This is a genomic window from Salinarimonas chemoclinalis (assembly GCF_041514305.1).
Classification (GTDB): Bacteria; Pseudomonadota; Alphaproteobacteria; order Rhizobiales; family Beijerinckiaceae; genus Salinarimonas; species Salinarimonas chemoclinalis.
On record NZ_JBGMWH010000001.1, the window covers coordinates 1 to 54,909 of the forward strand.

At 72.9% G+C, this 54,909-nt stretch carries 53 protein-coding genes; 28 read left to right on the plus strand and 25 right to left on the minus strand.

Going from position 1 to position 54,909, the window contains the following annotated elements; translation table 11 throughout:
- Window positions 1-183: 183 nt before the first annotated feature.
- Complete coding sequence (locus tag AB9M23_RS00005) at window positions 184-816, minus strand: sigma-70 family RNA polymerase sigma factor (protein WP_372421416.1); 633 nt, start codon at window positions 814-816, stop codon at window positions 184-186.
- A 182-nt stretch (window positions 817-998) separates the two neighbouring features.
- Between AB9M23_RS00005 and AB9M23_RS00010 the strand changes: the two genes are divergently transcribed.
- A complete protein-coding gene (locus AB9M23_RS00010) occupies window positions 999-1,736 on the plus strand; it encodes a response regulator (RefSeq protein WP_372421418.1) in 738 nt (245 codons plus the stop codon).
- Here the strand turns inward: AB9M23_RS00010 and AB9M23_RS00015 are convergent.
- On the minus strand, window positions 1,725-2,348 hold the full coding sequence (locus AB9M23_RS00015) for a PAS domain-containing protein (RefSeq protein ID WP_372421420.1): 624 nt from the start codon (window positions 2,346-2,348) through the stop codon (window positions 1,725-1,727). The two genes, AB9M23_RS00010 and AB9M23_RS00015, sit on opposite strands and share 12 nt — an antisense overlap.
- Window positions 2,345-3,961 carry a PAS domain S-box protein gene (locus tag AB9M23_RS00020; protein ID WP_372421422.1) on the minus strand — a complete coding sequence of 539 codons (1,617 nt, stop codon included), beginning with the start codon at window positions 3,959-3,961 and terminating at the stop codon, window positions 2,345-2,347. Before AB9M23_RS00020 ends, AB9M23_RS00015 begins: the two co-directional genes overlap by 4 nt.
- Before the next feature lie 287 nt (window positions 3,962-4,248).
- Between AB9M23_RS00020 and AB9M23_RS00025 the strand changes: the two genes are divergently transcribed.
- Window positions 4,249-4,989 (plus strand): Crp/Fnr family transcriptional regulator, encoded by a 741-nt coding sequence (locus AB9M23_RS00025; RefSeq protein ID WP_372421423.1) that lies wholly within the window; start codon window positions 4,249-4,251, stop codon window positions 4,987-4,989.
- Window positions 4,990-5,010: 21 nt separating this feature from the next.
- On the opposite strand, the gene AB9M23_RS00030 is transcribed toward AB9M23_RS00025, so the two are convergent.
- Both AB9M23_RS00030 and AB9M23_RS00035 read right to left on the minus strand, forming a co-directional pair.
- Complete coding sequence (locus AB9M23_RS00030) at window positions 5,011-5,274, minus strand: RNA-binding S4 domain-containing protein (protein WP_372421425.1); 264 nt, start codon at window positions 5,272-5,274, stop codon at window positions 5,011-5,013.
- 33 nt (window positions 5,275-5,307) lie between these two features.
- Window positions 5,308-8,742, minus strand: a complete 3,435-nt coding sequence (locus tag AB9M23_RS00035; RefSeq protein WP_372421427.1) for a helicase-related protein — start codon at window positions 8,740-8,742, stop codon at window positions 5,308-5,310.
- 300 nt (window positions 8,743-9,042) lie between these two features.
- Between AB9M23_RS00035 and rph the strand changes: the two genes are divergently transcribed.
- The 5 genes from rph to AB9M23_RS00060 are packed head-to-tail and all read left to right on the plus strand — an operon-like array spanning window position 9,043 to window position 14,053.
- Window positions 9,043-9,756: a ribonuclease PH gene (gene rph, locus AB9M23_RS00040; protein WP_372421429.1), complete on the plus strand. Its 714-nt coding sequence runs from the start codon at window positions 9,043-9,045 to the stop codon at window positions 9,754-9,756.
- A 15-nt stretch (window positions 9,757-9,771) separates the two neighbouring features.
- Window positions 9,772-10,413, plus strand: coding sequence for an RdgB/HAM1 family non-canonical purine NTP pyrophosphatase (gene rdgB / locus AB9M23_RS00045; protein ID WP_372421432.1), 642 nt, complete (start codon window positions 9,772-9,774; stop codon window positions 10,411-10,413).
- A 1-nt stretch (window position 10,414) separates the two neighbouring features.
- Window positions 10,415-11,197, plus strand: coding sequence for a HesA/MoeB/ThiF family protein (locus AB9M23_RS00050; RefSeq protein WP_372421434.1), 783 nt, complete (start codon window positions 10,415-10,417; stop codon window positions 11,195-11,197).
- 34 nt (window positions 11,198-11,231) lie between these two features.
- On the plus strand, window positions 11,232-12,686 hold the full coding sequence (locus tag AB9M23_RS00055) for a sensor histidine kinase (RefSeq protein WP_372421436.1): 1,455 nt from the start codon (window positions 11,232-11,234) through the stop codon (window positions 12,684-12,686).
- Window positions 12,683-14,053, plus strand: a complete 1,371-nt coding sequence (locus AB9M23_RS00060; RefSeq protein WP_372421437.1) for a sigma-54-dependent transcriptional regulator — start codon at window positions 12,683-12,685, stop codon at window positions 14,051-14,053. The genes AB9M23_RS00055 and AB9M23_RS00060 overlap by 4 nt, the downstream gene beginning before the upstream one ends.
- A gap of 168 nt (window positions 14,054-14,221) precedes the next feature.
- Here AB9M23_RS00060 and cimA read toward each other — a convergent pair whose 3' ends face one another.
- The 3 genes from cimA to cysS form a co-directional block, all read right to left on the minus strand.
- Window positions 14,222-15,814: a citramalate synthase gene (cimA, locus tag AB9M23_RS00065; RefSeq protein ID WP_372421439.1), complete on the minus strand. Its 1,593-nt coding sequence runs from the start codon at window positions 15,812-15,814 to the stop codon at window positions 14,222-14,224.
- Window positions 15,811-16,323 (minus strand): GNAT family N-acetyltransferase, encoded by a 513-nt coding sequence (locus tag AB9M23_RS00070; RefSeq protein ID WP_372421441.1) that lies wholly within the window; start codon window positions 16,321-16,323, stop codon window positions 15,811-15,813. Before AB9M23_RS00070 ends, cimA begins: the two co-directional genes overlap by 4 nt.
- Window positions 16,324-16,549: 226 nt before the next feature.
- On the minus strand, window positions 16,550-18,016 hold the full coding sequence (gene cysS / locus AB9M23_RS00075) for a cysteine--tRNA ligase (RefSeq protein WP_372421442.1): 1,467 nt from the start codon (window positions 18,014-18,016) through the stop codon (window positions 16,550-16,552).
- 274 nt (window positions 18,017-18,290) lie between these two features.
- Between cysS and AB9M23_RS00080 the strand changes: the two genes are divergently transcribed.
- Window positions 18,291-18,572, plus strand: a complete 282-nt coding sequence (locus AB9M23_RS00080) for a hypothetical protein (RefSeq protein WP_372421444.1) — start codon at window positions 18,291-18,293, stop codon at window positions 18,570-18,572.
- A 363-nt stretch (window positions 18,573-18,935) separates the two neighbouring features.
- A complete protein-coding gene (locus tag AB9M23_RS00085; protein WP_372421446.1) occupies window positions 18,936-19,469 on the plus strand; it encodes a hypothetical protein in 534 nt (177 codons plus the stop codon).
- Window positions 19,470-19,592: 123 nt separating this feature from the next.
- On the opposite strand, the gene AB9M23_RS00090 is transcribed toward AB9M23_RS00085, so the two are convergent.
- Window positions 19,593-19,790, minus strand: coding sequence for a con-10 family general stress protein (locus AB9M23_RS00090; protein WP_372421447.1), 198 nt, complete (start codon window positions 19,788-19,790; stop codon window positions 19,593-19,595).
- Window positions 19,791-20,031: 241 nt separating this feature from the next.
- Here AB9M23_RS00090 and AB9M23_RS00095 point away from each other — a divergent pair, with 241 nt between their 5' ends.
- Window positions 20,032-20,268, plus strand: a complete 237-nt coding sequence (locus tag AB9M23_RS00095) for a hypothetical protein (protein ID WP_372421449.1) — start codon at window positions 20,032-20,034, stop codon at window positions 20,266-20,268.
- Window positions 20,269-20,277: 9 nt separating this feature from the next.
- Window positions 20,278-20,484: a hypothetical protein gene (locus AB9M23_RS00100; protein ID WP_372421450.1), complete on the plus strand. Its 207-nt coding sequence runs from the start codon at window positions 20,278-20,280 to the stop codon at window positions 20,482-20,484.
- Here the strand turns inward: AB9M23_RS00100 and AB9M23_RS00105 are convergent.
- Window positions 20,471-21,700, minus strand: coding sequence for a multidrug effflux MFS transporter (locus tag AB9M23_RS00105; RefSeq protein WP_372421451.1), 1,230 nt, complete (start codon window positions 21,698-21,700; stop codon window positions 20,471-20,473). The genes AB9M23_RS00100 and AB9M23_RS00105 overlap by 14 nt on opposite strands.
- The gene (locus AB9M23_RS00110; RefSeq protein WP_372421452.1) at window positions 21,697-22,626 is read right to left on the minus strand and encodes a DMT family transporter; all 930 of its coding nucleotides are present in this window, start codon (window positions 22,624-22,626) and stop codon (window positions 21,697-21,699) included. Before AB9M23_RS00110 ends, AB9M23_RS00105 begins: the two co-directional genes overlap by 4 nt.
- A 380-nt stretch (window positions 22,627-23,006) precedes the next feature.
- On the opposite strand from AB9M23_RS00110, the gene AB9M23_RS00115 reads away from it, so the two are divergent.
- Window positions 23,007-24,632 carry a methyl-accepting chemotaxis protein gene (locus AB9M23_RS00115; RefSeq protein WP_372421453.1) on the plus strand — a complete coding sequence of 542 codons (1,626 nt, stop codon included), beginning with the start codon at window positions 23,007-23,009 and terminating at the stop codon, window positions 24,630-24,632.
- Window positions 24,633-24,653: 21 nt separating this feature from the next.
- On the opposite strand, the gene AB9M23_RS00120 is transcribed toward AB9M23_RS00115, so the two are convergent.
- Window positions 24,654-25,346, minus strand: coding sequence for a hypothetical protein (locus tag AB9M23_RS00120; protein WP_372421455.1), 693 nt, complete (start codon window positions 25,344-25,346; stop codon window positions 24,654-24,656).
- 96 nt (window positions 25,347-25,442) lie between these two features.
- Window positions 25,443-26,069 carry a S24 family peptidase gene (locus AB9M23_RS00125; protein WP_372421457.1) on the minus strand — a complete coding sequence of 209 codons (627 nt, stop codon included), beginning with the start codon at window positions 26,067-26,069 and terminating at the stop codon, window positions 25,443-25,445.
- A 212-nt stretch (window positions 26,070-26,281) separates the two neighbouring features.
- Here AB9M23_RS00125 and AB9M23_RS00130 point away from each other — a divergent pair, with 212 nt between their 5' ends.
- Window positions 26,282-26,662: a DUF952 domain-containing protein gene (locus tag AB9M23_RS00130; RefSeq protein ID WP_372421459.1), complete on the plus strand. Its 381-nt coding sequence runs from the start codon at window positions 26,282-26,284 to the stop codon at window positions 26,660-26,662.
- On the plus strand, window positions 26,659-27,759 hold the full coding sequence (locus tag AB9M23_RS00135) for a quinone-dependent dihydroorotate dehydrogenase (RefSeq protein ID WP_372421461.1): 1,101 nt from the start codon (window positions 26,659-26,661) through the stop codon (window positions 27,757-27,759). Before AB9M23_RS00130 ends, AB9M23_RS00135 begins: the two co-directional genes overlap by 4 nt.
- Window positions 27,760-27,909: 150 nt before the next feature.
- On the opposite strand, the gene AB9M23_RS00140 is transcribed toward AB9M23_RS00135, so the two are convergent.
- Entirely contained in the window at window positions 27,910-28,623 is a 714-nt protein-coding gene (locus tag AB9M23_RS00140) for a hypothetical protein (RefSeq protein WP_372421462.1), read from the minus strand.
- A gap of 5 nt (window positions 28,624-28,628) precedes the next feature.
- On the minus strand, window positions 28,629-29,831 hold the full coding sequence (locus AB9M23_RS00145) for a pyridoxal phosphate-dependent aminotransferase (protein WP_372421464.1): 1,203 nt from the start codon (window positions 29,829-29,831) through the stop codon (window positions 28,629-28,631).
- A gap of 680 nt (window positions 29,832-30,511) precedes the next feature.
- Here AB9M23_RS00145 and AB9M23_RS00150 point away from each other — a divergent pair.
- The 11 genes from AB9M23_RS00150 (at window position 30,512) to AB9M23_RS00200 (ending at window position 42,067) form a co-directional block, all read left to right on the plus strand.
- Window positions 30,512-30,835: a hypothetical protein gene (locus AB9M23_RS00150; RefSeq protein ID WP_372421466.1), complete on the plus strand. Its 324-nt coding sequence runs from the start codon at window positions 30,512-30,514 to the stop codon at window positions 30,833-30,835.
- Between the two features lie 103 nt (window positions 30,836-30,938).
- Entirely contained in the window at window positions 30,939-32,087 is a 1,149-nt protein-coding gene (locus AB9M23_RS00155; protein ID WP_372421468.1) for a PQQ-dependent sugar dehydrogenase, read from the plus strand.
- A gap of 49 nt (window positions 32,088-32,136) precedes the next feature.
- On the plus strand, window positions 32,137-33,207 hold the full coding sequence (locus AB9M23_RS00160; RefSeq protein WP_372421470.1) for a metal-dependent hydrolase: 1,071 nt from the start codon (window positions 32,137-32,139) through the stop codon (window positions 33,205-33,207).
- A gap of 125 nt (window positions 33,208-33,332) precedes the next feature.
- Window positions 33,333-34,565, plus strand: coding sequence for a Fic family protein (locus AB9M23_RS00165; protein WP_372421472.1), 1,233 nt, complete (start codon window positions 33,333-33,335; stop codon window positions 34,563-34,565).
- Between the two features lie 112 nt (window positions 34,566-34,677).
- On the plus strand, window positions 34,678-35,457 hold the full coding sequence (locus AB9M23_RS00170) for an SDR family oxidoreductase (RefSeq protein ID WP_372421474.1): 780 nt from the start codon (window positions 34,678-34,680) through the stop codon (window positions 35,455-35,457).
- Window positions 35,458-35,561: 104 nt separating this feature from the next.
- A complete protein-coding gene (locus AB9M23_RS00175) occupies window positions 35,562-36,716 on the plus strand; it encodes an FtsW/RodA/SpoVE family cell cycle protein (protein ID WP_372421475.1) in 1,155 nt (384 codons plus the stop codon).
- Window positions 36,713-37,849, plus strand: coding sequence for an undecaprenyldiphospho-muramoylpentapeptide beta-N-acetylglucosaminyltransferase (gene murG / locus AB9M23_RS00180; protein ID WP_372421477.1), 1,137 nt, complete (start codon window positions 36,713-36,715; stop codon window positions 37,847-37,849). Before AB9M23_RS00175 ends, murG begins: the two co-directional genes overlap by 4 nt.
- Before the next feature lie 36 nt (window positions 37,850-37,885).
- A complete protein-coding gene (murC, locus tag AB9M23_RS00185; RefSeq protein WP_372421479.1) occupies window positions 37,886-39,301 on the plus strand; it encodes a UDP-N-acetylmuramate--L-alanine ligase in 1,416 nt (471 codons plus the stop codon).
- Window positions 39,298-40,224 carry a UDP-N-acetylmuramate dehydrogenase gene (gene murB / locus AB9M23_RS00190; RefSeq protein ID WP_372421480.1) on the plus strand — a complete coding sequence of 309 codons (927 nt, stop codon included), beginning with the start codon at window positions 39,298-39,300 and terminating at the stop codon, window positions 40,222-40,224. Before murC ends, murB begins: the two co-directional genes overlap by 4 nt.
- 56 nt (window positions 40,225-40,280) lie before the next feature.
- Window positions 40,281-40,739 carry a hypothetical protein gene (locus tag AB9M23_RS00195; protein WP_372421481.1) on the plus strand — a complete coding sequence of 153 codons (459 nt, stop codon included), beginning with the start codon at window positions 40,281-40,283 and terminating at the stop codon, window positions 40,737-40,739.
- Window positions 40,736-42,067 carry a M78 family metallopeptidase domain-containing protein gene (locus AB9M23_RS00200; RefSeq protein WP_372421482.1) on the plus strand — a complete coding sequence of 444 codons (1,332 nt, stop codon included), beginning with the start codon at window positions 40,736-40,738 and terminating at the stop codon, window positions 42,065-42,067. The genes AB9M23_RS00195 and AB9M23_RS00200 overlap by 4 nt, the downstream gene beginning before the upstream one ends.
- An 18-nt stretch (window positions 42,068-42,085) precedes the next feature.
- Here the strand turns inward: AB9M23_RS00200 and AB9M23_RS00205 are convergent, their stop codons facing one another.
- The 6 genes from AB9M23_RS00205 to AB9M23_RS00230 are packed head-to-tail and all read right to left on the minus strand — an operon-like array spanning window position 42,086 to window position 48,078.
- Window positions 42,086-42,508 (minus strand): Na+/H+ antiporter subunit G, encoded by a 423-nt coding sequence (locus AB9M23_RS00205; protein WP_372422580.1) that lies wholly within the window; start codon window positions 42,506-42,508, stop codon window positions 42,086-42,088.
- Between the two features lie 7 nt (window positions 42,509-42,515).
- Window positions 42,516-42,785, minus strand: a complete 270-nt coding sequence (locus AB9M23_RS00210) for a K+/H+ antiporter subunit F (protein WP_372421483.1) — start codon at window positions 42,783-42,785, stop codon at window positions 42,516-42,518.
- Window positions 42,782-43,270 carry a Na+/H+ antiporter subunit E gene (locus tag AB9M23_RS00215; protein WP_372421485.1) on the minus strand — a complete coding sequence of 163 codons (489 nt, stop codon included), beginning with the start codon at window positions 43,268-43,270 and terminating at the stop codon, window positions 42,782-42,784. The genes AB9M23_RS00210 and AB9M23_RS00215 overlap by 4 nt, the downstream gene beginning before the upstream one ends.
- Complete coding sequence (locus tag AB9M23_RS00220; RefSeq protein WP_372421487.1) at window positions 43,270-44,841, minus strand: monovalent cation/H+ antiporter subunit D; 1,572 nt, start codon at window positions 44,839-44,841, stop codon at window positions 43,270-43,272. Before AB9M23_RS00220 ends, AB9M23_RS00215 begins: the two co-directional genes overlap by 1 nt.
- Window positions 44,838-45,206, minus strand: coding sequence for a Na+/H+ antiporter subunit C (locus tag AB9M23_RS00225; RefSeq protein ID WP_372421489.1), 369 nt, complete (start codon window positions 45,204-45,206; stop codon window positions 44,838-44,840). The genes AB9M23_RS00220 and AB9M23_RS00225 overlap by 4 nt, the downstream gene beginning before the upstream one ends.
- Window position 45,207: 1 nt before the next feature.
- Entirely contained in the window at window positions 45,208-48,078 is a 2,871-nt protein-coding gene (locus AB9M23_RS00230) for a monovalent cation/H+ antiporter subunit A (protein ID WP_372421490.1), read from the minus strand.
- Between the two features lie 296 nt (window positions 48,079-48,374).
- Between AB9M23_RS00230 and AB9M23_RS00235 the strand changes: the two genes are divergently transcribed.
- Window positions 48,375-49,376: an alpha/beta fold hydrolase gene (locus tag AB9M23_RS00235; RefSeq protein WP_372421491.1), complete on the plus strand. Its 1,002-nt coding sequence runs from the start codon at window positions 48,375-48,377 to the stop codon at window positions 49,374-49,376.
- Here AB9M23_RS00235 and AB9M23_RS00240 read toward each other — a convergent pair.
- The 4 genes from AB9M23_RS00240 to AB9M23_RS00255 all read right to left on the minus strand — a co-directional run bounded on the left by AB9M23_RS00240 (window position 49,282) and on the right by AB9M23_RS00255 (window position 54,163).
- Window positions 49,282-50,127, minus strand: coding sequence for a hypothetical protein (locus AB9M23_RS00240; RefSeq protein WP_372421493.1), 846 nt, complete (start codon window positions 50,125-50,127; stop codon window positions 49,282-49,284). The two genes, AB9M23_RS00235 and AB9M23_RS00240, sit on opposite strands and share 95 nt — an antisense overlap.
- Window positions 50,128-50,221: 94 nt before the next feature.
- Window positions 50,222-52,267 (minus strand): FHIPEP family type III secretion protein, encoded by a 2,046-nt coding sequence (locus AB9M23_RS00245; RefSeq protein WP_372421495.1) that lies wholly within the window; start codon window positions 52,265-52,267, stop codon window positions 50,222-50,224.
- An 11-nt stretch (window positions 52,268-52,278) separates the two neighbouring features.
- Window positions 52,279-53,310 carry a hypothetical protein gene (locus AB9M23_RS00250; protein ID WP_372421497.1) on the minus strand — a complete coding sequence of 344 codons (1,032 nt, stop codon included), beginning with the start codon at window positions 53,308-53,310 and terminating at the stop codon, window positions 52,279-52,281.
- A 22-nt stretch (window positions 53,311-53,332) separates the two neighbouring features.
- Entirely contained in the window at window positions 53,333-54,163 is an 831-nt protein-coding gene (locus AB9M23_RS00255) for a hypothetical protein (RefSeq protein WP_372421498.1), read from the minus strand.
- A gap of 219 nt (window positions 54,164-54,382) precedes the next feature.
- Here AB9M23_RS00255 and AB9M23_RS00260 point away from each other — a divergent pair, with 219 nt between their 5' ends.
- Both AB9M23_RS00260 and AB9M23_RS00265 read left to right on the plus strand, forming a co-directional pair.
- On the plus strand, window positions 54,383-54,607 hold the full coding sequence (locus AB9M23_RS00260) for a hypothetical protein (protein ID WP_372421500.1): 225 nt from the start codon (window positions 54,383-54,385) through the stop codon (window positions 54,605-54,607).
- Between the two features lie 71 nt (window positions 54,608-54,678).
- The gene (locus AB9M23_RS00265; protein WP_372421502.1) at window positions 54,679-54,888 is read left to right on the plus strand and encodes a hypothetical protein; all 210 of its coding nucleotides are present in this window, start codon (window positions 54,679-54,681) and stop codon (window positions 54,886-54,888) included.
- The last annotated feature ends 21 nt before the right edge of the window (window positions 54,889-54,909 follow it).

The following is a 54,909-nucleotide window of genomic DNA, read 5'->3' on the forward strand; positions in this document are numbered from 1 at the left end:
CCGTCCGGCCGCCGCCGCGCGGACTCGCCTACGCGAGCCGCCCGACCGCATGTAGCGGACGCGGGCTTTCGGCGTGCTTAACACGGACGGGCGCGGCGCGCAGCCGCGACGCGCGCCGGCGCGAGCGGCGGTTCGCCCAGGCGAGCGCCGGGCGCCGTCTCTCGCGCGGCCCCGAGGCCGCTCTCAGGCGGCTCTCGGCAGGACCGCGCGGAAGCTGCGGTCCGGCGCGAAGTCCTCCTCGCCGGCGAGGCCGAGATGCGCCGAGAGGCGCAGGCGCGCGCGATGGACGCGGCTCTTGATCGTGCCGACCGCGACCCCGCAGACGCCGGCGGCCTCCTCGTAGGTCAGGCCCTCCGCACCCACCAGGATCAGCGCCTCGCGCTGCTCGGGGCACAGTCGCGCCAGCGCGCGGCGGAAGTCCACGAGGTCGAGGCGTGCCTGCTGCGCCGGCAGCGCGGTCAGCCGCTCGCTGTGCATGCCGTCCACGTCCTCGACCTCGTGGCGCCGCTTGCGGTGCTCGGAGAAGAAGAGGTTGCGCAGGATGGTGAACAGCCAGGCCCGCAGGTTGGTGCCGGGCTCGAAACGATCGAGCTTGGCGAGCGCGCGCAGCAGCGTGTCCTGCACGAGATCGTCCGCCCGGTCGGGGCTGCCGCACAGGGACACGGCGTAGGCGCGCAGATGCGGGGTCGTCGCGAGCAGGTCCGTGCGCAGGCCCTCCTCGACGGCGCGAGACGTCGCGGCGGCGCCTCTGGGCGTCGCGCGGCCGCGAAGGACCTCGCGCTGATCGACGGGATTCGGCGTGACCACGTTCGACATGGAGCGCGACCCTCCTCGGCCGGGGGATGAGCGCGCCCACTATCGCGCGGCCGGTCGCCGCTCGTTCCTGCCGCACCGTGGCGTTTGGTGACGAAGTGTGACGGGCGCGCGCGCCGGAAAGTCGCGGGTGCCGCGGCGCGCGCGTTGCTGCTACGCTCCGCCCCGAGCGGACCCGAGCAGAGATGAGCGCCTCGCAGCACATACTCGTCGTCGACGACGACCCCGGCATCCGGCAGATGCTGACGCGCTACCTCGCGGACGAGGGCTTCCGGGTGAGCGCCGCGGAGAGCGGGGCGGCCATGTGGGCCGTGCTGGAGACGGATCCGGCGGACCTCGTGCTGCTCGACCTCGTCCTGCCGCAGGACGACGGGCTCATCCTCGCCCGCGAGCTGCGGCAGCGCTCCGACGTCGGCATCATCATGGTGACGGGGCGCGGCGACGTGGTCGACCGGGTGGTGGGGCTCGAAATCGGCGCGGACGACTACATCGCCAAGCCCTTCCACCTGCGCGAGGTGCTCGCGCGCATCAAGACCGTGCTGCGTCGCCTCGCCCCGCGGGCCGCTCCGCCCGAGCCGGCGCACGGGGTGACGATGCGCTTCCACGGCTTCGTCCTCGATCGCGAGCGGCGCCGTCTCCTCGCGCCGTCGGGCGAGGACGTGCGGCTCACGGGTGGGGAATACGCGCTTCTGACGGTCTTCCTCGAGCACGCCGGGCGGGTGCTCGATCGCGACCGGCTGATGGACCTCACCCGCGGGCGGGACTGGGCCGCCTACGACCGGACGATCGACGCGCAGGTGGCGCGCCTGCGCAAGAAGATCGAGGCGCGGCCGAAGGAGCCGGAGCTGATCAAGTCCGTGCGCGGCGTCGGCTACGTCTTCGCCGGCCGCGTGACCCGCGAGCCGCCGGCCTCAGCCCGGTAGGCTCGTGGTACAGTCGGGGCACACGCCGTGGCTGATCCGCACGTCCGACGAGCCGCCTGCGGCGTAGTACGCCTCCGGCGTGAGCCAGGACCCGATCTCGCGGACCCCGTCGTGGACCGCGTGGCAGAAGGAGCAGAGCGTCACGTGCGGTTTCTTCAACGCCGCGCGCCGCGCCGCGAGCTGCGCCTCGACGTCGAACAGGTCGATCGGCGGGCGCCGGGCGCTCGACAGGGCGGTGGAGTGGAACAGGAAGCCCGCGTGCCGCCCGTCGCGCTCCACCCGGGTGATCGCCATGCGCAGCTCGCGGCGCTCGTGCGGCGCGTCGCAGCGATAGGTGAACGCGACGTCGGCTCGCTCGTAGCGCAGCGCTCTCATCCAGTCGCGGTATCGCCGGGCCACGTCCTCGCCCTGGATGACGTCGAACATGTTGCGGCCGACGACCGCGTGCGACCCATACTCCGCCCCGCCGCCGTCGCGCGCGAGCGCCGCGTCCCAGTTGCGACCACCCACGGCGACGATGGTGCCGTCGTCGTCGGTCGCGAAGGCGACGCCTTCCAGCGCGGAGAGGATCCCGTCGGGGGCGAGGAGGGCGGGGCGGGTGGTCGTCGTCACGGGTGCGGGCGTCTGGGCGAGGGCTCGGAGCCGGCGAGCGTCCGGCGCAGGACGCGGCCGAGCTCGCAGGCAGTATAGGGCTTCTTCAGGAAGGCGCCACCGTCGGCGGCCGCGCCGCGATCGGCGTCGGGCTCGGCGTAGCCGGAGGTGAGCACGACCTTGACGCCGGGCCTCAGCGCGCGGGCGCGCGCGGCGAGGGCGTCGCCGGTGATCCCGCCCGGCATGACGACGTCGGTGAGGACGAGATCGACCCGCCCGGGTTCGGCCAGGCGTTCGAGCGCGGCGGGGCCGTCGGGCGCCTCGAGCACCGCGTAGCCGAGCTCGCGCAGGCGGGCGACGGCGAGGCGGCGCACGCGCGGCTGGTCCTCCACGACGAGGATCGTCTCGCCCCGCGCCCGGTAGGCGTCGAGCGCGGTCGTCGCCGGCGCGTCCTCCTCCGGCGCCTCGTCGGCGCAGGGGAGGTACATGCGCACCGTGGTGCCGCGCCCGGGCGCGCTGTCGATCAGCGCATGCCCCTGCGACTGGCGCACGAAGCCGTAGACCATCGAGAGGCCGAGTCCCGTGCCGGCGCCCGGCTCCTTCGTCGTGAAGAAGGGCTCGAAGGCGCGCTCGGCCACGGCGCGCGGCATGCCCGCGCCCGTGTCCCCGACCAAGAGGAGCACCCAGCATCCCGGGCCGACCTCCGGGCTCGCGCCCTCGCCGCCCGCCGAAACCGCGACGGTGCGCGCCTCGATCACGAGCCGGCCGCCCCCGGGCATCGCGTCGCGTGCGTTCAGCGCGAGGTTGATCAGCGCGTTCTGCAGCTGGCCGGGATCGACGAGCGTGCGCCGCAGGTCGGGCGCGGTGCGGATCTCGACCTCGATCGTCTCGCCGAGCGTGCGGCGCAGGAGCGGCGCGAGGTCCTCGAGCAGCGCGCGCGGCGCGATCGGCCGCGGCTCCAGCTGCTGGCGCCGCCCGAAGGCGAGGAGCCGCTCGGTGAGCTGTGCGCCGAGCTCGGCGGCCCCGCGCGCCTCGCGCACGAGGTCGGACTGGCGCGCGTCGGAGATGCGCGCCTCGAGCATCTCCAGATTGCCGAGGATGACGGTCAGGAGGTTGTTGAAGTCGTGCGCGACGCCGCCCGTCAGCTGCCCCATGGCCTCCATCTTCTGGGCCTGGCGCAGCTCCTGCTCCATGCGGCGGCGGGCGGTGAGGTCGCGGACGAAGCCGGTGAACAGCCGCGCGCCGTCGATCTCCACCTCGCCGACGGAGAGCTCGATGGGAAAGATCCCGCCGTCCTTGCGCCGCGCCTCGGCGACGCGTCCCGTGCCGATCACGTGCCGCTCGCCGGTCCGACGGTAGCGCGCGAGATGGCCGTCGTGCGCCTCGCGATAGGGGGTGGGCATCAGCATCGCCACGTTGCGCCCGATCACCTCGTCGGCGCGATAGCCGAACAAGCGCTCCGCCGCGCGGCCGAAGCTCTCGACGCGTCCGCGCTCGTCGATGAGGACGATGGCGTCCGGCGCCGTGTCGAGGATCGAGCGCAGACGCGCCGCGTGAACCGCCGCGGGACCGCCCGCCGCCGGCCCGCCGCCACCGGGGCCGTCGTCCCCGCGCGATGCATCCTCGTCCGCCATCGCCCTCGCCCCGATCTCGGGTCCCGCCCACATGAGCACGGGCGCATGATACGCGCGCCTCCCGGCGCGTGACGATGTGCGCCGAATCGTGAGGAAGTGTGACCGAGGGATGGGCCGAGGCGTTCGCGGTCACGTGATCGAGCTTGTCTTTCAACGAGATGGCCGCGCTCCGGCACCTCCGCCCCGGTACCGCGGCCGGCGGGCGACACCGGTGGACGGCCACGCTAGACTGGCCGCGCCCCGCGGGTCCGCGACACGCGTCCCCCGCGCCAGGAGAGATGCCCCCGATGCCCGAGAGCCCCGACGAGCCGGCGGACGGCCGCGACGACGCGCTCGCGGCCGCGTTCCGCGATCGACCGGTGGAGCGGGTCGCGCCCGGCCGCGCCTTCCTGCGCGAGGGCGCGCCGGCTCGCGACGCGCTGCGCGTCGAGGCGGGCGTGGCGCGCCTCCAGCGTCGCCTGCGCGACGGGCGGCGGGTGGTCGACGCCTTCCTGTTTCCCGGGGACGTCGTCGGTCTCGCGCGGGTGGAGGCGTTCGCGTTCACCGGCGAGGCCGTCGGGCCCCTCGCCCTGCGCCGCATGCCGCGCGCGCGGCTCTACGCCCGGGCGGCGTCGGACCGCGCGCTCCAGGAGCGCATCGTGGCGCGCCTGCGCGAGGAGATCGGGGGCGCGGGCATGCGGGCGTGCGTGTCCCTCGGCCTTCCGCCCGCGGAGCGGCTGGCGCGCTTCGTCGTCGATCTCTGCGCCCGCCGCGGCGTCGCGCTGGAGCCGGGCGCGGTCGTGCGCGTGCCGATGCCCCGGGAGGACGTCGCCGATCATCTCGGCGTGGGCGTCGAGACGCTCGCGCGCGCGCTGGCGGTCCTGGCGGAGGAGGGCGTGGTGCTGTGGGCGGACCAGGAGAGCCTCGTCGTCAGCGATCCCGAGGCCCTGCGGCGGCGCGGCGGCCTCGATCTCTCGGCGCGGATCTCCCGGCAGGCGGGACGCGACGGCGCGCGCGGCCTCCTCCTGCCCGTTGGGTTTCTCCACTGACCCGGCGGGGGCGATCGCCCGTCAGCCGGCCGCCTCGTAGAGCGCCTGCGCCTCGCTCGCGGGACCGCGTCGCTCGCCGAGGTCGAGGACGCGGATCGCCGTGGTGACGTGGGGCGCGGCGACGGTGAGGACGTCGCCGACGGCGACGCCCTTCGCCGGGTTCGTCTGCCGCTGGCCGTTGACGCGCACGTGCCCGCTCTCCACGAGCCGCGCCGCGAGCGTTCGGGAGCGCGCGAAGCGCGCGTACCAGAGCCACTTGTCGAGGCGCTGGCGATCCTCCCTCACGGGCTCAGGTAGGCCTGCGTCCAGCGCGGCCCATCACTTCTTCTCCTCGAGCTGCGCCTTGAGGGCGGCGAGCTTGGCGAAGGGCGAATCGGGGTCCGCCTGCTTCTCGCGGCGGGGTGGACGGGCCTGCTGGGGTCCGCCGCGATCCTTGCCCCCACCGCCGCGCGGCGCGTCGGCCCCGCGGAAGACGTCCTTGCGCCCGCCGCCGGGGCCGTGGCTCTTGCCGCCGCCGCCGCCGCCGCCGCCGCCGCCGCCCTTGCCGCCGCCGGCCCGGCGCTCCTCGCGACCCTCGCCCGGCGCATCACGCCGACCCGGGCCGCCGTCGCGGCGCTCGCCGCCACGCTGATCCCCCGCTTGCCGGCCGGGACCCTGCCCGCCGTCGCGGCGCGGGCCGCGCCCGTCCCGTCCCGGACGGTTGCCTTGCCGGCCGGAGCGCCCGCGCCCCTCGCGCCGGCCCTGGCGCCAGACGACGATCGTCTCGGTGGCCGCCGGCTCGCCCTGCCCGATTTCGCCCTGCCCGGTTTCGCCTTGCCCGGTTTCGCCGGAGACGGTCTCGCCGGAGACGGTCTCGCCGGAGACGGTCTCGCCGGAGACGGCCGCGCTCGGTGCCGCCTCGTCCGCGGACGTTTCGGCCGGGACCTCCGCGGGTGCGTCCGCGGGTGCCTCGGCGGCGACGGGCTCGCTCGCCGTCTCGACGGCGGCGGTGGAGACCTCCGTCTCGGGAACGTCCGTCTCGGAAACCTGCGTCTCCGGGACCTGCGTCTCGGGCGCGGCTGCCTCGGGGGCCGCGGACGCCTCGGCGAAGGGCTCCGGCGCGGCTCCCGGCGCCATGCTCCCCTCGGTCGCCTCCGCCGGAGCGGTCTCGGGCTCGGCGGTCGCGCCCTCGGCAGCCGGCTCCGCCTGGATCGGTTCCTCCGCCGGCGGCTCGCTCGTCTCCGTCGCGCTCGCGGCCTGCGGGGGCGCCACCGGCGTCGTCGGCGCCGGCTTCAGGATCGCCGAGGTGATCGCCGGGCCGGCGCGCTCCTCGGAGACGTATCCCAGCGAGCGCAGGATCTGGGCGAAGTCCTCGCCGGCGCAGCCGACGAGGGAGGTCATCGCCACCGTGCCGACGAAGCCGTCGCCCTCGGCCGCGCCCGCCGGCGGCTCGCCCACGCTCTGCCCGGGCACGTATGCGATCGCCGGGCGGATCAGGTCGGCCAGCCGCTCCAGGATGTCGACGCGCACCGCGCGCCCGCCGCAGACGCGGAAGCCGGCCGAGCGGTAGAGGCCCTTGGCCACCTCGGTGTCGACGGGGATCGAGGTGCGCCCGGAGGAGGCCAGCGCCGCGATCTCGTCGATGCCCTTCTGGTCGAGCCCGCCGTTCTTCAGCGCCCAGAGCTGCGCCGCCAGCGTGCGCGGGGCGGGCTTCATCAGGGCGGGGAGATAGAGGTGGTAGGCGCCGAAGCGGATGCCCTTCTGGCGCATCGCCGCGCGGGCCTGCTGGTCGAGCCCGCGCACCTCCTGGAGCACGCGCGAGCGCTCGAGCACGCCGAGCGACTCGGCGATCTGGTAGGCGATGCCCTTGGCGATGCCGGCGAGGTCGGCGGCGTCCTCCATCTCGAGCAGCGGACCCAGCGTGCGCACGACGTGCGCCTTGAGCCAGGCCTGCAGACGGGCCTCGACCCTCTCCAGCGCGCCGCCCGTGAGGTGCTCGTCGGCGATGAGCCGCACCCGCGGCTCGAAGATCTTCTCGCCGGGCTCGAGCCGCGCCACGGGCTCGCCCTGCCAGCGGATCGTGCCGTCGTTGGAGAGGACGAAGGTCGTGTCGGCGGCGGTCGCGAACCGATCGGCCCGCGCCTCGATCTCGCCCGCGAGGCCCTTGACCGCGGCGTTGCGCAGCGTCTTCGCCTCGTCGCCCGTGGCGCCCGGGTCCGGCACGAAGACGAAGCCGGACAGGCGCCCCACGTGCTGGCCCTCGACGCTCACGTCGCCGCTCGCCGAAATTTCCGCTTCAAGCATCGCGTTCTCTCTCAAGCGCCGCATCAGCACGCTGGTCCGCCGGTCCACGAACCGGCTCGCCAGCCGCTCGTGCAGCGCATCCGACAGCTTGTCCTCTACCCCACGCGCCACGCTCTGCCAATGCTCCGGATCGCGCAGCCAGTCGGGTCGATTGGCCACGAACGTCCAGGTCCGTACCTGAGCGATCCGGGCGGAGAGGGTGTCGATGTCGCCGTCGACCCGGTCGAGCAGCGAGATGTGGCGACGAAACCAATCGTCGGGAACGGCCCCGTCGCGCATCAGGAAGAGGTAGATGGCCGAGATCAGGTCGGCGTGGCTCTGCGGCGACACCTTGCGATAATCGGGGACCTGGCAGACGTCCCACAGCCGCTCGACGGCGGTGCGGCCGCTGGCGTGATGGCGCACCGAATCGTCGCGCGCGAGGATCTCCAGCGCCGCGACGTCCTCGGCCATCGGCGCGCGGGTGAGGCCGTGCTCCTGGGGCACCTCGGCCAGCGCCCGCTGCAGCGCGTCGATCGAGCGGAAGTCGAGGTCCGGGTTGCGCCATTGCAGGATCCGCGCGGGCTCGAACACGTGCCCCTCCACCGCCTCGACGATCTCGACGTCGAACGGGTCGCAGCGCCCGGACGTGCCGAAGGTGCCGTCGTTGAGGTGGCGCCCGGCGCGCCCCGCGATCTGGCCGATCTCGGCGGGGACGAGCCGGCGGAAGCGGAAGCCGTCGAACTTGCGGTCGCCGGCGAAGGCGACGTGGTCGACGTCGAGGTTGAGCCCCATGCCGATCGCGTCGGTGGCGACGAGATAGTCGACGTCGCCCGACTGGTAGAGCGCGACCTGGGCGTTGCGGGTGCGCGGCGAGAGCGCGCCGAGCACCACCGCCGCCCCGCCGCGCTGGCGCCGGATCAGCTCGGCGATGGCGTAGACCTCCTCCGCGGAGAAGGCGACGATGGCGGTGCGCGCGGGCAGGCGCGAGAGCTTCTTCGAGCCCGCGAAGGTCAGCTGCGAGAGCCGCGGGCGCGTCGTCACGTGCACGCCCGGTATGAGCGCCTTCACCAGCGGCTCCACGGTGGAGGAGCCGATCAGCAGCGTCTCCTCGCGGCCGCGCTGGTTGAGCAGGCGATCGGTGAAGACGTGGCCGCGGTCGAGATCGGCCGCGAGCTGTATCTCGTCGATCGCCACGAAGGCGAGGTCGAGGTCGCGCGGCATCGCCTCGGCGGTGCAGATCCAGTAGCGCGGGTGCTTGGGCTTGATCTTCTCCTCGCCGGTGACGAGGGCGACGGCATCGGGTCCCACGCGCTCCACCACGCGGCCGTAGACCTCCCGCGCCAGCAGCCGCAGCGGCAGGCCGATCATGCCGGACGAATGGCCGAGCATCCGCTCGATGGCGAGATGCGTCTTGCCCGTGTTGGTCGGGCCGAGAACCGCGGTCACCCCGCGCGAGCGGGCCTGCGGCGGGAGGGTGAGGCGAGGCATCTGGCGGGCGGCTGGACCTGAGGGGACGGGGCGCGGTCCGGGTCGCGCGGCTGGGCGGGAACCGGGCCGCCCGTCCGGAACGGGCGTCGAACGAAACGGGGGCGAATCGGTGATTCCGGCGGAATCCGGATTCGTTCTCGCGAGCGCGGCTCGCTCGCCTCCCCATATGGGGTCGGCTGCGGCCATTCCTAGAACGGATCGGGCGCGAGCGCGAGAGGGGGGTGCGAGCCACGGTTCGGGCGCCTTGCCCCGCCCCGCCGCGAGGCGTAAGACGCGTGCCATCAGGAACGGAGATCCCCCATGCGTCCCTCGAAGCGCGCGCCCGACGAGATGCGCCCCGTCACCCTCGAGCGCGGCGTCGTGCGCTATGCGGAGGGCTCGTGCATGGTGACCTTCGGCGAGACGAAGGTGTTGTGCGCGGCCTCGCTGGAGGAGCGCGGGCCGGGCTGGCTGCGCGGCACCGGCAAGGGCTGGGTCACGGCGGAATACGCCATGCTGCCGCGCGCCACCCACGAGCGCACGCGCCGCGAGGTCACCTCCGGCAAGCCGTCGGGCCGCACGCAGGAGATCCAGCGCCTCATCGGCCGCTCCCTGCGCGCGGTGGTCGACCTGCACGCCATCGGCGAGCGGCAGATCATCGTGGACTGCGACGTCATCCAGGCCGACGGCGGCACGCGCACCGCCGCGATCACCGGCGCCTGGGTCGCGTTGCACGAGTGCTTCGCCTGGATGATGAAGCGCTCCATCATCTCCGTGAACCCGCTGCGCGACCACGTCGCGGCGGTGTCCTGCGGCATCCACCAGGGCAAACCGGTGATCGACCTCGACTACGCCGAGGATTCGGCCGCCGAGACGGACGCGAACTTCGTCGTCACCGGCAAGGGGGGCATCGTCGAGGTGCAGGGCACGGCGGAGGGCGCGCCCTTCTCCGAGGAGGAACTGCTGGGCCTCCTGCGCCTCGCCAAGACGGGCATCGCGAGCCTCGTCGAGAAGCAGAAGCAGGCCGTCGCCTGAGGGGAGCCGCGAGAGATGCCTCACCGCCGCCTGGACGGCCCGGTCGTGATCGCGACCCACAATGCCGGCAAGCTCCGGGAGATGCGCGAGCTGCTCGCGCCCTTCGGCGTCGAGGCGACGTCGGCGGGCGAGAAGGGCCTGCCCGTGCCCGACGAGACCGGCCACATGTTCTCCGAGAACGCCGCCATCAAGGCCCACGCGGCGGCGAAGGCGACCGGCCTCCCGGCCATCGCGGACGATTCCGGCATCTGCGTGCTGGCGCTCGACGGCGCGCCGGGCCTCTTCTCCGCCGACTGGTCGGTGAACCGAGACTTCGGCCCCGCCATGGAGCGCGTGAAGCGCGAGCTCGACGTGCGCGAGGCGACCGACACGACAGCGTGGTTCGTCTGCGCCCTCGTCGTCGCCTGGCCGGACGGGCATCAGGAGCTGTTCGAGGGACGCTGCCCCGGCGCGATCGTATGGCCGCCCCGCGGCGGGGCGGGCTTCGGCTACGACCCGATCTTCCTCCCCGACGGCGAGAGCCGCACCTTCGGCGAGATGACGGCCGAGGAGAAGCACGGCATCGACTGGAGCGATCCTCGAAGCGGCCTCTCGCACCGCGCCCGCGCGTTCCGAAAGCTCGCCGCCGCGATCCTCGGGCCCCGCCGCGAGGGGTGAGATGGCGCTCGCCCCCGACGAGATCGCCCGCTACGCCCGCCACCTCGTCCTCCAGGACGTCGGCGGGCCCGGCCAGGCGCGGCTGAAGGCGGCGCGGGTGCTCGTCGTGGGAGCCGGCGGGCTCGGCGCGCCCTTGATCCAGTATCTCGCGGCCGCCGGCGTCGGCACGGTCGGCATCGTCGACGACGACGTCGTCGATCTCGGCAACCTGCAGCGCCAGGTGATCCACGGCACGCCGGACGTCGGGCGCGCGAAGGTCGAGAGCGCCGCGGACGCCGTCGCGCGCCTCAACCCGCACGTGGCCGTGGAGGCGCACCGGCTTCGGCTCGACGAGGCGAACGCCCGCGATCTCGTCGCGGCCTACGATCTCGTCGCCGACGGCTGCGACAACTTCGCCACCCGCTACGCGGTCTCCGACGCCTGTTTCCACGAGCGGCGCCCGCTCGTGACCGCGGCGCTCGGGCAGTTCGACGGCACGCTCACCACGATCCGCGCCCACGAGACCGGGCCGGACGGGCGGCCGAACCCGACCTATCGCTGCCTCTTCCCCGAGGCGCCGCCGCCGGGCGCCATCCCCACCTGCGCGCAGGCCGGCGTGCTCGGCGCGCTCGCGGGCGTGATGGGGTCGATGATGGCGCTCGAGGTCGTGCGCGAGATCGTCGGCTTCGGCGAGGGGCTGGTCGGGCGCCTGCTCATGGTCGACGCGCGCGCCCTGCGCTTCGAGACGCTGCGCTACGGGTGGCACCCGAGGAACCCGCTCAGCGGCTCGCCCGACGGCCGCTGATGACAACGCGCGGGCGCGATCCTAGAACGGAGCGATGCGCACCGCCTCCTCCCGACGCTGGCCCCTGACGGTCCTCCTGCCGCTCGGCGTCTCGATCACGATGTTCGCGGTCGCCGTCGGCACGACGCAGGTCGGCCTCGCCTTCCTCGAGAGTCGCGAGGTGCGTGCGCTCGAGGCCAAGGCCACGATCTTTCTCAACGCGCTCGCCGGCGTCGTCGCCCCCCGGCTCGGGGAGGGGGAGGGCGCCGTGGCGGACCTCCTCGACGACCCGCTCGCCTTCCGGGAGACGCTGGCCGAGGAGAGCCTCGTCGCGCGCTGGAGGGGGCCGGACGGCGTGGTCCTCTCCGTCACCCGCGGCGATCCCGAGGGCGCCGACATGGCGCAGGCGCTCGAGGCGATCGCGCAGGCGCCGGCGAGCACCGTCGTCTTCGCCCGCGCCGAGCCCGGCACCCGCGCCATCATCGCCCGCGCCTACGAGGTCGAGGGCCGGCGGCTCGAGCTCGTCGCCGCGCTCGACGCGAGCGACCTCGTGGCCGAGCTCTCCCGCAACGAGGCCTGGGCGCTCGTCATCGACCTCGTGCTCGCGACGATCGCGGCGCTCCTCACCTTCGTCATCACCCGCCGGGCCGTCGCGCCGCTCGACGCGCTCGCCCGCGAGCTGGTGACGCAGGACAAGGCGGGCTCGGGTCGAGCGCGGCCGGCGAGCGCGGAGATCTCCCGCCTGCGCGACGCCATCGCGACGCGCCTCGAAGCGGAAGAGGCGCGCACCCAGGCGCTCGCCGATCTCGGCGAGAAGGAGCGCAACGCCTTGCTCGCGAAGCTCGCCGCCGGCCTCGCCCACGAGGTACGCAACCCGCTCGCGGGGCTGCTCAACGCCGTCTCGACCCTGCGGCGCTTCGGCGAGAAGCCGGAGGTGCGGGCCGACACGCTCGACCTGATCGAGCGGGGCCTGCGCTCGATCGAGCGCGTCGCCGACGCCATGCTGTCGACCTACCGTCCCGCGCCCGGGCGGATGCGCTTCTCCCGCGAGGACCTGATGGACATCCAGCTCCTCGTCGCGCCCGAGGCGCGCCGGCGGCACGTCGCGCTCGAGTGGGCGGTCGAGGCCATGCGGCCGATCGCGGCCGACTCGGACGCGCTGCGCCAGATCCTGCTCAACCTCCTGCTCAACGCCTGCAAGGCCTCCCCCGAGCGCGGGCGCGTCGGCCTGCGCGTGGAGCAGGACGCGGGCGAGACCCGCTTCGTCGTCTCGGATTCGGGCCAGGGCATGCCCGAGGACGTGCTCGCCTTCGTCACCGAGGGCCGGGGCACCACGCCGCTCACCAAGGGCAAGGGGCTCGGCCTGTGGATGGTCTCGCGGCTGATCGACGATCTCGGCGGCCAGGTCCGCGTCGAGAGCCGCTCGGGGGAGGGCACGACGGTCGTCGTGCGGTTGCCGACCGGCCCCGCACCCGAGGACGCGGCCGCCGGCGCGGAGGCGGCGTCGTGAGCGCGCGGGCGCTGATCCTCGTCATCGAGGACGACGAGATCCTCGGCGCCTCGCTCCAGCAGCGCCTCGGGCTCGAGGGCTGGCACGTGCGCTGGGCGCGCTCCTGCGCCGACGCGCTCGCGGCCATCGCGCGCCAGACGCCCGACGCCGTGATGTGCGACATCCGCCTGCCGGACGGCGACGGCGAGAGCCTGATGCGCGACGTCTTCGCCCGCGCCGGCGCGGTGCCCACCATCTTCATGACGGCCTTCGGCGGCATCGATCAGGCGGTGCGGCTCGTGCGCATGGGCGCGCGCGACTACGTGACGAAGCCCTTCGAGCTCGACGATGTGGTGGACAAGCTGCGCGCGGCGACGGGCGGCGACGGCGCGGCGGCGGCGGACCCGGGCGCGGCGGTGGACCCGTTCGCCTCCTTCGGCCTCTCGCCCGCGACCGCCGGCACGCGACGCACGCTGGAGCGGATCGCCGACGTCGACCTGCCCGTCCTCCTCACCGGCGAGACCGGCACCGGCAAGGAGGTCGCCGCGCGCTTCCTGCACGCGCAGAGCCGGCGCGGCACCGGGCCGTTCGTCGCGGTCAACTGCGCGGCGCTGGCGCCGGAGCTCGTCGATTCGGCGCTCTTCGGCCACGAGAAGGGGGCGTTCACCGGCGCCCACGAGCGCCGCCTGGGGCTCGCCGAGACGGCGGGGGAGGGGACGCTCTTCCTCGACGAGATCGGCGAGCTCGACGCCGGGCTCCAGGCGAAGCTGCTGCGCCTCGTGCAGGAGCGTGAGCTGATGCGGGTGGGCGGCGTGCGCCCGCTCCCGTTCACGGCGCGTCTCGTCTGCGCGACCCACCGCGACCTCGAGGAGGAGGTGGCGCGCGGCGCCTTCCGCGAGGACCTGTGGTACCGCATCAACGTCGTCACCGTACGCATCCCGGCCCTGCGCGAGCGCCCGGCCGAGATCGAGCCGCTGCTTCGCCGCTTCGTCGCCGAGGCCGGGCCGCGCCTGCGCGCCGCGCGGGTCGCGGTCGCGCCGGACGCGATCGCGGCAGCGCAGGCCTACGACTGGCCGGGCAACGTGCGCGAGCTGAAGAACCGCCTCGAGCGGGCGGTGGCGCTGTGCGAGGGCGACGCGATCGCCGCCGCCGATCTCTTCCCCGACGCCCATTCGCGCCCCGCCGGCGCGTCCGCCCCCGTGCCGACCGGCGTCGTTCCCGGCGAGGGGCTCACCCTCGCCGAGGTGCGCGAGGCGGCGGAGAAGGCCCACATCGAGGCGGTGCTGCGCGCCACCGGCAACGGCATCCAGGAAACCGCCCAGCGGCTCGGCGTCTCGCGCACGACGCTGTGGGAGAAGATGCGGAGGCTGGGGATCTCGGTGGAGTGAGGGGCTCTCGACCGTCCGCTTCCTCCCCGGAGGGGAGGAGTCCGCGCTCGCGCGGACGGTGGGGCCGTTCGCGTGCCTCGGTGAGCCGGCCCGCCGCCCTCCCCACCCTCCGGCCTTCGGCCGTCGTCCTCCCCTGCGGGGAGGCGGCGGCCGGTACGTCTCATCCGCTCACGCCGTCGCCCCGGCCTTCAACAGCGTGTAGTCGATGGCGTCCGTCAGCGCCTCGAACGAGGCGTCGATGATGTTGGGCGAGACGCCCACCGTGGTGAAGCGGTTGCCCTCGCCGTCGCGGAACTCCACCAGCACGCGGGTGGCGGCGTCGGTGCCGCCCTGGAAGATGCGCACCTTGAAGTCGATGAGCTCGAGGTGCTCGATCAGCTCCTGGTAGCGGCCGAGATCCTTGCGGAGCGCCACGTCGAGGGCGTTGACCGGGCCGTTGCCCTCCGCCGCCGAGATCCGCGTCTCCCCGCCCACCCGCACCTTTACGATGGCCTCCGCCACGGTCGTGAGCTGGCCCCGCGCGTTCCAGCGCCGCTCGACGTTGACCGAGTAGCGCTCGACGTCGAAATAGTCCGGCACCTCGCCCATCACCCGTTTCACGAGGAGGTAGAACGACGCGTCCGCGCCCTCGTAGGCGTAGCCGAGCGATTCCTTCTCCTTGAGGATGGTGAGCATGCGGGTGAGCCGCGGGTCGTCCTTCTCGAGGTCGAGGCCCAGCCGCTCGAGCTCCGCGCGCAGGTTGGACTTGCCGCCCTGGTCGGAGACCAGCACGCGGCGCAGGTTGCCGACCGCGTCGGGCGCGACGTGCTCGTAGGTCTTCGGGTCCTTGAGCACGGCGGAGGCGTGGATGCCCGCCTTCGTGGCGAAGGCGCTCGCGCCCACGTACGGCGCGTGGCGGTTGGGCTGGCGATTGAGCAATTCGTCGATGGCGCGCGAAACCGGGGTGAGGCGCGCCAGCGCGTCGGGCGACACGCCGGTGGCGTAGCGCTCGGCGAAATGCGGCTTCAAGGCGAGCGTGCCGATCAGCGTGACGAGGTTGGCATTGCCGCAGCGCTCGCCGAGCCCGTTGAGCGTGCCCTGGATCTGGCGCGCGCCCGCCTCGATCGCCGCGAGCGAGTTGGCGACGGCGCAGCCGCAATCGTCGTGGGCGTGGATGCCGAGCCGGTCCCCCGGCACGACCTCGCACACGCGGGACACGATCCGTGCGACCTCGGCGGGAAGCGTGCCGCCGTTCGTGTCGCACAGCACCACCCAGCGCGCGCCGGCCTCGTACGCCGTGCGGGCGCAGGCCAGTGCGTAGTCGGGGTTCGCCTTGTAGCCGTCGAAGAAGTGCTCGCAATCGACCATCGCCTCGCGCCCGCGGGCGACCGCCGCCTGCACGCTCTCGCGGATCGAGGCGAGGTTCTCCTCGGGCTCGATCTCGAGGGCCACGCGCACGTGGTAGTCCCAGGCCTTGGCGACGAAGCAGATCGCGTCGGCGTCCGCATCGAGGAGCGCCGCGAGGCCGGGGTCGTTCGCCGCCGAGCGGCCGGCGCGCTTGGTCATGCCGAAGGCGGTGAAGCGGGCGCGCTCGGTGCGCTTCTCGCGGAAGAGCTCGGTGTCGAGCGGATTCGCGCCCGGGTAGCCGCCCTCCACGTAGTCGACACCGAGCGCGTCGAGGTGGCGGGCCACCGCGATCTTGTCGGCCAGCGAGAAGTCGACGCCGGTCGTCTGCGCGCCGTCGCGCAGCGTCGTGTCGAACAGGTGGATGCGCGCGCTCATGACGGTTTTCCTCCGCCGCCGCCGGGCGGCTCGATCGCCTTCGTCATCGTAGTGTTGGCGAGCCACTGGCCCGCGCGGTGGACGGTGTTGCGCTGCTGCGCCTCGAAGCCGCGATCCATGAAGAAGGGCAGGGCCGTATCCGAGGCCTGGACCGTGAGCACCTTCGTGCCCCGCGCGCCGGCGAGCGTCTCGATCGCGTCGGCGAGCGTGGTGGCGACGCCGCGCCCGGCCATGTCGGGGGCGACGTAGAGCATGTCGAGCGTCTCGTTGCCGACGAGCGATGCGAAGCCGACGACCTCGCCCTCGTCGGTCGCGACGATCGTGAGCGCCTTCGTCAGCCGCGCGCCGAAGCCCTCGAAATCGTCCGCGAGCGACGCCCACGCCTCCTGCTGGCCGGGATCGTAGTCCTCCCCCGTCAGCGCCTCGATCGCGTCGCGGAAGATCTGGGCGCAGACGGGGACGTCTGTGGGGAGCAGCGGGCGCAGGGCGACGGGGGGGCGGCGGGTCATGAGGTGCTCCGGCCGCCGAAGGCCGCGACGCGGTTCCCCTCTCCCTCGTGGAGAGGGGCTAGGGGTGTGGGGCGTCGGGCGAGGGGACCCGCTGATTGGAGTTCGCACATGGTCTGTGCAGGGCTGCATCGACCGCTCCCGAATTCTGCACGCCCCACACCCCCGGCCCCTCTCCGGGAGAACGCTCTCTCGGGAGAGGGGAGAGCCGGCATCGGCGTCGCGCCTTTCATCGCGAGACCTCCCACGTCGTCCCCTCCTTCGAATCCTTCACCGTCACGCCCATGCCGGCCAGCACGTCGCGCAGGCGGTCGCTCTCGGCCCAGTTTCTCGCCGCGCGGGCGGCGGTGCGCTCGGCGACGAGGGCTTCGACCGCGGCGACGTCGATCCCCTCGGCCGAGCGGGCGAGGGCGGCGGGCTCGCCCGAGAAGCCCATCAGCGCGAGCGCGGCACGGCGCTGCGTCGGGGCGGCGTGGTGGAGCGCGGCGATCGCGGCCGGCGTGTTGAGGTCGTCGGCGAGCGCCGCGAGCACGGCGGTGTCGGCCGCGCCCGCCGGCCCGTCGAGATCGGCGTACCAGCGCGCGAGATTGCGCTCCGCCTCCTCCAACCCCCGCACCGTCCAGTCGATCGGCTGGCGGTAGTGCGTCTTGAGCATGGCGAGGCGCGCCACCTCGCCCGGCCAGTCCTTCAGGACGTCGGCGATGGTGACGAAGTTGCCGAGCGACTTCGACATCTTCTCCCCCTCGACCTGGAGGAAGCCGTTGTGCATCCACACGTTGGCCATGCGGGGGATGCCGAAGGCGCAGCAGGTCTGGGCGATCTCGTTCTCGTGGTGGGGGAAGACGAGGTCGATGCCGCCGCCGTGGATGTCGAAGGTCTCGGCCTCGGCATCCGTGCAGGCGAGGCGCCCGGCGAAGGGGACGACGAGGTGCTTCCACGCCATGGCCGAGCACTCTATGTGCCAGCCCGGGCGCCCGAGCCCGTCGATCCCCGCCGGGGAGGGCCAGCCGGGCTCCCCCGCCGACGAGGGCTTCCAGAGCACGAAGTCCATCTCGTCGCGCTTGTAGGCGGCGACGTCGACGCGTGCGCCGGCGACCATCTCGTCGAGCGAGCGACGCGCCAGCGAGCCGTAGGCCGGCACGCCCGCGATCCGGCCCATGGCGGAGACCGAGAACAGCACGTGCCCGTCCGCCACGTAGGCGACGCCCCGCGCCACCAGCCGCTCGATGATCTCCCGCATCTCGGCGATGTGCTCGGTCGCCCGCGGCTCGACCGTCGGCGGCAGGTTGCCGAGCGCGGCGACGGCGGCCTCGAAGCGCGCGTGCGTGCCCTCGGTGACGCGCCGGATCGCCTCGTTGAGCGGCAGGTCGGGGTAATCCCGTGCCGCGCGGGCGTTGATCTTGTCGTCGACGTCCGTGATGTTGCGGACGTAGGTGACCGCGTCGGCTCCGTAGACGTGCCGCAGGAGGCGGAAGAGCACGTCGAATACGATGACAGGGCGCGCATTGCCGATGTGGGCGTCGTCGTAGACGGTGGGGCCGCAGACGTACATGCGCACCCGCGCCGGGTCGATCGGCGCGAAGGGTTCCTTGGCGTGCGTGCGCGTATCGTACAGGACGAGCCGCGTCCCGGCGCCCTCCGCCGGCCTCTCGTCCCTCGCGTGTCCCGCCGTGCCGGCGAGGCGCTGATCACCCATGCGACGTCCTCCGGTGCCCGCCGGCTCGAGGAGATGTCGACCTGTCGTGAGGACGTGACGGCTCCGGCCAGCGGGTCAGCGCTAGCGACAAATGGAAATGGCGATGGCGTGCGCCGTCTGCATGAAACCTGATTGCCTTTTTCGGCGAATTCAGTCAAGACGCCGCCGCGCACGTGGAGGCGGAACCCGGCGGCGGGGCATCGCTTAACGAAACGCAAACCCGGCCGCGTCAATCTGCGGCATCGCCCCGCCTTCGGATCGAGAGTCTCGTCACATGCGTCGCGTGCTCGCCCTCACCGCGTTCATGGCGCTCGGCGCCGCCCTCTCCGTGTCCTTCATGCTGGTGCCGACCGAGGCCTCCCGCGCCGCCGCGGAGACGGGCGACTTCGTCATCCCGGCCGCCGAGGGCTACGGCGCGACGAACTGCCTCGCGAGTGGCGAGGCCTGCGGCGCGGTGATCGCGCGGTCCTGGTGCAACGCCCACGGCTTCGCCGAGGTCGTGCGCTTCGGCGCGCAGGCCGAAACCGGCGCGCTGGCGATCTCCTGCGCCCGCTGAAGGCGCGCGACGCGGACGATCTCTTCCTCGGGCCGACGAGAAGAGGGCGCGGCCGCTTTCGCGACCGCGCCCCAGGTGCCGGCCCGTGGGGGCAGATAGAGCCGGTTGCCTAGCGAACGCCGCTCGCCGAAAGCGGTTCCGGCGCCTCGACCTCTTTTTTCGCGACCATCCCGCCCGCTTTCGCGCCGGGTCCCCGGACCGCGCCGCGGACGCAGGCATCGCCGCGGGGCGCCCATAGGAACCCCGCGACCGCGGGGCCGTTCGCTCGGCATATCCGCGCGTGTGGGCGACCGGACGACAGGGTCGCCGCGCATCGTATCGACACGAGGCTTTCCACGGCCGCCGCAGACGGGGCGTTTCGCGATGACGACCGACACGAGCAGGATCGCCGTACTCCTGAGTCCGAAGACGACGCTCGTCGTCGACATCTTCCGCTCGCTCGGCGACTTCGAGGCGTCGTACGACGTGGGCGCCATCGACGCGCTGGAGTACCGGCTCACCGCCGCGACCGACGGGCAGACCGCCCGCGCCGTCGTGTCGGACGCGCTGCTGCTCGGCTTCTCGCTGCGCAACCAGCGCACGCAGGCGCGGATGCCGCAGCCCGCTTGGGACATGAACATGATCGGCGCCCGGCGCGCGAGCACGGACGAATGCGCCGTGCTCGGCCTGGTCGCCGCGAGCAAGGCCGGCGAGACGGCGCTCGCGAGCCGATGCGCGCGCCGCCTCGCCGTCGCCCTCGACAAGACGGTGTCGTCGCTGGCGCGCGACATGGGAGCGCGGCTGGAGGCGGCGGGCATGCGCATCGAGAGCCGCGACTGGGCGCCGCTCGTCAACCAGCGCCCGACGCCGACCTCGGACGACGGGTCGGGCGGGCGCCGCAGCGCGGCGCGCTCCTGAACGCGCGAAAACGGCCCGCGGCGCGCGCCGGGGCCGGGCTGGTCGTTCGAACCGGAGAAACAGCACGCGCGGAAGAACGGGCCGCCTCGCGGCGGCCCTTCCTCGTTCGCGCGGGATGCGGCCTCACGCCGTCTCGGCGGGCCGCTGGACCGTGGAGGACTGGCCTCCCTTCCGCCCCGCTTCCGACGCGAGCTCCCGGTTCTGCGAGAAGGAGCGCTTGGAGGCCGGCACGCTCTGGCCGCCCTTGCTCGCGATCTCTCTCTGCTTCTCCGGGCTCATCGACGCGAAGCCGCGCTTCGACGCAGACTTGCCAACCGCCATGTTCGCCTCCTCGGGCCTCTGCTTGCACGGCTTCTCAACCGACAGGCTGGGCCGGGGTTCCCGATCCGGAGAACTGCTCTAGGTTCGCTTGGCCTTGCCGGGGATGGGGGCGGAGCGTGGGCGGTGTCCCGCTGCGACCTCGCGGCGGCGGAACCGGGTGCGTGATGGGCACGTTTCCGAAGCTCGCGAACGCGCGCGTGTCGACGTGCGCACCCATCGAAACTCGCAGGAGTTCCCCCCGATGACGTTCGGATCGACGGCTCTCGTCATGCCCATCCGTCCCCACGTGCGCCGCCTCGCCCCGTTCGCCGCCGCCGGACTCCTCGCGGCCACGCTCGGCGCCTGCTCGCCCTACGGCCGGGATGCGACGGGCGCCGTCGTCGGCGGCGCCGCGGCGGCCGGCGTGGCCCCGGCCCCGCGCGGGGAGGTCGTGTGCGAGTTCGACCCGCTCTACGGCCGGGACGTCTGCTACCGCTAGGAGCGTGCGATGACCAACAAGGACATGGTCAAGTCGGTCGACCCCGCCAAGGCGAAGTCGCCCGGCCCGGATCGGGCGCTTGCGGAGCGGGAGGCGACCGAGCCGCGCGAGGGGCTCGCCACCGAGCAGTTCCCGCAGGACACGGATCCGCAGGATTCCAACCAGCTCGAGCCGATGATCAACGCCCGCGGCAAGGCGGGCCTCAAGCGCGGGTGAGCCGCCCCGCCTCGATCCGCCGCGCCGCGACCGCCGCGGCGAAGCCCACCACGGTCGCTCCGAGCATCACCACGACGAGCGCCGGCGGCCAGCGCGTGACGAGGTCGCCGACGACGAGCGCCGCGAGCGCGCCGGTGCCGAGCTGCGCCGAGCCGGCGAGCCCCGCCGCCGTCCCCGCGAGATCCGGCCGCACCGAGAGCGCGGCGGCGGTGGCGCTCGGTATCGACAGCCCGTTCGCCACCGCGTTGAGGGTGAGCGGCAGGAACAGCGCGGCCGGCGTCCAGGGCACCCCGAGCGGCGGGCCGGCCAGCGCGAAGGCGAGGGCGAGCGCGGTCGAGAGGACCGAGCAGAACGTTCCCACGAGGATCATCCGATCCGTGCCGATGCGCCTGCCGTAGCGCCCGGTGAGGAAGTTGCCCGCCATGTAGCCGCCGGCGCTGAGGATGAAATACGCGCCGTAGACGTCCGCGGAGCGGCCCATGGTCTCCACGACGACGTAGGGCGCGCCGGCGATGAAGCCGAAGAACGCCGCTGACGTGAAGGCGAGCGCGAAGGTGTGGGCCAGGAACAGCCGGTCGGCGAGGAGCCGCGGGAAGCCCCGCAGCGTCGTCACGATCGAGGAGGAGGCGGTGCGCGGCGCCGTCTCGCCGAGCAGAAGCACGATCGCGACCCCTACACCCGCCGCCAGGATCGCGGTCGCCACGAAGATCGCCCGCCAGCCGAAACGCTCGTCGAGGAAGCCGCCGAAGAGCGGGGCGACCATCGGCGAGACCACCATCGCCATGGTGATGTAGCCGATCAGGCTCGCGCTCTCGTCCTTCGATGCGGTGTCGCGCACGACCGCGCGGGCGAGCGCGAAGCAGGTGCCGCCGCCCGCCGCCTGGATGGCGCGCGCCAGGATCAGCGTCTCGATGCCCGTCGCGACCGCGCCCATGATCGAGCCGACGAGGAACAGCGCCGCGCCGGCGAGGATGCAGGGGCGCCGGCCGATCCGGTCCGAGATCGGGCCGACGAAGAGCTGCGTCGCCGCGACCGCGACGAGGTAGATCGTCAGCGTCAGCTGGACGGTGGCGTAGTCCACCGAAAGCGCTCGCGACAGGCCCGGCGTCGCCGGGGCCAGCACGTTGAGCGCGAACGGCTGGAGCGCCGAAATCGCGACGAGGATCGCGAGCGGCGGGCGTCGGGGATGCGACGTCGCGTGCGTCCGCGGCCTCATGACCCGCTCTCCTCCCGCCCGCGGGCCGTCTGGCCGAGGGCGGCGTGGCGGCGGATGCGCTCGCGGTGCCAGGCGTAGAGGCCCGCGCCCACGACGAGGGCGAAGCCCGCGAGCGCGATCGCGTCCGGGAACTCTCCGAAGACGGAGAAGCCGATCGCGAGCGCGAACACGACGGAGGCGTAGCGGAAGGGCGAGACGGCGGAGACGTCCGCCTTCCGGAACGCCATGACGACGGCCATGTTGCCGCAGCCGTAGAGCACGGCCGCGACGACCAGGAGCAGCGTTTCGGCGCGCAGGACCGGCTGCCAGCTCTCGCCGAGCGCCCCGCCGATGAGCGGCCCGACGACCCCCACGGTCACCGTCGTGCCCAGCACGACGACGATCGAGGGGGTGTCTGCGTGGATGAGGCGCGTGATCAGGTCGCGCACGGCCACGAGGACGGCGGCGGCGAGGGCGAGCATCGCGTTCACGTCGAAGGCGACGGTGCCCGGCCGCACGATCAGCAGCACGCCGGCGAAGCCGACGAGGATGGCGACCCAGCGCCGCCAGCCCACGCGCTCCAGCCCGAGCACGACGAGGAGCAGCGTCACGATGATCGGCGTGGCCTGCAGGATCGCCGTGAGGTCGGCGAGCGGGGCGCGGGCGAGCGCCGTGATGAAGAGGAACGAGATCACCGCCTCGATCAGCGCGCGCGCCGCGACGAAGGGCTGCGCGAGCCTGCCGAGCTTGCGCGCCTCGCCCAGCGCGAACACGATCGCGAGCACCGCCGCCGTCGCGAAGACGCCGCGCACCAACAGCATCTGCCCCGTCGGGAAATGCGCCGAGGCGAGCTTCATCATCGCGTCGTTGACGACGAACAGCGCCATGCCGACGAGCATCGCGAGGATGCCGGCGCGGTTCTCCGCTGATGTGGCCGAGGCGAGCAAGGGACGGGGTCCGTGGCGGGAGGGTGCGGCGCGCACCCGACGCATGGAACTAGAGGCTTACCGCGCGCCCGTCGACCCTCCCGCAGCCCGGAATGGCGCCGTTCCGGGCTTGGTGTCCCGTCACGGGAGCGGTGAGCGCCCGTTGTTCGTGCGTGCCAAGCTCGCATGGGGAGTTAGGCACGCCTTAACGAAATGGCTCCAAACTCTCGCAGCGTAATCACGAGGAGATCAGTGTGCTCGGATTCCTCAAGGCGTCCTCCCCCGCGCCTGCCCCGCACGCACGAGAAGCGGAAGACGCCCGCCCGGGCGCTCCGTCCGATGCGCACGCCCCGCTCGCAGCCGCCCCGGCAACCGCCGGCCTCGACGGCGAGATCGTCGACGTGCTCGAGGCCGACGTCATGCGCGCCATCGACGGCGTCGGCTCGGCGATCGAGGCCGCGAGCGCCGCCGCCAGCGCCGCCAAGGACGGCCTCGCGCGCATCGGCGAGGAGATGCACGGCTTCGCCGGCGCGAGCGACGCCGCCGGCGAGGAGACCCGCGCGCTGGCCGCCGTCACCGAGCGGCTGGCCGGCACGGTCGCGACGATCGACGGCGCGGTCGGCGACGCCGACGGGCGCATCGGCGACGCCGTCGGCTTCGCCCGCGAGGCCAACGGGCTGATCGGCGCGCTCTCGCAGGCGACCCGCGAGATCGTCTCCATCGTCGACACGATCTCCGCCGTGGCGCGCCAGACGAACCTGCTCGCCCTCAACGCCACGATCGAGGCCGCCCGCGCCGGCAAGGCCGGGCGGGGCTTCGCCGTCGTCGCGGCGGAAGTGAAGTCGCTCTCGGTCGAGACCGGCAACGCGGCGGGCGACATCCGCACCCGCATCGACGCCCTGCGCGACAGCGCGGACGCCTCGATCACGGCGGTGGAGCGCGTCGCCCAGGCGATCGAGGCCGTGCAGCCGGTGTTCCGCACGGTGCGCGAGACCGTCGGCGAGCAGAACCGCGCCATCGAGGAGGCCGCCGCCCGCGCCGGCGAGGCCTCGGCCCGGGTCGGCGAGGTCGGCGAGCGGGCGCGCGGCATCGAGGCCGCCGCGGCCGAGGCGGCGGTGCGCGCCGAGGCGGCACGGGCCGAGTCCGCCCGCGCCGAGAGCGGCGCCAAGGGCCTCGCCCGCCGCTTCGTCGCGGTGGTGCGCCAGAGCGAGATCGGCGAGCGCCGCGCGCACGACCGCTTCCCCGTCGAGCGCCGCGCCCGGCTCTCCGGGGCGGGCCTCGACGCCGTGACGAAGACGGTCGACCTGTCGCTGGGTGGCGCCCTCGTCGCCACGCCCGCCCGCCACGGGCTCACGCAGGACGCGCGCATCTCCCTCGACATCGAGGGCATCGGCGCCGTTCCCGCGCGGGTCGCCGGCATCAGCGCGATGGGTATCCACTGCGCCTTCGAGACGCCGGAGCCGGCGGTGCGCGAGCGCATCGGGGCGGCGATCGGCGCCATCGAGCGGGAATACCGCCCGCTCATCGAGCGCGCGCAGGACGCCGCGGCCCGCGTCGTCGCGGCGATGGAGGGCGCGCTCGCCTCCGGCGTGCTCGGCCGCGAGGCGCTGTTCGACGTGGACTACCGCCCGATTCCGGACACCAATCCGCAGCAATGGGAAACCGCCGCGCGGCCGATCCTGTCGCGGATCCTGCCCGGCATCATGGAGCCGCTGCTGGCGAGCGACCCGCGCATGGCCTTCTGCCTCGCGATCGACCGGAACGGCTACATCCCGGTGCACAACGCGATCTACTCGCAGCCGCAGCGCCCCGACGACCCGGTCTGGAACGCCGCCCATTGCCGCGACCGGCGCATCTTCGACGACCGCGCCGGCATCGCCGCCGCGCGCTCGACCCGGCCGTTCCTGATCCAGGCCTACTCGCGCGACATGGGCGGCGGCAAGCTCGTGATGATGCGCGAGGTGGATGCACCGATCCGCGTCGCGGGTCGGCACTGGGGTGGCTTCCGCACGGCCTACAAGCACTGAGGCGGGGCCGCGGGGTTCGGCTCACTCGACCTTCGAGATCCGGATCGCCGGCCCGCGTCGCTCGCCGGCGGCGGCGGCCCGCACGATGCCGATGAGCGCGTGCAGCGCCTCGAGAGACTGGGGCGTGAGCGGCCACAGGGCGATCAGGCGCGGGCACGTCGCCACGAACTCCTCCCGCCCGATCCGGTCCTCCGCCGTGCGGCCGAGCGCCTGGGCGAGCATGCCGTAGACCGTCGAGCCGATGCCGATCGACCAGGCGGCGCGCTGGTCGATCGTGCCCCAGCGCGCCACCGCGTCGAAGGCCGTCGGCCAGAGCGCCAGGATCTCCTCGCGCGCCGCTCCGATCTCGGCGACGAGCCGCTCGTCGTCGCCGATCGGCTCGAGCGAGGCGTTGGCGAGGAGGGCCGACCGCAGCACGGCCGCCGGGCGGCTCGCGCCGCCCACCTCGATCCGCGCCAGCGTCTGCGCGACGGCGAGCCCCGTCGCCCGGCGCTCGAGGATGCGCAGCCGCTCGCGCAGGCGCCGCGCGCCCTCCCCGGGCTCGTGGAGCGCACGCACCAGCCGCGCCGCGGGACGCGCGAGGATCGCCTCGTCGAGCGCGTCGAGCGGCACCTCGAGCAGCGCGCACAGGCGCGCCTCGAACTCCGCCTGCCCGATCTCGCCCGCCGCGGGATCGAAGACGACGATGTAATCCGTCAGGCTTTGCTGGCTCATCGGGTTTCCCTCACGACCACGGCGCGAGAATGGACGATGCGATACGTCCGGTCAAACATTATTCACGATCTATCAACACCATTCGTCAAAATTATTTTATTGACGACACCATATGATTCTAGCGACGTATTCCGTCTCCGCGAGCGGCAGGCTCCGGTCGCCGTCGTCGCCGAGCCCCTTGAGCTCGAGGGTGCGCACCGTGCGCCGCACGAGTTCGCGGGCGCTGACGGCCCCGCTCGCGTCGCGCACCAGAACCCGGTCGCCCTTGCGCACGCCGGCGCCGGGCGCGACGATCAGCACGTCGCCGTCGCGGTAGATCGGCGCGTGGGCGCTTCCGGCCACTTCGACCGCGAAGACCCGCTCGGCGCCGAGGTCGGGGAACTCGATCTCGCTCCAGTGCGCGCCCGACGGCATGCCGTCCGGCGCGAAGTGCGGCCGCGCGCCGGCGTCCTTCCAGCCGACCAGCGGGACGGTGGCGCCGCGCGCGGCCTCCGCCGGCTCGATCAGGCTCACGAACTCGTCGAGGCTCGCGCCGGTGGCGTTCAGCACCTTGGCGATCGATTCGGTCGAGGGCCAGCGCTCGCGGCCGTCGGGGCTCACGCGCTTGGAGCGGTTGAAGCTCGTCGCGTCGAGCCCGGCGCGCCGCGCCAGGCCCGAGGCGGTCAGGCCGTAGCGCTCCGCGAGCCGATCGATCGCCGTCCAGATCCGTCCATGCGTCAGCATGGGCACTCCTTCGTACATGTGACCATGAGCCCAACCTAGGAAATCAGCCGGGGGTACTCGACAAATGCCCGGGTCGGGAGCGGTTCCATGGGCGCGCCGCCCATCTGCGCCCGGGCGGCCGCCGCATGGCCGCCGCCCCTCGGCTTGCCGTGCGCGCCGGCGCGGCGTAGACCGACGCCGCCCCTCGCGCGCGACACGTCCGGAGATCCTCCATGGCAGCCGCCGACCCGACCGGAACCGAGCTCGTCTACAAGATCGCACCTCGGGCGCTGTGGGAGGAGGCGCGCGCCGCGGGCGTCTTCGTCGGCGCGCCGGTCGACGTCGCCGACGGCTTCATCCACTTCTCCACGGCGGCGCAGGTACGCGAGACGGCGCGGCGGCACTTCGCCGGTCTGGACGACCTGCTGCTCGTGGCGGTCGACGTGCGGGCGCTCGGCCCCGCGCTGGTCTTCGAGCCCTCCCGGGGAGGCGACCTCTTCCCGCACCTCTACGGCCCGCTGCCGCTCGACGCGGTCCGCTCCGTCGCCCCGATCCCGACCTCGGTGGACGGCGCGCACGACTTCGCGGGCCTCCTGCCGGGCGCGCCCGCATGATCCGGGGCGCCTTCCCGGTCCTTCGGCCTCTGCTTCACCGGCTCGACCCGGAGGCGGCGCACGCGCTGACGATCCGCAGCCTCGCCGCCGCGCCGCCGCTGCGCCCCGCGCCGGACGACCCGCGGCTCGCGGTGGACGCCTTCGGCCTCGCCTTCCCCAATCCCGTCGGGCTCGCGGCCGGCTACGACAAGCAGTGCGAGGTGCCCGACCGGCTGCTCGGGCTCGGCTTCGGCTTCGTCGAGCTCGGCGGCGTGACGCCGCGCCCGCAGGACGGCAACCCGCGCCCGCGGGTGTTCCGGCTCGCCGACGACGGGGCGGTGATCAACCGCTTCGGGCTCAATTCCGACGGCCTCGCCGGCTGCCGCGCGCGGCTCGAGCGCCGTCGGGGGCGTCCGGGCATCGTCGGCGTCAACCTCGGCGCCAACAAGGAGAGCACCGACCGGATCGCCGACTATGCGACCCTCGTCGCCGGGCTCGCCGGGCTCGCGGAGTTCCTCACCATCAACGTCTCCTCGCCCAACACCGCGGGGCTGCGCGACCTCCAGGGCGAGGCCTTCCTCGACGGCCTGCTCGCCCGCGCCGTAGAGGCCCGCGACCGGGCCGACGAGGCCCGCGGCTCGCGCACGCGCCTGCTCCTCAAGATCGCCCCCGATCTCGCCGAGGACGCGCTCGACGCGATCACCGCGACGGCGCTCGCCCGGGGCATCGACGGGCTCGTCGTCTCCAACACCACGATCGCGCGCCCGCCGAGCCTGCGCGAGACGCGGCTCGCCGGCGAGGCCGGGGGGCTGTCGGGGCGCCCGCTCTTCGCGCTCTCGACGCGGGTGCTCGCGCAGGTGCGGCTGCGCGTCGGCGACGCGGTGCCGCTCGTCGGCGTCGGCGGGGTCGATTCGGCGGCCGCCGCCTGGACGAAGATCGAGGCCGGCGCGAGCCTCGTGCAGCTCTACACGGCGCTGATCTACGAGGGTCCGGGGCTCGTCCCCGACATCAAGCGGGGACTCCTGGAACGGCTCGCCGCCGAGGGCCTGACGAGCCTCGCACCCGTCGTCGGCCGCCGCGCGGCGGAGCTGGCCGACACGACGTCCCCCTCTTCGTAGGGGTCCATGTGAGCGCGAGCGGCTCCTCCCCCCTCGGGGGAGGTGGATCGGCGCCGGAGGCGACGAGACGGAGGGGGTGCGCCGGCAGGCGCCTCGGCGACGACCCCGCCCCCGCCCCGAGGGGGCGGGAGCGGGCTGTGCGTCGTCGGCTCATCGCCCCGATCGCGCGACCAGCGCCGCGTGCGGCGCCAGTGCGAGGGCGACGAGGGCGGTCGCGGCGAGGCTCTCCAGCGGGTCGAGCGGCCAGGTCGGCCAGCCGCCGAGCGGCATCCCGAGCGCGGCGGGCGCGGCGACGACGAGGGCCGCGAACCAGAGCGCCAGCAGGCGGGCGAGGCCGCCGAGCGCCGCGCGCAGCCCGAGCGTCGCCCGGGCGCGGGCGATCCAGGCGGCGAGACCCACCGCGGCGGCGAAGACGCCGGCCGAGACGAGCGCGCCGACCGGATAGGCGATGGCGAGCGGCGTGCCCTGCAGGAAGGCCATCCCGCCGGTGAACCAGGCCGCGCGGATCACGAGCCCCCCGAAGGTGGGCCAGAGGCTGGCGGCGAGCACCAGCGCGAGCGCGATCGGCAGCAGCGCGAGCCGCAGGAAGCGGCTCGGCCCCGGCGGGATCAGCGCCAGCAGCACGAGGCGCGCGACGGCGTAGACCACGAGGAAGGGCGCGAGCGGGAAGCGCTCGACGAAGTAGCCGAAGGCGAAGGGCTCGAGCGGGGTGCCGATCAGCCCGCGCGCATGCACGCCACCGAGCCCCGCCGCGAGCGCGCAGAGCGCCGCGAGCGCGAGCGGCAGCAGCGCGAGCACCGTGCGCGCCGCGCCGTCGTCGCCGGCGACGGGGCCGTCGAGCGGGGCGCGGGTCTCGACCGCCATCGTCGTCACGAGAGGCTGTTGCAGAAGCGCTGGATGCGCCCGCACGCGTCCTCGAGCAGCGCGTTCGACGTGGCGTAGGAGATGCGGAAGTTCGGGCCGAGCCCGAAGGCCGAGCCGTGCACGGCGGCGACGCCCTCCGTCTCGAGCAACTCGGTGACGAAGTCCTCGTCGGTCTCGATCACCTTGCCGGACGGCGCCGTCATCCCGATCGCCCTTCGGCAGGACGGGAAGACGTAGAAGGCGCCCTCCGGCACCGGGCATTCGAGCAGGCTCGTCTGGTTGAGCATGGAGACGACGAGGTCACGGCGTGCCTCGAACGCCTTGCGGAAGGTCTCGAGGTGGTCCTGCGGCCCGTTCAGCGCCTCGACGGCGGCCCATTGCGAGATCGTCGCCGCGCCGGAGGTCTGCTGGCCCTGGACGAAGTCCATCGCCTTGATCAGGTGCTCGGGACCCGCGGCGTAGCCGATGCGCCAGCCGGTCATGGCGTAGGACTTCGAGACGCCGTTCATGGTCAGCGTGCGCTCGTAGAGGCCGGGCTCCACCTGCGCCGGCGTCACGAAGGTGAAGTCGCCGTAGACGAGGTGCTCGTACATGTCGTCGGTGAGCACCCACACGTGGGGATGCTTCATCAGCACGTCCGTGAGCGCCTTCATCTCGGCGCGGGAATAGCCGGCGCCGGACGGATTCGACGGCGAGTTGAGGAGGAGCCACTTCGTGCGCGGCCCGATTACCGCCTCGAGGTCGGCGGGCTGGAGCTTGAAGCCGGTCTCGAGCGTCGTCTCGACGAAGACCGGCGTGCCGCCGCACAGCGACACCATCTCGGGATAGGAGACCCAATAGGGCCGGGGCACGATCACCTCGTCGCCGGGGTTCAGGGTGGCGAGCAGCGCGTTGTAGATCACCTGCTTGCCGCCGGTGCCGACGATCGTCTGTTTCGGCTCGTAGGTGAGCCCGTTCTCGCGGGCGAACTTCTTCGCGATCGCCTCCCGCAGGGCGGGAATGCCGGAGACCGGCGGATACTTGGTCTCGCCGCGGCGGATCGCGGCGATCGCCGCCTCCTTGATGTTGTCGGGCGTGTCGAAGTCCGGCTCGCCCACCGACAGGCTGATCACGTCGCGCCCGGACGCGCGCAGGTCACGCGCCTTCTGCGTGACGACGATCGTCGCCGACGGCTTGATGCGTGTTAGGGCGTCGGACAGAAAGCCCATGGGTGGCAACTCCTGGAGTAGCGTTCGAGACGGCTGGCCGGGCGGCGGCGAGGACGGTAGAGCCGGCCCCCCGCGCAGGCAAGGGGAACGCGTGCGTGCGCCGTGCCCGGCGCGCCGGGCGCGGATGCGATGGTGGGTGATTCGCGTCGGCTGCACGATCCGGGCGGGCCCGTCCACCCTCGCGTGCGGTCGGAAGCCGCGGAATCGGCCCTCTGAGGCGAAATGTCGCATCTCCTTTTCGCGGCGGCGATGCGTACGGGAAATCCGTATAGCGGCGTTCTGCCGTTCCAACGCGGTCGCGCGTCGGCGAATTCCGCATCGCGAGCCGCCTAGATTGGTCGAACAGGCGGGTTTCGGGGCGTAGATCTTGTTCCAGGCTATAGTTTCGCAGCGAATACGAAACTATTCGGCGATTACCTGAGGAAGTCGAACTTGATCTAAATCGATTATCCCCGGGGCGAATGTAAATAGCCGATCGGCGCGTATCGTGAAAATCTACGTAGTAGACCCGAGACGGTCGTGCCGCGGGCGCCCGTCCTCCGCTCGCGCCGACCCCGCGACCGCTTGCGGGCGGGCCGGCGCAGATTAACAATCCGCAAGACAAGTGGTGGCGTCGGTGCCGCGCCGGGACTCCCGGGCGACGAGGTGTCGGGTCGAGACGACCGAAGGCGGGGGACGTCATGGCGACGATCAGGCGTGACGAACGAGGCATACCCGGCGGCGTGCTCCAGGGGGAGCCGCAGGACGTCGAGGCGCAGGACGTCGAGGCGCAGGACCTCGATGCGCAGGTGCGGCGGGCCGATCCGGTCTGGCCGGGGTTCCGCGCAGCGCGGCTCATCACGTCGATGAAGATCCGCGGGGACGCGCGCTCGACCCTGGTCCTCGCCTTGTTGATCGTCGCGGCGACCCTCGCCGTGCTCGGCGCCGCGCATGTCGGCCCCGTGGCCGAAGACCTCGGCGGCTTCTTCGGGCTGAGCCTGCGCGCCAGCGAGTCCGCGTACTGAAGGCGCCGCTCGCGCGCTCGTGATCGCGCCCGCCGGATTGCGCCGGGCCGCGCACGCCTTAGATCTCGTCCCGAGACGTCACCCCGCCCGACGAGGTCCTCCGATGCCGATCCCCGCCCGCCGCTCGACGCGCGCCGCCGCCGCGGTGCTCTCGCTGTGCGCTCTCGTCGCCGCGCCCGCCGTGGCACAGGACCGTCTGGAGACCTCGGCGGGGCCGATGCGGCTCGAGACCCTGGCGCAGGGCCTCGTCCACCCCTGGGGGATCGCGGCGCTGCCGGAGGGCGGCTTCCTCGTCACCGAGCGGCCGGGCCGGCTGCGCCACGTGCGCGCCGACGGCGGGGTGTCGCCGCCGCTCGCGGGCGTGCCCGCGGTCGCCGACATCGGCCAGGGCGGCCTCCTCGACGTGACGCTCGCGCCGGACTTCGCCGCGAGCCGCGAGATCTACCTGACCTTCGCCGAGGCCCGCGACGGCGGGGCCGCGACCTCGCTCGCCCGCGCGCGGCTCGACGAGAGCCTCGGGGCGCTCGAGAACGTCGAGATCCTGTTCCGCGCCGAGCCCGCGCTCTCGGGCGGCCGCCATTTCGGCTCGCGCGTCGTCGTGGCGCCGGACGGAGAGAGCCTGTTCGTGACGCTGGGCGATCGCGGCGCGGACGAGAGCGCGCAGGACCTGACGCAGCACCACGGCAAGGTCGTTCGCCTCGCCCGCGACGGTACGCCGTTCTCGGGAAACCCCTTCCTCGGCCGCGCCGACGCGCGCCCGGAGATCTGGTCGTACGGGCACCGCAACCCGCAGGGCGCGGCGCTCGAGCCCGGAACCGGCCGGCTCCTCACCGCCGAGATGGGTCCGCGCGGTGGCGACGAGATCAACGCGCCCGCGCCGGGCGCCAATTTCGGCTGGCCGCTCGTCTCGGACGGGAGCCAGTACAGCGGCATCCCCATTCCCGACCACATGACGAACACGTCGCTCGAGCCGCCGCTGTGGGGCTGGGTGCCCTCGTTCTCGCCGTCGGGCATCACGTTCTACGACGGCGACCTGATCCCCGGCTGGCGCGGCGACCTCGTGGTCGGCGCGCTCTCCGGCCAGGCGCTGGCGCGGCTGGACGTCGAGGGCGGGCGCATCGTCTCCGAGGAGATCATCCCCCTCGGCCTGCGCATCCGCGCCGTGACGACCGGCCCCGACGGTGCGCTCTACCTCCTCGTGGACGACGATCGGGGCGCGCTCCTGCGCCTGGCGCCGGCCGAGGCCGGCTGATAGATCCCGCTCGCCGCGACCGTCCTCTCCCCCGGAGCACCCCCACCGCATGGATCCCGTCTCGCAGATCGCGCTCGGCGCCGCCGTCGGGCACGCCGTCGCCGGCCGTCGCCTGGGCGGACTCGCCGCCGCCGCCGGGGCGCTCGGCGGCCTGATCCCGGATCTCGACGTGATCTGGTCGGGCTGGGGACGCGATTCGATCGCCTACTGGGAGCTCCACCGCGGCGTGACGCATTCGCTGTTCTTCGGCCCGGTGGTGGGGACCGCGCTCGGCTGGGCGTCCGCACGGCTCCACGAGCGGGCGCGCGCGCGGCGCGGGAAGCCGACGGAGGGGCTCCTCGCGCCGTGGATCGCGGTGTGGGTCGGCGCGCTGGTGACGCATCCGCTGCTCGACACCGCGACGATCTACGGCACGCAGCTCCTCGCTCCGTTCACGAACCTGCGTTTCGCGCTGCCGGCGCTGCCGATCATCGACCCGGTCTACACGCTGCCGCTCCTCGTCGCGCTCCTCGTCGCGGGGCTTCTCGGCTGGCGGAGCCGGGGCGCGCAACGGGCGAGCGTCGGCGCGCTCGTTCTGACGACGCTCTACGCGGGGCTCGGCCTGTGGGCGAACGGGCGGGCGGAGGCGATCGCGCTCGCGGACCCGGCGCTGCGCGAGCGCACGCCCGCCGAGGTGCGGGTGACGACGACCTTCCTCACGCCCTGGCTGCGACGGGTGACGACGCTCGAGGACGAGGCGCGCCACGTCGGCTTCGTCTCGGTCTTCGCACCCGATCGCCCGATCCGCTGGACGGCGCTGCCGAAGGACCCGCGCGCCGAGCGCCTCGCCGAGGCGGCGCTCGCCACCGAGCAGGGCCGCCGCTACCGCCGCTTCGCCACCGGCACGCTCCACCCGCACATCGTGGAGCGCGGCGGCACGGAGATGCTGCGCATCGGCGACGCCCGCTACGGCTTCCCCAACGGCACGCTCGGCGGCATGTGGGGCGTCGAATGGCCGATCCGCGACGGCACGATCGTCGAGGGCGCGGCCGAGCGGTACATGGTGCCCCGCGGGGCCGACCTCGGGGACCTGGGCGACCTCCTGCGCGCGAGCTTCGGCGGGCAGACGCGGCTGTTCTGATGCAGGGCGAAGGGGGCGGCGCGAGGGCTGGGAAGATCGGCGGCCGAGATCGGCAGGACCGGCCTTGCACCGGCGAAATGTCGTTCATAAACTTGGAGTTGGACCAAGAACGAGATCGGCAGGAAATGATCGAGACTCCCGCCCGGATCGAGCCCTGCTTCTTCGAGGAGTCCGTACCGCGGGTGCTGGCGGACCTCGCGAGCGAGATCCAGAGCGAGGCCGCGGCGCTCGGGCGGGGCCTGCATCCGGATGCGGCTGCGGAGCTCGCCGAGTTCGTGCGGGTGATGAACTGCTACTACTCGAACCTGATCGAGGGGCACGACACCCGCCCGAAGGACATCGAGCGCGCCCTCGCGGGAGCGGAGCTCGACCCGGAGCGTCGTCCCCTGGCCTTGGAGGCGCGCGCGCACGTCATCGTCCATCGCGAGATCGACGCGGCGCATGCCGCCGGCACCCTCGGGTCGCCGACGTCGATCGCGACGATCGCCTGGATTCACCGACGCTTCTACGAGGAGATGCCGGTCGAGTTCCGCAGCACGCGAGGCCCCGGCGGACGCGTTCTCCCGATCGTGCCGGGCCGGTTCCGCTCCGAGGCCGAGGAGGACGTCGAGGTCGGCCGCCACATGCCCCCGTCCTCAAGCCGGGTCGTGGATTTCATGGCGCATTTCGAGCGCCGGTTCGCCGCTGCCGAGCGGTGGCCGAGCATGCGCATCATCGCCATCGCGACCGCCCATCATCGGCTGAACTACGTCCACCCGTTCGTCGACGGCAACGGCCGCGTGAGCCGCTTGATGGCCCACGCCATGACTCTACGAGCCGGGATCGGCGGGGCGGGCCTCTGGTCGATCTCGCGCGGGCTCGCCAGGGGGCTCGTCGACCGCGGCGAGTACAAGCGCATGATGGATCATGCCGACAGCCCCCGTCGCGGCGATCTCGACGGGCGCGGCAATCTCTCCGAGGCCGCACTGAAGGACTTCTGCGAGTGGTTCCTCGCGGTGATGCTCGACCAGATCCGCTTCACGGGTGCGGCGTTCAGGCTCGATACGCTGGAGGAGCGCTACCGGCGGCTCCTACGCGATCTCGGCTTCGACGCGCGTGCCGAGGAGCTCGCGTCGGCGGTGCTCCGTTTCGGGGAGCTGGAGCGCGGGAAGGTGCACATCGTCCTCAAGGCCCCCGAGCGGACGGCGCGCACCACCGTCTCGGCCCTGGTGGCGCAGGGCTTCCTCAGATCGGCGACGCCGAAGGGACCCCTGCGGATCGCCTTCCCGCTCGACTACAGGGATCGCCTGTTCCCGGGCCTGTTCGCGGACGGCGCCATTGACGCGCCCGAGCCGCCGGTGATCGGCGGACGGCGCTGAGCCCGCGGCTGCGACGCGGCCCGCAACCCGTCTTCGCGGGCGTGGTGCTTCCACCCCGGCGTGCGGCGGTGCTATGCGGGGTCACGACAGGCATCATCCGAAAGGACATCTCATGGATCTCGGGATCACCGGCAAGCGCGCCCTCGTCCTCTCCTCGAGCCGCGGGCTGGGCCGCGCCTGCGCCGAAGCGCTGGCGCGCGAGGGCGTCGAGGTGTTCATGACCGCGCGCAGCGGCGACAAGCTCGAGGCGACCAAGCAGGCGATCGAGGCCGCCGGCGGCACCGCCCACGCCTTCGCCGCGGACCTGACGACGCAGGCGGACGAGATCTTCGCGCAGGCGGAGCGCGCCATGGGCGGGATCGACATCCTCGTCGCCAACACCGGCGGTCCGCCCGCCCGCATGGCGGTCGACGTGGCGGACGCGGACTGGACGCCGTATTTCGAGAGCATGGTCAAGCCCGTGCTGCGGCTCGCCGCGCTGTGCCTGCCGGGCATGCGCCAGCGTGGCTTCGGGCGCATCCTGACGATCGCCTCGTCGGGCGTGATCCAGCCGATCCCGAACCTCGCGATGTCCAACACGCTGCGCTCGGCGATCGTCGGCTGGTCGAAGACGCTCTCCTCGGAGGTCGCGAAGGACGGGGTCACCGTCAACGTCGTGCTGCCCGGGCGCATCCGCACCGATCGCACGGCGGAGCTCGACGCGGCCAACGCGAAGCGCCTCGGCAAGACGTCCGAGGAGGTCGAGGCGGCGGCGCTCGCCACCATCCCGGCGGCGCGCTACGGCGACGTCTCCGAGTTCGGCGCGGTCGTCGCCTTCCTCGCCTCCGTCCCCGCGGCCTACGTCACGGGCTCGCTGATGCGGGTCGACGGCGGGGCGATCCGCTCGGTCTGACGGCGCGCGTCCGCGCGTCGATCGATAAGGCTCCCTTAACCGGGCGTTCACCACACTCTGGCGGTGGTGGGTCGAACATCCGGACCCGGGGAGCCTCGAGAACCATGGTCTCGCGCGCGGAACGGTCGCTCGTCGGCGACTGGTGGTGGACGATCGACAAGGCGCTCGTCGTGGCGTTCGGCGTCCTGATGACGTCGGGCGTCGTGCTGCTGATGGCGGGCGGGCCGCCGGTGGCACAGAGGCTCGGCCTCGACACGTTCCACTTCGTCAACCGCCAGGCGATCTTCCTCGCGCCCGCGGTGCTGCTGATGCTCGCGGTGTCGTTCCTCACGCCGCGGCTCGTGCGCCGGGTCGCGCTCGCGGTCTACGTGGGCTCGCTCGGCCTCGTGCTGGCGGCGCTCGAGTTCGGCCCCGAGATCAAGGGCGCGCACCGCTGGATCTACCTCGGGCCGTTCGGCCTCCAGCCCTCCGAGTTCCTCAAGCCCGCCTTCGTGATCCTCGCCGCCTGGGCCTTCTCGGAGAAGGCGCGCTCCGACATGCCGGGCACGCCGATCGCGATCCTGCTCCTGCCCGTCACCATCGTGCCGCTGATCCTCCAGCCGGACTTCGGCCAGACGATGCTCGTCACCGTGGTCTGGGCCTGCCTGTTCTTCATCGCGGGCCTGCACTGGATCTGGGTGATCGGGCTCGGGGGCGCCGGGGCGGTGGGCATCTTCGCCGCCTACGAGCTGCTGCCGCACGTGCGCGCCCGCATCGAGCGGTTCCTCTCCGGCGACGCGTCGGAGAGCTTCCAGGTCGAAACCGCCCTGCAGTCCTTCGCCTCGGGCGGCTGGCTCGGCCGCGGGCCCGGCGAGGGGACCGTCAAGCGCATCCTGCCGGACGCGCACACGGACTTCATCTTCGCGGTCACGGCGGAGGAGTTCGGCATCGCCGTATGCCTGGCGATCGTGTGCGTCTACGCCTTCATCGTGCTGCGCGGGATGCTGCTCGCCCACCGCTCGCAGGACGCCTTCTGCCGGATGGCGGTGGCCGGCCTCGTCTTGATGTTCGGGCTGCAGGCGTCCATCAACATGATGGTGAACCTGCATCTCGTCCCTGCCAAAGGCATGACCCTGCCGTTCATCTCCTACGGCGGCTCGTCGCTCCTCTCGCTCGCGCTCGCCACGGGTTTCCTGATCGCGCTCACCCGCCGGCGCCCCGCCGCCGGCGGCGCGCGCACGGAGGCGTATGGCGGGGCGCTGGTGGAGCGCCCCGCATGACCGGGCGCGCGCCGCTGATCCTGATCTCGGCGGGCGGCACGGGCGGGCACCTGTTCCCGGCCGAGGCGCTCGCCCACGTCCTGCGCCGGCTCGGCCTGCGCGTCGTCCTCGTCACGGACGAACGCGTCGGCGCGCTGGCGGAGAAGTTCCCCGCCGAGCGCGTGGTGTCCGTGCCCTCCGCGACGCCCTCGCGGCGGTCCCTGCCCGGGACGATCGAGGCCGTCGGCCAGCTCTGGCGAGGCGTCGTCGCCTCGCGCGCGCTGATCAGGCGGCTCGATCCCGCGGTCGTCGTCGGCTTCGGCGGCTACCCGACCGTGCCGCCCCTCGTCGCCGCCTGGACGCTCGGCGTGCCGCGGGCGATCCACGAGCAGAACGGGGTGATCGGGCGGGCCAATCGCTTCCTGGCGCGGCGCGTCTCGATGATCGCCACCGGCTTCCCGGACGTGCGCGGGCTGCCGCGCGGGGTGCGCGCGCAGATCGTCCACACCGGCAACCCCGTCCGGCAGACGGTGATCGAGGCCGCGCGCACGCTCTATCCGCCGGCGCACAAGGGCGCGAAGCTGCGCGTCCTCGTCTTCGGCGGCAGCCAGGGTGCGAAGGTGATGTCCGACGTCGTGCCCGAGGCGGTGGCGAAGCTGCCGCCGGAATACCTGGCACGGCTCGTGATCACCCAGCAGGCCCGGGAGGAGGACCTCCCGCGCGTCGTCTCGACCTATCGCGCGCTCGACGCGCAGGCCGAGGTGCGCCCGTTCTTCGGCGACCTTCCCCAGCGCATCGCGGACGCGCATCTCGTCATCGCCCGCTCCGGCGCCTCGACGGTGGCCGAGCTCGCGGCGATCGGCCGGCCGTCGATCCTGGTGCCGCTGCCCGGGGCGCTCGACCAGGACCAGGCGGCCAACGCCCGCACGCTCGCCGACATCGGCGCCGCCCTCATGCTGCCGCAAACCGACTTCACCCCGGAGCGTCTCGCCGCGGAGCTCGTCGCCCGCTTCGACAACCCCGAGCGCCTCACCAAGGCCGCGCTCGCGGCCAAGGGCGCCGGGCGCACCGACGCCGCCGAGCGCCTGGCCGCCGCCGTGCTGGGGCTGGCGGGCATCGACCCGGCACGCTATGCCCCCGTGGCGAGCGCCTGAGCCTCACCTCCGCACACGCGAACCCGAGACCCTCTCATGAAGCTGCCTCCGAAGCTCGGCCCCATCCACTTCATCGGCATCGGCGGCATCGGCATGTCCGGCATCGCCGAGGTGATGGCGAACCTCGGCTACACCGTGCAGGGCTCCGACGCGGGCGAGAGCGCCAACGTCCAGCGCCTGCGCGAGAAGGGCGTCACCGTCCATGTCGGCCACGACGCCGGCCACCTGGGCGAGGCGGAGGTGGTCGTGGTCTCCACCGCGATCAAGCGCGACAACCCCGAGCTCAAGGCCGCCCGCGAGGCGCGGCTTCCCGTGGTGCGCCGCGCCGAGATGCTGGCGGAGCTGATGCGGCTGAAGACCTGCGTCGCCATCGCCGGCACCCACGGCAAGACGACCACGACCTCCCTCGTCGCGACGCTGCTCGACGGCGGCGGCTTCGATCCCACCGTGATCAATGGCGGCATCATCAACGCCTACGGCACCAACGCCCGCATGGGCAAGGGCGACTGGATGGTGGTGGAGGCGGACGAATCCGACGGCACCTTCCTCAAGCTGCCGGCGGACTACGCCATCGTCACCAATATCGATCCGGAGCACCTCGACCATTTCGGCAGCTTCGATGCGATCAAGGCGGCGTTCCGCTCCTTCATCGAGAACATCCCCTTCTACGGCTTCGCGGTGATGTGCACAGACCATCCCGTGGTGCAGGACCTGGTGGGACGCATCGAGGACCGGCGCATCGTCACCTACGGGCAGAACCCGCAGGCGGACGTGCGGCTGCTCGACCTCGACCTGTCGGGCGGGCAGGGGCGCTTCAACGTGCTGATCCGCGACCGCAAGAACGGCTCCGCCTGCGTCGTCGACGACGTCGTCATGCCGATGCCGGGCCTGCACAACGCGCTCAACGCGACCGCCGCGCTCGCGGTGGCGCACGAGCTCGGCGTGCCGGGCGACACGATCCGCGCCTCGCTCGCCCGCTTCGGCGGCGTGAAGCGGCGCTTCACGCGGGTGGGCACCTGGAACGGCGCCACGATCTTCGACGATTACGGCCACCACCCGGTGGAGATCGCCGCCGTGCTCCAGGCGGCGCGCGCGTCGACCACGGGCAAGGTGATCGCCGTGGTGCAGCCGCACCGCTACACCCGCCTGCACGCGCTCTTCGACGCCTTCTGCACCTGCTTCAACGACGCGGACGCGGTGATCGTCGCGCCGGTCTACGCCGCCGGCGAGACGCCGATCGAGGGCGCGGACCGGGACGCGCTCGTCTCGGGCCTCAAGGCGCGGGGTCATCGCCGGGCGATCGCGCTCGAGGGGCCGGACGACCTGCCGCGGATCGTCGCCGAGATCGCCGGACCCGAGGACTTCGTCGTGTGCCTCGGCGCGGGCACGATCACGCAATGGGCGAACGCGCTCCCCGCCGCCCTCGCCGCCCTCGGTGCGAGGATCGCGTGAGCTTCCCCGACATCACGGGTGAGATCCGCGCGGCCGCGCCGTCCCTGCGCGGTGCGCTCGTCGCCAACGCGCCGACGGCGCCGCTGACGTGGTTTCGCGCCGGCGGCCCGGCGCAGGTCCTGTTCACGCCCGCCGACGAGGCGGATCTCGCGCATCTCCTGGAGGGGCTTTCGGGCGACGTGCCGGTCACCGTGGTCGGGCTCGGCTCGAACCTGCTCGTGCGCGACGGGGGCCTGCCGGGCGTGCTGGTGCGGCTCGCCAAGGGCTTCTCCGCGATCTCGGTCGACGGGATGCGGGTGGAGGCGGGCGCGGGCGCCGCCGACGTGAAGGTCGCCCGTGCGGCGGCGGAGGCGGGGATCGACGGCCTCGCCTTCCTGCGCGGCATCCCCGGCGCCGTCGGCGGCGCGCTCGCGATGAACGCGGGCGCCTACGGCGGCGAGGTGAAGGACGTGCTCGTCTGCGCGCGCGGGCTCGACCGCCGGGGGAGCGCGGTGTCGTTCTCGAACGCGCAGATGGGCTTCTCCTATCGCCATTGCGACGTTCCCGAGGGCGTGATCTTCACGCGGGCGACCTTCGAGGGCCGCCCCGGCGACCCGCAGACCATCCTCGCGGCGATGGCCGAGATCACCGCCGAGCGCTCCGCGACCCAGCCCGTCAGCACCCGCACGGGCGGCTCCACCTTCGCCAACCCCGGCGGGCCCGGTGGCGCGCCGAAGGCCTGGGAGCTGATCGACGCCGCCGGCTGCCGCGGCCTCATGCGCGGCGCGGCCCAGGTCTCCGAGCTGCACTGCAACTTCCTGATCAACCACGGCGGCGCGAGCGCGGCCGACATCGAGGCGCTCGGTGAGGAGGTTCGTCGGCGGGTGCTGGAGACGTCCGGGGTGGAACTGCGGTGGGAGATCCGGCGGGTGGGGGTGGGGTGAGGTTGCGTGGGTGTAAAGCTCGTGCGACGCTCGTGTGCCTTTGACGGGAGGACGAGTTGAAGTCCCGATCGCGCCCCGCGGCAACCAGCCGTGTTTTCGAAGTACTGCTACCTGGCTCGGCCGACGATCTGGCGTCGCAGATCGCCTATGGGGGTAATCCAGAACTCAAGCGCAGTCCCGGCGATTTCTCGCTCGATCCCCCATCCAGGCCTCGAAGCGACAAGGGACACTGCGACGATATCGGAGTCTTCCGCCGCGCGGATGCGACCGCGTTGCTGAGGGAAGCGGCGCGGCGGGGGATCGTGAGCCGAGCGCGTGGTGCCGGCGGGCGCTTTCCCAAGCAGATCTGGGGCATGACCTCCGACGGGTCGGCGGTGGAGGCTATCCTGGAGAACCCGGATTCGGGCGCATACCATGGCTATCCGCTCCATCCCGACGATCCATTCGCGCGGCGGCTCGCCCAGCTGTGGCGAGAGCGTGCTCCGGTGACAGCGCCGGGCAGCGGGGAAGGATGACCATGCGACCGAATGCCCGCGAGCAACCCGGGTCGCTCGATCTCGATGCCGAATGGATCGAGCGGATCGATGACGATCCGGTCGAGCGCATGACGGCCGCGAGCGTGAAAATCCGCGTCGGCGAGATCGTCGCTACCGAGGTCGAGGATGTCATCGCACGCACGGTTCGTGATCACGTCCGCGTTTCCGCCAACCTCTTCGCGTCCTGGTTGGCCGGGAATTGGTGGCGTTTGCGCTGGGAGCCGCAGTCGGATTCCCTCGGCTGGCAGATGACCCACTGCACGGCCGCGATCGGTTTCGGCTATTCCTGGCCGAACCTCACGTTCGACTCGGATGGAGAGTCGATCCGGGTCGTCGGTCGGCCCACGACACGGTTCGGAACGGTGCGCTACCTGACCAATCTCGAAGAAGTCGTGCCGGCGACGATCTTCGAGAATGCGATCGACCGCCTCCTCGAGACCGTCACTCAGCGCCTCTGCGCCGTCGGCTGCTCAGATGCTCCCCTCGTACAGCTGTGGCGTGAAGTCCTCGAGGAACGTCACGATACCGCGGCGACGAATTATCGCCGCCTCGAGGCGATGGCGGGCTTCGATCCCGACGAAGCGCCGGAGGAGGTGATCGAGGAGGCGCTCGCCCTGTCCTCGGATGTTGGTGGCGCGGCCATGCGCGAACTCGCTGCCGCTTCAGGAGGCGAGTTGGCGGCAGCGGCGGAACAGGCGCTGGCCGCCGTGGAATCGGCCAGCGCGCACGTGTCGTTTCAGAAGGGTATTGTTCAGCGTTTCGAGGAGGATGTGAGGCCGATCGCCGGTGAGCGCCCGTGGGTCCTGGGCTATCGGACGGCCGAATCGTATCGCCGGAAGCTGGGCGTCGGCGCCCGGCCGCTCCGCGATCACGCCTTCGCGGCCGTGTTCGGGCTCGACGAGGCGATCTTGCTCTCGGCGTCCGTAGAGAAGACGCCGATCGGCGTCGCGGTGCGCGACGACGCGTCCCCCGACGATCTGCGTGTCGTCCTTGCGCGCCGCCATCCGCATGCGCGCCGGTTCGAGCTGGCGCGCATGCTCGGCGACCATGTGGGCAGGTATTCGGTTGGCGACAAACTCCTGCCGGTGACGCGCTCCCGGACCGCCCGCCAGAAGGCACAGCGCGCCTTCGCCGCCGAGTTCCTCTGCCCCATCGCGGGCCTGCGCGAGCGGTTCGACGATCGCACGCCCGACGAGGACGACATCCAGTCGGCGGCCGACGACTACGGCGTCTCCGAGCAGGTCGTCGTCGACCAATGGCGCAACCGCGGCCCGGATGCGGAGAGGAGCGGCGGCCAGCGCTGGTGAGCGGCGTCACTCGCGCGATCAGGCCCCCTGCGAACCCGGGCTCCCCGCACCCCCTTCGGCGCCGCCCTCCGCCTCCCGACCACCCTCCGGCGGCGCGAGCGTCATCCACGGCGTCCCGACGCCCGTCGGCGGCAGCGCCTCCTCCGTCTCGCGGTCGTGGAGGATGTGGGCCTTGGCGATCATGTAGGCGGTGATCGGGGCCGCGAGGAACAGGAAGATCGTGATCAGCAGCTCGTGCAGCGACAGGAAGCCGCGCTCGGCCCAGGCGTTGATCATCGAGGCGACGAGGATCGCGCCGATGCCCAGCGTCGTCGCCTTGGTCGGCCCGTGCAGGCGGCGCATCATGTCCGGCAGCTTGGCGAGCCCGATCGAGCCCACGAGCAGGAAGAAGGCGCCGACGACGAGCAGCGCGGCGGTCAGGAGCTCGATCACGAATGCCATCATTTCCTCACTCGATCACGTTGCCGCGCAGGACGAACTTGCAGAACGCCACGGTCGAGAGGAAGCCGACCATGGCGACGAGCAGAGCCGCCTCGAAGTAGACGTCGGTCGCGTACCAGATGCCGATCATCACGATGAGCGCGATGGCGTTGATCACCATCGTGTCCAGCGCGAGCACCCGGTCCAGGATGTCCGGCCCCAGCGCCAGACGATAGACGTTGAGGCCGATGGCGATGGCGATCGCTCCGATGCAGACGAGGGCGGCGGTCTCGATCATTCGAAGATCTCCTTGAGGCGCCGCTCGTAGCGCTGCTTGATCTGCGCCACCGTCCCCTCCGGATCGTCGGTCTCGAGGCAATGGACGAGGAGCGACCGGCCGCAGGCGGAGAGGTCCGCCGACACCGTGCCCGGCGTCATCGTGATCGTGCCGGCGAGCACGCTGATCGCCTCGGGCGTCTCGAGCTCCAGCGGCACCGTGACGAAGCGCGAGCGCAGGCTCTCGCCGCGGCGGAAGAGCACGAGATAGGCGACCTGCACGTTCGAGACGACGATGTCCCACAGGACGATGGCCATGTAGGCCACGATCTTGACGGGATGGCGCACGCGCGGGCGGCCGGGCCAATAGGGGCCGGTGAACAGCGGCACGAGCACGCCGATGATCAGGCCCATGAGCAGCGCGCCGAGCGAGAAGGCGTTCACGAGCAGCAGCCAGACGCCGGTGATGACGAGCGTCAGGACGGGATGGGGCAGGATGCGCGACATCAGCGGCTCCATTCCGGGACGACGGCGGGGTCGAACACGGCGGCGACGTAGCCCGCCGGATCGAGGATTTGGCGCGCGGTCGCCTCCAGCACCTCGGTGACCGGGCCGGCGAGGACGACGAGGAGCGCCGTCGCGGCCAGGAGGACGTAGACGCACAGGCGCATCGCCGGCGTCTCGGCGCGGGGCGTGTCGTACCCCCGCTCCGGCGGCGGGGCGGCGGCGACGAGCCCGCCGCCGACGGCCTGCGCCTTCCAGAACACGGTGGAGCCCGCCCGCGCGAAGCCGATCACGACGACGAGCGAGGTGGCGAGCACGAGCGTCCAGATCCACGGCCCCCAGGCCGAGGCGCGGGCGGCGTCGAGGATGAGCAGCTTGCCGATGAAGCCGGAGAAGGGCGGCAGCCCCGCCATGGCGATCGCCGCGACGAAGAAGAGGCCCGAGACGAGCGCGTCGTTCGCGATCGGCGGCGCGGTGCGCAAGCTGTCGCCGGAGGCGCCGCGGCGGCGCGTCACCATGTCGGCGATGAGGAAGAGCACGGCGGCCGCGACCGTCGAATGGACGGCGTAGTAGAGCGCCGCGGTGAGCCCCTCCACGTCGAACAGGCCCAGCGCGACGAGCAGCGAGCCCATCGACCACACGACCGAGAAGGCGACGAGATCCACGAGCCGGCGCGTCGCGAGCACGCCCAGCGCGCCGATCACCAGCGTCGCCAGCGCGGCGGGGATGATCCACGGCTCGGCCACGAAGGCGACGGGGCCCGCCTCGCCGCCGAACACCATCGCGTTCATGCGGATGATCGAGTACGCGCCGACCTTGGTCATGATGGCGAAGATGGCGACCGCCGGCGTCGAGGCCGCGCCGTATGTCGTCGGCAGCCACCAATGCAGCGGCGCGAGCGAGGACTTCAGCGCGAAGACGAGGAACAGCAGCAACGCGCCCACCCGCAGCAGCGCCACGTCCCCCGCCGCGACCTCGCTCGCCTTGCGGGCGATGTCGGCCATGTTGAGCGTGCCGGTGGTGGCGTAGATCAGGCCCACCGCGAACAGGAAGAGCGTCGAGCCGACGAGGTTGATCGCCACGTAGTGGAAGCCCGCCTTCAGCCGCGCCGGCCCGCCGCCGTGCAGCATCAGCCCGTAGGAGGCGATCAGCATCACCTCGAAGAAGACGAACAGGTTGAAGGCGTCGCCCGTGAGGAAGGCGCCCATGATGCCCATCAGCTGGAACTGGAAGAGCGCGTGGAAGTGCTTGCCCTTCTCGTCCCAGCCGCCCGACGCGTAGGTCACGACCACGAGCGCGAGGAAGCCCGTGAGCAGCACCATCAGCGCCGAGAGCCGATCGAGCACCAGGATGATGCCGTAGGGTACGGGCCAGTTGCCGAGCAGGTACGGCCGCGTCGTCCCGTCGCCGGAGAGCGCGAACAGGTACATGCCGACGGCGAGCAGCGCGGCGGTGGCGACGAAGGAGACGATCCGCTGCGCGGCGAGGTTCTCGCGAAGGGCGAGCACGATGAAGGCCGCGACGAAGGCCGGCAGCAGGATCGGCGCGATGATCAGGTGGTCCATCGGGTTCATGACGCGCGCCCGCCCTCGCTCTCGCCGCCCTCGCTCGCCGGCGCGGTGCCCGCGTCGACGCCGTCGTCGCCGCTCTCGAGGAAGCCGCGCAGCGCCAGCACCACGATGAGCGCCGTCATGCCGAAGGAGATGACGATGGCGGTGAGCACCAGCGCCTGCGGCAGCGGGTCGGTGTAGGTCTTCACCGCGGGGTCGTAGATCGGCGGCGCGTCGATCGTGAGCCGCCCCATGGCGAACAGGAAGACGTTCACGGCATAGGTGAGGAACGCGAGACCGATGATGACCGGGAAGGTCTGCGCACGGCAGACGAGGTAGATCCCCGCCGCCGTCAGGACGCCGATGCCGCTCGCGAGCAGAAGCTCCATCTCACGCCTCCTTGTCGCGTGCGGGCTCGACGACGCGCGCCGCCGCCCTGCGGTCGTACGGGGGCTCGTAGGGGCCGGCGGGGACCGGCCCGCGGTCCGCCTTGTGCTCGACCCGCGAGATCTGGAAGAGCGCGAGCAGCACGACGCCCACCACGGTGAGGAACACGCCGAGGTCGAAGGCGATCGCGGTGGCGAGCTCCACCTCGCCCACGAAGGGAATGTGGAAGTAGTCGTAGGAGGACGTCAGGAACGGCGCGCCGAAGACGAAGGATCCCAGCCCGGTCGCTCCGGCGATCAGCACCCCCGCGCCGATCATGGCGTGGGGGTTGTATCGCGCGCGCGCGGCGGCCCAGTCCCAGCCCGAGGCGATGTATTGCATGATCAGGGCGATGGCGACGACGAGGCCGGCGATGAAGCCGCCTCCCGGCTCGTTGTGGCCCCTCAGGAAGATGAACACGCCCACCGTGATCGCCAGCGGCAGGATCACGCGGGTGGCGACGACGAGCGGCATCGGATGCGCGTCGCCCGAGCGGCGCGCCGGCAGCATCGCCGCGAGCCGGCGGGCCGAGGCGCCGCGCAGGGCCGAATCGAGCATGGCGAAGATGCCGAGCGCGGCGATGCCGAGCACGATGATCTCGCCGAACGTGTCGAAGCCGCGGAAGTCGACGAGGATGACGTTGACGATGTTGGTGCCGCCGCCGCCGGGCTTGGAGAGCGCGATGTGGTAATCCGAGATCGAGGCGACGTCGCGGGTCATCACCGCATAGGCCAGGAAGGCGACGCCGAGCCCGGCCACGACCGCGATCGCGCCGGAGCTCCAGCGCGCCGCGGCGCTGCGCTCCGGCTCGCTGCGCCGGGGCAGGAGGTTGAGCGCCAGCAGCAGGAGGATCGTGGTGACGACCTCGACCGAGATCTGGGTGAGCGCGAGGTCCGGCGCGGAGAATTGCAGGAAGGCGACGGAGACGATCAGCCCCACCACGCTCGTGAGCACGAGCGTGACCAGCCGGCTGAGATGCGCGAACACGACGGCGCCGGAGACCGCGATCAGCACCGCCCACGCGACGATGGCCGGCGTGTTGACGGGCAGCATCGCCCGCGCGCCCGGCCCGTGGCCGCCCTGGAGGAAGCCGACGACGCCGACCGCGACGATCGCCGCGACGATGACCCCGGCGTAGAGCTGGAGCGAGCCGGTCTGCGTGCGCCCGGTGATCCCGCGCGCCAGCGCCACGACGGCGGCGATGGTGCGGTCGAACATCGCCTTCGCCTCCGGATGGGGGAGGGCCGCGTGGGCGCCGGCGAGCGAGCGGTAGAGCGCCACCATGATCGCGCCGACGACGATCGCGACGATCGACATGAACAGCGCCGGCGTCACCCCGTGCCAGATCGCGAGGGAGTAGTAGGGCAGCGTGTCCGTCTGCAGCACCGCCATCGCGGTCCGCGCCACCACCGGCCCGGCGATCGGCGGGACGAGGCCGATTGCGACCACGAGCCCGACGAGGAGCGCGACCGGCCCCCACATGCCGACCGGCGGGTCGTGCGGGTGGTGCGGATAGCTGTCGCGCGTCGGCCCGAGATAGGCGAACCAGGCCAGTCGCAGCGAGTAGGCGACCGAGAACACCGCGGCGAGCGTCGCCAGCGTCGGGACCAGGTAGGGGATGCCCGCGATCTCGGTGTGGACCGCGGCCTCGAGCATCATCTCCTTCGACAGGAAGCCGTTGAAGAAGGGCAGGCCCGCCATCGAGGCGGCGGCGATCAGCGCCAGCACGCTCGAGATCGGCATCAGCCTGTAGAGGCCGCCGAGCTTGCGGATGTCGCGCGTGCCGGCCTCGTGGTCGACGATGCCGGCGCTCATGAAGAGCGCCGCCTTGAAGGTCGCGTGATTGAGGATGTGGAACACGGCGATGACGACGCCGAGCGGGGTGCCGAGGCCGAGCAGCATCGTCATCATGCCGAGATGACTGACGGTGGAATAGGCCAGCAGCGCCTTCAGGTCGTTCTTGAAGATCGCGATGAAGGCCGCGATCGCCATCGTGGCGAGGCCCACCGGCGTGACGATCAGGAACCAGACGTCGGTCCCCGCCAGCGCCGGCCAGAAGCGCGCGAGCAGGAACACGCCCGCCTTCACCATCGTGGCGGAGTGCAGGTAGGCCGAGACCGGCGTCGGCGCCGCCATCGCGTGCGGGAGCCAGAAATGGAACGGGAACTGCGCCGACTTGGTGAAGGCGCCCACCAGGATCAGCAGCAGCGCCGGCACGTAGAGCGGATGCGCCTGGATGATCTCCCCGCGCTGGATGATCTCCGAGATCGCGTAGGTGCCCGCCGCCTCGCCGAGCAGCAGCATGCCGGCGATCAGCGCGAGCCCGCCGCCGCCGGTGACGGCGAGCGCCATGCGCGCACCCTGCCGGCCCTCGGGCAGGTGGCGCCAGTAGCCGATCAGCAGGAAGGAGGAGAGGCTCGTCATCTCCCAGAAGACGAGGAAGAGCAGCGCGTTGTCGGAGAGCGCGATGCCGAGCATCGCGCTCTGGAAGAGCAGCAGGTAGACGTAGAAGCGCCCCATCGGGTCCTGGCGCGCGAGGTAGTAGCGCGCGTAGACGATGATCAGGAGGCCGATGGCCAGGATGAGCGTCGCGAAGAAGAAGCCCAGCCCGTCGACGAAGAACGCGAAGGAGAGCCCCAGCTGCGGGATCCACGCGGCCTCCTGGCGCACCACATCGCCCGCGTAGACGCCCGGCAGGTGCGACATCAGGAGCGCGAAGGCGGCGAACGAGGCCGCGCCCGCCGTCGCCGCACAGGCGTTGCGCCCGTACCGGATCGTCAGCGGCGCGAGGAGCGCGCCCAGAAGCGGCAGGAAGACGACGAGGGCGATGCTCATGGGCGCGTCGGGCGACCTCTGTTGGCGGGCGTCTCGCTCGCTCGGGCTGCGGCGCGGGACGGCCCCCGCGGACAGGCGCGCACGATCGACGGCACGCCCGCGCGAGCGCCCTCGCAATACGGTCTGGCCCCTTGGCGCGCAAGCGATTTCCACGCACGCACGCAGGGCATTCGACCCGTGGCCACCGTCTTCGGAACCCCCACCCCAGGAACCCCACCCGAGCGCTTCGGCCTTGACGGGGGACCGCCCCGGCGCCGAAGTCTGGCGGGAGCCTAGCCGAGGAGGGTTTCCGCCCCATGAATGCCCCCACCGACGATCCCGCGCCGGGCGAGCCGCCCGCGGCCGCCGCCGACCGCGGCTTCCGGTCCGCCTTCGTGCGCGCCGGGGACGGGCTGCGGCTGCACGCGCGCGTCTACGGTGCGACGCCCGATCGCGCGCTGCCCGTGGTCTGCCTGCCGGGCCTCGCCCGCCATGCCGAGGACTTCCACGCGCTGGCCCTGCGCCTGTCGCGCGATCCGCAGGCACCACGTCGGGTGATCGCCCTCGACTATCGCGGCCGCGGGCTCTCCGAACGCGATCGCGACTGGCGCAACTACGACATCGCGGTGGAGATGCGGGACGTCCTCGCCGTCCTCGCCGCCCTCGACGTGCCGGAGGCGGCCTTCGTGGGCACCTCGCGGGGCGGGCTCATCGTCATGGCGCTCGCCGCGAGCCGGCCCGCGATCCTGCGCGCCGTCGTCATGAACGACATCGGCCCGGTGATCGACGCCAAGGGCCTCATCCGCATCCGCGGCTATGTCGGCAAGCTGCCGACGCCGAAGTCGTGGGCGGAGGCGGTCGACGCGCTGAAGCGCCTGCAGGGCGCGCAGTTCCCCGGGCTCGACGCCGAGGGGTGGCTCGCGCTCGCGCGGGGCACCTGGACGGAGCGCGCCGACGGCACGCTCGCGCTCGCCTACGACCCGGCCCTGACGAAGACGCTGGAGCGACTGGACCTCGAGCAGTCGCCGCCGCCGCTGTGGCCGCTGTTCGAGGGGCTCGCCCACGTGCCGGTGCTCGCGATCCGCGGCGCGCATTCCGATCTCCTCGCGGCGCAGACGCTCGCCGAGATGGGCCGGCGTCACCCGCGGCTCGAGGCGGAGGAGGTCTCCGGGGAAGGGCACGCGCCGCTGCTGCGCGGGCCGCTCGCGGAGCGGATCGCGCGCTTCATCGCCGGGGCGGAAGCGGGTGGCGCGCCAGACCGGCGAGAACCCCCTCCCGCGCCGACGGGGGAAGAACCGCGTATGCCGCGGGTGCGCTAGCGGGCTCCGTCTCCCCGGGCTGCGCCTCCGCCCGCGGGGAAGCGTCTTCCGACGCGGGCTGCGGCGCGGGCTGCGGCGCGGGCTGCGGCACCGGCTGCGGCGCCGGGTCCGTGCGGGCCGGGATCGGCGCGATCATCGGCTCGGGCGTGGGCGGCGGCGTCTCGACCGCGAGCGCGGCGGCCCAGCCCTCCGGCAGGCGCACGCGCACGTCGTCCTCGATGCGCTGGCGGGCCTGCGGCCAGAGCGCGCGCCCGTCGATGGCGAGCGTGTTCCCGGACAGCCGGGCCTCGCCCTCGGCGAGGCGGGCGAGGGCGGAGAGCGCCACGGCCGCGACCTCCGGCGGCGCGGGCTCGGCGGCGGGATCGACGGCGAGATCGGCGAAGACGGGTTCGGCGACGAAGCGGGCGCGCGCCGCGATCAGGATCGCCGCGCGCTCGGCCTCGTCCGGCACCGTGCCGGAGAGGTGCAGGCCGTCCGTGTCGCGGCTGGCGACGAAGGGCGGAGGGCCGGCGGGCTGCGCCGCGGTCTCGACGGCGGGGCGTTCGTCGGCTCCGGCCGCGACCGCGGGCGTCGCGTCGGCCGGCGGGGCGGCGGGATCTGCCCGCGCGACCGAGCCCGTGACCTGCGGGTCGACGGAGGGACGCGCCGCCGGGTCGCCGCCGGCGGGGGCGAGCCACAGCAGCGCCGCGAGCGCCGTCGCGGTGCCGGCGAAGGCGCTCGTCGCGAGCGCGAGGCGGGACGTGCGCGTCATCGAGGACCTCCCCTCGGCGCGCCGGACGCGCCGTTGCGTGTGTGTCGTCCACCCATGCCGGGCGAGGATGACGAAAGCGAGGCGCGCGCGGTCCTCACGCCGCCGCCCGCGCCGCGCCGACGACACCCACCGTGCGGACCTGGTAGTCCGGCGCCACGTCGGTGAAGCTGAGCACCGGCAGGTCGACGCGGTGCTGCTTGAGCAGGCGCCGCGCCGGCCGGCGCAGGTCGGCGGGGGTCATCAGGGAGAGCGGCGTGCCCGGCGCGGCGTTCTCCTCGACGCTCGCGCGCACCGCGTCGACGAGCGCGCGCACCGTCTCCTCGGCGTTGCGCAGGCCCACCGGGCCGGCCTCCGGCCCCGCCGAGCGGCGGATCGTCGCCTCGGTCTCGGGGGAGAGGACGAGGGCGTTGATGACCTGCTCGCCGTCCGCGGCGGCGTGGGAGATCTGGCGGCGGAGGAAGCCGCGCACCGCCTCGGAGATCACGTCCGGGTCCTGCCCGCGCTGCGAGGACTGCGCGAGCCCCTCGAGCACGAGCCGGGGCGGCACGAGGCCGACGCCGTCGTCGAGGAGGCGACGCAACGTGTCGACGAGGGTCATCAGCGGCATCAGCTGCTGGATGTCGGTGGCGAGCCGGCCGCAGGCGGGCTCGACGTCCTTGAGCCACTGCGTCACTTCCGGCACGCCGAAGAGCGAGGCCGCGAAGCGCAGCCGCACGCGCGACAGCTCTTCCGCGTAGAGCCGCGCCTGCGCGTCCTCGAGCGGCTCGCGCTCGAGGACGTCGGGCACGGTGAAGCGCTCGACGGGGACGTCGTCGATGTGGATGACGACCTCGCCACGTCCGAGCGCCGGCTCGTAGACGTAGCCGACGGAGGGCGCCGAGAAGCCCATCCGACGCAGGAACATCTGCTTCGTGCGCTCGACGTGGACGTAGGCCGCGTTGGGCCGCAGCTTGTCGAGGAAGACCGGGTCCCCGTAGATGACGATGATGTCCCCCGGCTGTGCCTCGCGCAGCGGCAGCTCGTCCGCGGCGAGGCCGGCGCGGGCCGCCGGCGCCGGCGACGGCGCGTCGGCGCCGGTCCCCTCCGCCGCTCCCGCGGCGGGAGGCGCGCCCGTCGCCGCGCCCGAGCCGCGCTCCGCGGGCGACGCGTCGGCGTCCGCCGCGTGCGCGCGGCGCGGGCGCAGCATCGCCCAGGCGATACCGCCGAGTACGGCCGCCAGGATCAGGAACACCATCGTCGGGAAGCCGGGGATGAACCCCATCGCGGCGGCGACCACCGCGCCCACGGCGATCGCCTTCGGCTCGGCGCCGAGCTGGCGGGTGATGTCGCGCCCGAGGTCGCTGTCCTTCTCCGTCGTCACGCGCGTGACGATGGTGCCGGCCGCGAGCGCGATGAACATCGCCGGGATCTGCGCGATCAGCCCGTCGCCGACCGAGAGCAGCACGTAGAGTCGCCCCGCCTCGCCCGCGTCGAGCCCACGCTGGAGCATGCCGATGGTCATGCCGCCGACGAGGTTGATGAAGACGATGATCAGCCCCGCGATGGCGTCCCCCTTGACGAAGCGCATGGCGCCGTCCATCGCGCCGTGGAACTGCATCTCCAGCTGCAGCGTGCGGCGCTTCTCGCGCGCCTCCTCGGCGGTGATGTCGCCCGAGCGCACGTCGGAATCGATCGACATCTGCTTGCCCGGCAGGGCGTCCAGCGTGAAGCGCGCGGAGACCTCCGAGATGCGCTCGGCGCCCTTCGTGACCACCATGAACTGCACGACGGCGATGATCAGGAAGATCACGAGGCCGACGACGATGTTGCCCGCGATCACGAACTCGCCGAACGCGACGATCAGCTCGCCGGGATCGCCGGTGGCGAGGATGAGGCGCGTCGTCGCGACGGAGAGCGCGACGCGCATGACGCTCGTCATCAGGATGATGGCGGGGAACGTCGAGAGGTCGAGCGGGTGGCGCAGGTAGGTCGCCGTGATCAGCACGACGAGGGAGAGCGTCAGGTTGACGGCGAGCAGCGCGTCGATCAGCAGCGTCGGCAGCGGCAGGACGAGCATCGCCACGATCAGCACGAAGAAGACCGCGAAGACGAGATCCTGGCGCTTGGCGGCCTGTGCCAGGAAGCGGTCGAGCGCGCGCATCCCGCCCGCCCTCACAGGCCGTAGAAGACGCGCTGGCGCACGCCGTCCCGGTCGAGCAGCACGCTCGTCTCGTCGATGGCGACGATCCGCGCGCCGCTCGGCAGCTGCTGGTTCGCCCCGTAGCGCCGTCCGTCCGACCCGATGAGGTAGGCCTCCGGCTGGAGCACGACCGTCTCGAAGAAGTCCGCCTCGCGCGCGTCCGAGGCGAGGGCGAGCTCGATCGGCGTCGGGGAGCGGGTGCGGAAGCCGGCGATCACCTCCATCGCGCGCGCGCGCTCCTCGGGCGTGACGTCGCCCTCGACGACGAGCCCGTCCTCGCGGGGCGAGACGCGCAGTTGCGGCACGAGGCTCGCCGAGACGAAGGCGAGGCGCAGCGCGTCCGCCTCCCGCGCGAGGCGGACGGCGGGGTCCTCGGGGGCGGGGAGCGCGGCGGGGCGCAGCAGCTCCGGCGCGTCCGCTCGCGTGCGGGCCTGCGCGACCGTCGGCGCGACGTCGGGCGTGCCCCCTCCGACGAGGAGCCCGGCGAGGCCGAGCGCGATCCCGCCGACGACGAGGAGGGCCGGCAGCTTCGAGCGCTCGACGACGAGCGCCGTCTTCGGCGGCGTGAAGGCGATGTCGAAGCGGTAGCCGACGCCGACCGTGAACTGCGCCCGCTCCGGGAACAGGACGGGCCGGCCCTCGGCGAGCGCGCGCCCGCGGGCGCTCACGCCGGGGGCGAGCGCGGTCAGCGTGACGAGGCAGGCGGAGCCGACGGTCTCGAGCCGCACGTTCGCGATCTCGGGCTCGTCGAGGTCCGGGATGATGATGTCGGCCTGCGGGCTCGCGCCGACGACGAAGGAGCCCGCCTCGAAGGCCTGGGCGAAGAGCACCTCGCCGTCCTCCGCGACCGAGACGTGGAAGGGCCGCGGCAGCGGTGCGGGCTCGGGGGGCGCGCCCTCGGGGGCGAGCGCCTCCGGCATCGCGCCGTCGTCCGCCGGCATGGCGTCCGCCGGCTCCGCGTCGCCGATCGTGCGCCGCAATCGCGTCGTCAGGGCCGCGAACATGGAGCGTCTCTCCTGGTGTGCGTCAGCTCGGCGCGCGGTCGCGCAGGCCGAACCGGATCACATCGATGGGTCCGAGCGGCTCGGGGGTGTCGGCCCGCAGGCCGACGATGATCGATTCCAGCCGCGAGGCGAGCCGCGGCGGCGCGAAGATGCGAGCGATGCCGTTGCGCTCGTCCACCTCGAGGGCGAAGTCCACGTTGACGAGCCCGAAACGCGCGACGGCGTCGCGGATCTCGGCATCGCTCACGCCGTCGATCCGGAAGGTCCGCACCGTGGCGGTGTCGGCCCGCGCGATATCGACGAGATCCCGTTCCGCGAACCATACGAGATTGTACCGACGCGTCAATCGGTCCAGCACGTCACGGACCGTGCCGTCGAGCCGCACCGCGCTGACGGTCTCGCCCTCGAGCCGGTCGTTGATCCGCATGCGCAGGCCTGCGATCTCGGCGAGGTCGCGGAAGACGGCGTCGAGGGGGCGCTCGCGCACGAAGAAGGAGACCGGCGTCTCGAAGCGCTCCGGCACGCGCTCGCGCGCCGCGGGGCTCGCGGGCGTCGGCGGCGCCTCGCCGGGCGCGGGCTCCGGCGCGGGGCGCAGGCCGTCGGCGAGGGCCGCGGGGGAGCCTGGGCGCGGGGCCGGCGGCGGGAACTGCTCGACGACCGGGGGCTCGCCCCGCGCGCGTGGGTGGGGCGCGACCGGCAGCGGGGCGTGCCGCGCCTCGGGCGCGGGATGGGGAACGGGCCCGGCCGGGAGGTGCACGGGCGGGGGCTCGTACCGCGCCGCCGGGTGCGGCATGTCGGCGGCGCGCGCGGGCACGTCCGCGAGCGCGCCCGCGGCTGCAACGACCAGGTACATGACGCAGGCTCCTCGTCTGCGCATGGGCTCCACCTCTCCCACCCGGCTAACGACCGGTGGGCGTACGACAAGGGATCATTAACCAGGGATATTAAGCATCGATGAACTCGGTTGCGGCATATTTAATCCATTATGTAATGAGTTTAACGTATGTATTTTCATCTTGACGCATTGTTCTAACATGGCAATATGCATCCATCGTAGCCAATGGAGGTGAGCATGGTAGCGAGAACCGATGCCGGCAACGCGGGCGTCCAGGACGCGATCGCCAACTACGGCCAGCAGGCCGAGAACGCGACCGCCATCAACGAGGCGCAGCGCGAGTCGTACTCGACCGTGATGGCCGAGCAGCGCGCGACCGACACCCACGTCGCCGCCGAGGACCAGGCGACCAACAACAACAAGCGGATCGCCAACGCGATCAGCCAGAACTCGCGGGGCTGACCCAGCACGGCCGCGTCGCGCCGACCGACGCGTGACGCGGCCGTGCCGCCGGCCCGAGCACGGAGGAGATCATGCCGACGGATCAGAGCGTCGACGCCACGCTGCGGCTCACCGCCGCCCAAGGGGACGCCGCCCAGGTCATGGGCGCCGACTTCCGCGACACCTACGGCCAGGTGAGCCTCAACCAGCGCCTGGTCGATTTCCACGAGGCCAACACCACGGCGGTCGGCAACCTCGTCAAGAGCGGCGCCGACATGGCGGAGCAGCTGGTGCGCGCCTGAGGACGTCGGCGCGCCGCTCGG

Coding starts and splice junctions, on each gene's coding strand:
- AB9M23_RS00205 (WP_372422580.1), bottom strand. CDS start 42,508: ATGGCATTCGTGATCGAGCTCCTGACCGCCGCGCTGCTCGTCGTCGGC.
- AB9M23_RS00095 (WP_372421449.1), top strand. CDS start 20,032: ATGACGTTCGGATCGACGGCTCTCGTCATGCCCATCCGTCCCCACGTG.
- AB9M23_RS00225 (WP_372421489.1), bottom strand. CDS start 45,206: ATGGAGCTTCTGCTCGCGAGCGGCATCGGCGTCCTGACGGCGGCGGGG.
- AB9M23_RS00005 (WP_372421416.1), bottom strand. CDS start 816: ATGTCGAACGTGGTCACGCCGAATCCCGTCGATCAGCGCGAGGTCCTT.
- AB9M23_RS00255 (WP_372421498.1), bottom strand. CDS start 54,163: ATGTACCTGGTCGTTGCAGCCGCGGGCGCGCTCGCGGACGTGCCCGCG.
- AB9M23_RS00010 (WP_372421418.1), top strand. CDS start 999: ATGAGCGCCTCGCAGCACATACTCGTCGTCGACGACGACCCCGGCATC.
- AB9M23_RS00080 (WP_372421444.1), top strand. CDS start 18,291: ATGCGTCGCGTGCTCGCCCTCACCGCGTTCATGGCGCTCGGCGCCGCC.
- AB9M23_RS00085 (WP_372421446.1), top strand. CDS start 18,936: ATGACGACCGACACGAGCAGGATCGCCGTACTCCTGAGTCCGAAGACG.
- cimA (WP_372421439.1), bottom strand. CDS start 15,814: ATGAGCGCGCGCATCCACCTGTTCGACACGACGCTGCGCGACGGCGCG.
- AB9M23_RS00200 (WP_372421482.1), top strand. CDS start 40,736: ATGACCATGCGACCGAATGCCCGCGAGCAACCCGGGTCGCTCGATCTC.
- cysS (WP_372421442.1), bottom strand. CDS start 18,016: ATGGGTGATCAGCGCCTCGCCGGCACGGCGGGACACGCGAGGGACGAG.
- AB9M23_RS00160 (WP_372421470.1), top strand. CDS start 32,137: ATGGATCCCGTCTCGCAGATCGCGCTCGGCGCCGCCGTCGGGCACGCC.
- AB9M23_RS00265 (WP_372421502.1), top strand. CDS start 54,679: ATGCCGACGGATCAGAGCGTCGACGCCACGCTGCGGCTCACCGCCGCC.
- AB9M23_RS00230 (WP_372421490.1), bottom strand. CDS start 48,078: ATGAGCATCGCCCTCGTCGTCTTCCTGCCGCTTCTGGGCGCGCTCCTC.
- AB9M23_RS00140 (WP_372421462.1), bottom strand. CDS start 28,623: ATGGCGGTCGAGACCCGCGCCCCGCTCGACGGCCCCGTCGCCGGCGAC.
- AB9M23_RS00090 (WP_372421447.1), bottom strand. CDS start 19,790: ATGGCGGTTGGCAAGTCTGCGTCGAAGCGCGGCTTCGCGTCGATGAGC.
- AB9M23_RS00105 (WP_372421451.1), bottom strand. CDS start 21,700: ATGAGGCCGCGGACGCACGCGACGTCGCATCCCCGACGCCCGCCGCTC.
- AB9M23_RS00150 (WP_372421466.1), top strand. CDS start 30,512: ATGGCGACGATCAGGCGTGACGAACGAGGCATACCCGGCGGCGTGCTC.
- AB9M23_RS00245 (WP_372421495.1), bottom strand. CDS start 52,267: ATGCGCGCGCTCGACCGCTTCCTGGCACAGGCCGCCAAGCGCCAGGAT.
- murG (WP_372421477.1), top strand. CDS start 36,713: ATGACCGGGCGCGCGCCGCTGATCCTGATCTCGGCGGGCGGCACGGGC.
- AB9M23_RS00240 (WP_372421493.1), bottom strand. CDS start 50,127: ATGACGCGCACGTCCCGCCTCGCGCTCGCGACGAGCGCCTTCGCCGGC.
- AB9M23_RS00100 (WP_372421450.1), top strand. CDS start 20,278: ATGACCAACAAGGACATGGTCAAGTCGGTCGACCCCGCCAAGGCGAAG.
- rph (WP_372421429.1), top strand. CDS start 9,043: ATGCGTCCCTCGAAGCGCGCGCCCGACGAGATGCGCCCCGTCACCCTC.
- AB9M23_RS00250 (WP_372421497.1), bottom strand. CDS start 53,310: ATGTTCGCGGCCCTGACGACGCGATTGCGGCGCACGATCGGCGACGCG.
- AB9M23_RS00215 (WP_372421485.1), bottom strand. CDS start 43,270: ATGTCGCGCATCCTGCCCCATCCCGTCCTGACGCTCGTCATCACCGGC.
- AB9M23_RS00145 (WP_372421464.1), bottom strand. CDS start 29,831: ATGGGCTTTCTGTCCGACGCCCTAACACGCATCAAGCCGTCGGCGACG.
- AB9M23_RS00175 (WP_372421475.1), top strand. CDS start 35,562: ATGGTCTCGCGCGCGGAACGGTCGCTCGTCGGCGACTGGTGGTGGACG.
- AB9M23_RS00055 (WP_372421436.1), top strand. CDS start 11,232: ATGCGCACCGCCTCCTCCCGACGCTGGCCCCTGACGGTCCTCCTGCCG.
- AB9M23_RS00130 (WP_372421459.1), top strand. CDS start 26,282: ATGGCAGCCGCCGACCCGACCGGAACCGAGCTCGTCTACAAGATCGCA.
- AB9M23_RS00260 (WP_372421500.1), top strand. CDS start 54,383: ATGGTAGCGAGAACCGATGCCGGCAACGCGGGCGTCCAGGACGCGATC.
- AB9M23_RS00210 (WP_372421483.1), bottom strand. CDS start 42,785: ATGATCGAGACCGCCGCCCTCGTCTGCATCGGAGCGATCGCCATCGCC.
- AB9M23_RS00120 (WP_372421455.1), bottom strand. CDS start 25,346: ATGAGCCAGCAAAGCCTGACGGATTACATCGTCGTCTTCGATCCCGCG.
- AB9M23_RS00070 (WP_372421441.1), bottom strand. CDS start 16,323: ATGACCCGCCGCCCCCCCGTCGCCCTGCGCCCGCTGCTCCCCACAGAC.
- AB9M23_RS00235 (WP_372421491.1), top strand. CDS start 48,375: ATGAATGCCCCCACCGACGATCCCGCGCCGGGCGAGCCGCCCGCGGCC.
- AB9M23_RS00135 (WP_372421461.1), top strand. CDS start 26,659: ATGATCCGGGGCGCCTTCCCGGTCCTTCGGCCTCTGCTTCACCGGCTC.
- AB9M23_RS00220 (WP_372421487.1), bottom strand. CDS start 44,841: ATGAACCCGATGGACCACCTGATCATCGCGCCGATCCTGCTGCCGGCC.
- AB9M23_RS00155 (WP_372421468.1), top strand. CDS start 30,939: ATGCCGATCCCCGCCCGCCGCTCGACGCGCGCCGCCGCCGCGGTGCTC.
- AB9M23_RS00165 (WP_372421472.1), top strand. CDS start 33,333: ATGATCGAGACTCCCGCCCGGATCGAGCCCTGCTTCTTCGAGGAGTCC.
- AB9M23_RS00125 (WP_372421457.1), bottom strand. CDS start 26,069: ATGCTGACGCATGGACGGATCTGGACGGCGATCGATCGGCTCGCGGAG.
- rdgB (WP_372421432.1), top strand. CDS start 9,772: ATGCCTCACCGCCGCCTGGACGGCCCGGTCGTGATCGCGACCCACAAT.
- AB9M23_RS00050 (WP_372421434.1), top strand. CDS start 10,415: ATGGCGCTCGCCCCCGACGAGATCGCCCGCTACGCCCGCCACCTCGTC.
- AB9M23_RS00035 (WP_372421427.1), bottom strand. CDS start 8,742: ATGCCTCGCCTCACCCTCCCGCCGCAGGCCCGCTCGCGCGGGGTGACC.
- murC (WP_372421479.1), top strand. CDS start 37,886: ATGAAGCTGCCTCCGAAGCTCGGCCCCATCCACTTCATCGGCATCGGC.
- AB9M23_RS00170 (WP_372421474.1), top strand. CDS start 34,678: ATGGATCTCGGGATCACCGGCAAGCGCGCCCTCGTCCTCTCCTCGAGC.
- AB9M23_RS00025 (WP_372421423.1), top strand. CDS start 4,249: ATGCCCGAGAGCCCCGACGAGCCGGCGGACGGCCGCGACGACGCGCTC.
- AB9M23_RS00020 (WP_372421422.1), bottom strand. CDS start 3,961: ATGGCGGACGAGGATGCATCGCGCGGGGACGACGGCCCCGGTGGCGGC.